64 protein-coding genes and 1 other RNA gene (2 of these 65 cut by a window edge) are annotated in these 57,671 nt (G+C 29.3%); 59 read left to right on the plus strand and 6 right to left on the minus strand.

All coding sequences use genetic code 11. The features are described from left to right. The 4 genes in view from CLFE_RS08905 to holA are tightly spaced (at most 60 nt apart) and all read left to right on the plus strand, a layout consistent with a single transcriptional unit that may run on beyond the window. On the plus strand, positions 1-2,421 hold the 3' portion of the coding sequence (locus tag CLFE_RS08905; protein ID WP_077893744.1) for a P-type ATPase actuator domain-containing protein. Its footprint begins 120 nt before the window's first position; 2,421 of the gene's 2,541 nt are visible here — the last part of the coding sequence; its start codon lies off the left edge, out of view; its stop codon occupies positions 2,419-2,421. 60 nt (positions 2,422-2,481) lie between these two features. After that, positions 2,482-2,781, plus strand: coding sequence for a hypothetical protein (locus CLFE_RS08910; RefSeq protein WP_077852447.1), 300 nt, complete (start codon positions 2,482-2,484; stop codon positions 2,779-2,781). Further along, positions 2,778-4,526: a ComEC/Rec2 family competence protein gene (locus CLFE_RS08915; protein ID WP_077893745.1), complete on the plus strand. Its 1,749-nt coding sequence runs from the start codon at positions 2,778-2,780 to the stop codon at positions 4,524-4,526. Before CLFE_RS08910 ends, CLFE_RS08915 begins: the two co-directional genes overlap by 4 nt. Further along, a complete protein-coding gene (holA, locus tag CLFE_RS08920; protein WP_077893746.1) occupies positions 4,523-5,551 on the plus strand; it encodes a DNA polymerase III subunit delta in 1,029 nt (342 codons plus the stop codon). The genes CLFE_RS08915 and holA overlap by 4 nt, the downstream gene beginning before the upstream one ends. Before the next feature lie 32 nt (positions 5,552-5,583). Here the strand turns inward: holA and rpsT are convergent, their stop codons facing one another. Then, a complete protein-coding gene (gene rpsT, locus CLFE_RS08925) occupies positions 5,584-5,850 on the minus strand; it encodes a 30S ribosomal protein S20 (RefSeq protein WP_077833438.1) in 267 nt (88 codons plus the stop codon). Positions 5,851-6,031: 181 nt separating this feature from the next. On the opposite strand from rpsT, the gene gpr reads away from it, so the two are divergent. From gpr to CLFE_RS09040, 23 genes are all read left to right on the plus strand, one after another. Continuing rightward, on the plus strand, positions 6,032-7,015 hold the full coding sequence (gene gpr, locus CLFE_RS08930) for a GPR endopeptidase (protein WP_077893747.1): 984 nt from the start codon (positions 6,032-6,034) through the stop codon (positions 7,013-7,015). A 56-nt stretch (positions 7,016-7,071) separates the two neighbouring features. Next, the gene (locus CLFE_RS08935) at positions 7,072-8,148 is read left to right on the plus strand and encodes a stage II sporulation protein P (protein WP_077833436.1); all 1,077 of its coding nucleotides are present in this window, start codon (positions 7,072-7,074) and stop codon (positions 8,146-8,148) included. A gap of 52 nt (positions 8,149-8,200) precedes the next feature. Then, positions 8,201-8,701, plus strand: coding sequence for a hypothetical protein (locus CLFE_RS08940; protein WP_077852443.1), 501 nt, complete (start codon positions 8,201-8,203; stop codon positions 8,699-8,701). Positions 8,702-8,801: 100 nt separating this feature from the next. Next, positions 8,802-10,610, plus strand: coding sequence for a translation elongation factor 4 (gene lepA, locus CLFE_RS08945; RefSeq protein WP_077893748.1), 1,809 nt, complete (start codon positions 8,802-8,804; stop codon positions 10,608-10,610). A 74-nt stretch (positions 10,611-10,684) separates the two neighbouring features. Further along, positions 10,685-11,809 carry a radical SAM family heme chaperone HemW gene (gene hemW / locus CLFE_RS08950; protein WP_077893749.1) on the plus strand — a complete coding sequence of 375 codons (1,125 nt, stop codon included), beginning with the start codon at positions 10,685-10,687 and terminating at the stop codon, positions 11,807-11,809. Positions 11,810-11,995: 186 nt separating this feature from the next. Next, positions 11,996-13,030, plus strand: a complete 1,035-nt coding sequence (hrcA, locus tag CLFE_RS08955) for a heat-inducible transcriptional repressor HrcA (protein ID WP_077833432.1) — start codon at positions 11,996-11,998, stop codon at positions 13,028-13,030. A gap of 15 nt (positions 13,031-13,045) precedes the next feature. Further along, complete coding sequence (gene grpE / locus CLFE_RS08960) at positions 13,046-13,654, plus strand: nucleotide exchange factor GrpE (protein WP_077852439.1); 609 nt, start codon at positions 13,046-13,048, stop codon at positions 13,652-13,654. 20 nt (positions 13,655-13,674) lie between these two features. Next, positions 13,675-15,522 (plus strand): molecular chaperone DnaK, encoded by a 1,848-nt coding sequence (gene dnaK, locus CLFE_RS08965; RefSeq protein ID WP_077833430.1) that lies wholly within the window; start codon positions 13,675-13,677, stop codon positions 15,520-15,522. A gap of 126 nt (positions 15,523-15,648) precedes the next feature. Next, complete coding sequence (gene dnaJ / locus CLFE_RS08970) at positions 15,649-16,773, plus strand: molecular chaperone DnaJ (protein WP_077833429.1); 1,125 nt, start codon at positions 15,649-15,651, stop codon at positions 16,771-16,773. 105 nt (positions 16,774-16,878) lie between these two features. After that, on the plus strand, positions 16,879-17,817 hold the full coding sequence (prmA, locus tag CLFE_RS08975; protein WP_077893750.1) for a 50S ribosomal protein L11 methyltransferase: 939 nt from the start codon (positions 16,879-16,881) through the stop codon (positions 17,815-17,817). A 16-nt stretch (positions 17,818-17,833) separates the two neighbouring features. Next, entirely contained in the window at positions 17,834-18,586 is a 753-nt protein-coding gene (locus CLFE_RS08980; protein WP_077893751.1) for a 16S rRNA (uracil(1498)-N(3))-methyltransferase, read from the plus strand. After that, positions 18,586-19,890, plus strand: coding sequence for a tRNA (N(6)-L-threonylcarbamoyladenosine(37)-C(2))-methylthiotransferase MtaB (mtaB, locus tag CLFE_RS08985; RefSeq protein WP_077893752.1), 1,305 nt, complete (start codon positions 18,586-18,588; stop codon positions 19,888-19,890). The genes CLFE_RS08980 and mtaB overlap by 1 nt, the downstream gene beginning before the upstream one ends. Positions 19,891-19,944: 54 nt before the next feature. Further along, a complete protein-coding gene (locus CLFE_RS08990; RefSeq protein ID WP_077833425.1) occupies positions 19,945-20,289 on the plus strand; it encodes a histidine triad nucleotide-binding protein in 345 nt (114 codons plus the stop codon). Between the two features lie 146 nt (positions 20,290-20,435). Continuing rightward, on the plus strand, positions 20,436-20,612 hold the full coding sequence (rpsU, locus tag CLFE_RS08995; RefSeq protein ID WP_010964600.1) for a 30S ribosomal protein S21: 177 nt from the start codon (positions 20,436-20,438) through the stop codon (positions 20,610-20,612). A gap of 20 nt (positions 20,613-20,632) precedes the next feature. Then, the gene (locus CLFE_RS09000) at positions 20,633-21,082 is read left to right on the plus strand and encodes a GatB/YqeY domain-containing protein (RefSeq protein ID WP_077833424.1); all 450 of its coding nucleotides are present in this window, start codon (positions 20,633-20,635) and stop codon (positions 21,080-21,082) included. Positions 21,083-21,184: 102 nt separating this feature from the next. Then, positions 21,185-21,481, plus strand: coding sequence for a sporulation protein YqfC (gene yqfC, locus CLFE_RS09005; protein WP_077852435.1), 297 nt, complete (start codon positions 21,185-21,187; stop codon positions 21,479-21,481). Continuing rightward, positions 21,478-22,608, plus strand: coding sequence for a sporulation protein YqfD (gene yqfD / locus CLFE_RS09010; protein WP_077852434.1), 1,131 nt, complete (start codon positions 21,478-21,480; stop codon positions 22,606-22,608). The genes yqfC and yqfD overlap by 4 nt, the downstream gene beginning before the upstream one ends. Positions 22,609-22,660: 52 nt before the next feature. Then, positions 22,661-24,754 carry an HD family phosphohydrolase gene (locus CLFE_RS09015; RefSeq protein ID WP_077893753.1) on the plus strand — a complete coding sequence of 698 codons (2,094 nt, stop codon included), beginning with the start codon at positions 22,661-22,663 and terminating at the stop codon, positions 24,752-24,754. A 12-nt stretch (positions 24,755-24,766) separates the two neighbouring features. Next, entirely contained in the window at positions 24,767-25,267 is a 501-nt protein-coding gene (gene ybeY, locus CLFE_RS09020) for an rRNA maturation RNase YbeY (RefSeq protein WP_077833420.1), read from the plus strand. 24 nt (positions 25,268-25,291) lie between these two features. Further along, complete coding sequence (locus CLFE_RS09025; RefSeq protein WP_077833419.1) at positions 25,292-25,990, plus strand: diacylglycerol kinase; 699 nt, start codon at positions 25,292-25,294, stop codon at positions 25,988-25,990. Between the two features lie 19 nt (positions 25,991-26,009). Then, positions 26,010-26,900: a GTPase Era gene (gene era / locus CLFE_RS09030; RefSeq protein WP_077852432.1), complete on the plus strand. Its 891-nt coding sequence runs from the start codon at positions 26,010-26,012 to the stop codon at positions 26,898-26,900. A 111-nt stretch (positions 26,901-27,011) separates the two neighbouring features. After that, positions 27,012-27,758, plus strand: coding sequence for a DNA repair protein RecO (recO, locus tag CLFE_RS09035; protein ID WP_077833417.1), 747 nt, complete (start codon positions 27,012-27,014; stop codon positions 27,756-27,758). Between the two features lies 1 nt (position 27,759). After that, positions 27,760-28,347: a DUF4342 domain-containing protein gene (locus tag CLFE_RS09040; RefSeq protein ID WP_077833416.1), complete on the plus strand. Its 588-nt coding sequence runs from the start codon at positions 27,760-27,762 to the stop codon at positions 28,345-28,347. Between the two features lie 73 nt (positions 28,348-28,420). On the opposite strand, the gene CLFE_RS09045 is transcribed toward CLFE_RS09040, so the two are convergent. Continuing rightward, a complete protein-coding gene (locus CLFE_RS09045; RefSeq protein ID WP_077852431.1) occupies positions 28,421-29,488 on the minus strand; it encodes a CotS family spore coat protein in 1,068 nt (355 codons plus the stop codon). Positions 29,489-29,773: 285 nt separating this feature from the next. On the opposite strand from CLFE_RS09045, the gene dnaG reads away from it, so the two are divergent. The 7 genes from dnaG (at position 29,774) to rnpB (ending at position 36,570) form a co-directional block, all read left to right on the plus strand. Further along, positions 29,774-31,564 (plus strand): DNA primase, encoded by a 1,791-nt coding sequence (gene dnaG / locus CLFE_RS09050; protein WP_077893754.1) that lies wholly within the window; start codon positions 29,774-29,776, stop codon positions 31,562-31,564. A gap of 24 nt (positions 31,565-31,588) precedes the next feature. Then, entirely contained in the window at positions 31,589-32,725 is a 1,137-nt protein-coding gene (gene rpoD, locus CLFE_RS09055; protein ID WP_077833413.1) for an RNA polymerase sigma factor RpoD, read from the plus strand. A gap of 114 nt (positions 32,726-32,839) precedes the next feature. After that, the gene (locus CLFE_RS09060; protein ID WP_077893755.1) at positions 32,840-33,724 is read left to right on the plus strand and encodes a PH domain-containing protein; all 885 of its coding nucleotides are present in this window, start codon (positions 32,840-32,842) and stop codon (positions 33,722-33,724) included. 34 nt (positions 33,725-33,758) lie between these two features. Beyond that, on the plus strand, positions 33,759-34,448 hold the full coding sequence (locus tag CLFE_RS09065; RefSeq protein ID WP_077833411.1) for a tRNA (adenine(22)-N(1))-methyltransferase: 690 nt from the start codon (positions 33,759-33,761) through the stop codon (positions 34,446-34,448). Beyond that, entirely contained in the window at positions 34,439-35,245 is an 807-nt protein-coding gene (locus CLFE_RS09070) for a Nif3-like dinuclear metal center hexameric protein (protein WP_077833410.1), read from the plus strand. Before CLFE_RS09065 ends, CLFE_RS09070 begins: the two co-directional genes overlap by 10 nt. Before the next feature lie 168 nt (positions 35,246-35,413). Continuing rightward, a complete protein-coding gene (locus tag CLFE_RS09075) occupies positions 35,414-36,172 on the plus strand; it encodes a zinc ribbon domain-containing protein (protein ID WP_077893756.1) in 759 nt (252 codons plus the stop codon). 56 nt (positions 36,173-36,228) lie between these two features. After that, positions 36,229-36,570, plus strand: an RNA gene (gene rnpB / locus CLFE_RS09080) — RNase P RNA component class A. 56 nt (positions 36,571-36,626) lie between these two features. On the opposite strand, the gene CLFE_RS09085 is transcribed toward rnpB, so the two are convergent. The 4 genes from CLFE_RS09085 to CLFE_RS09100 form a co-directional block, all read right to left on the minus strand. Then, complete coding sequence (locus tag CLFE_RS09085; protein WP_077893757.1) at positions 36,627-37,787, minus strand: tyrosine-type recombinase/integrase; 1,161 nt, start codon at positions 37,785-37,787, stop codon at positions 36,627-36,629. A gap of 63 nt (positions 37,788-37,850) precedes the next feature. After that, positions 37,851-38,315, minus strand: a complete 465-nt coding sequence (locus tag CLFE_RS09090) for an ImmA/IrrE family metallo-endopeptidase (RefSeq protein ID WP_077893758.1) — start codon at positions 38,313-38,315, stop codon at positions 37,851-37,853. A 17-nt stretch (positions 38,316-38,332) separates the two neighbouring features. Continuing rightward, entirely contained in the window at positions 38,333-38,701 is a 369-nt protein-coding gene (locus CLFE_RS09095) for a hypothetical protein (RefSeq protein ID WP_077893759.1), read from the minus strand. 16 nt (positions 38,702-38,717) lie between these two features. Next, the gene (locus CLFE_RS09100) at positions 38,718-39,182 is read right to left on the minus strand and encodes a helix-turn-helix domain-containing protein (RefSeq protein ID WP_250944758.1); all 465 of its coding nucleotides are present in this window, start codon (positions 39,180-39,182) and stop codon (positions 38,718-38,720) included. Between the two features lie 168 nt (positions 39,183-39,350). Here CLFE_RS09100 and CLFE_RS09105 point away from each other — a divergent pair, with 168 nt between their 5' ends. From CLFE_RS09105 to CLFE_RS09225, 25 genes are all read left to right on the plus strand, one after another. Next, the gene (locus CLFE_RS09105) at positions 39,351-39,602 is read left to right on the plus strand and encodes a helix-turn-helix domain-containing protein (RefSeq protein WP_077893761.1); all 252 of its coding nucleotides are present in this window, start codon (positions 39,351-39,353) and stop codon (positions 39,600-39,602) included. A 66-nt stretch (positions 39,603-39,668) separates the two neighbouring features. After that, entirely contained in the window at positions 39,669-39,872 is a 204-nt protein-coding gene (locus tag CLFE_RS09110; RefSeq protein WP_077893762.1) for a helix-turn-helix domain-containing protein, read from the plus strand. 111 nt (positions 39,873-39,983) lie between these two features. Next, entirely contained in the window at positions 39,984-40,778 is a 795-nt protein-coding gene (locus CLFE_RS09115) for a conserved phage C-terminal domain-containing protein (RefSeq protein WP_242951640.1), read from the plus strand. After that, entirely contained in the window at positions 40,753-42,054 is a 1,302-nt protein-coding gene (dnaB, locus tag CLFE_RS09120; RefSeq protein ID WP_077893763.1) for a replicative DNA helicase, read from the plus strand. Before CLFE_RS09115 ends, dnaB begins: the two co-directional genes overlap by 26 nt. Positions 42,055-42,543: 489 nt before the next feature. Further along, a complete protein-coding gene (locus tag CLFE_RS09125; RefSeq protein ID WP_169850953.1) occupies positions 42,544-43,410 on the plus strand; it encodes a type II toxin-antitoxin system PemK/MazF family toxin in 867 nt (288 codons plus the stop codon). A gap of 94 nt (positions 43,411-43,504) precedes the next feature. After that, a complete protein-coding gene (locus tag CLFE_RS09130; RefSeq protein ID WP_077893765.1) occupies positions 43,505-43,972 on the plus strand; it encodes a DUF722 domain-containing protein in 468 nt (155 codons plus the stop codon). Between the two features lie 333 nt (positions 43,973-44,305). After that, positions 44,306-46,345, plus strand: coding sequence for a P-loop NTPase fold protein (locus tag CLFE_RS09135; RefSeq protein ID WP_169850954.1), 2,040 nt, complete (start codon positions 44,306-44,308; stop codon positions 46,343-46,345). Positions 46,346-46,439: 94 nt separating this feature from the next. After that, positions 46,440-46,985, plus strand: coding sequence for a site-specific integrase (locus CLFE_RS09140; protein WP_077893807.1), 546 nt, complete (start codon positions 46,440-46,442; stop codon positions 46,983-46,985). 9 nt (positions 46,986-46,994) lie between these two features. Continuing rightward, positions 46,995-47,321, plus strand: a complete 327-nt coding sequence (locus CLFE_RS09145; protein WP_077834821.1) for a recombinase family protein — start codon at positions 46,995-46,997, stop codon at positions 47,319-47,321. Between the two features lie 219 nt (positions 47,322-47,540). After that, positions 47,541-47,816 carry a hypothetical protein gene (locus CLFE_RS09150; RefSeq protein ID WP_077893767.1) on the plus strand — a complete coding sequence of 92 codons (276 nt, stop codon included), beginning with the start codon at positions 47,541-47,543 and terminating at the stop codon, positions 47,814-47,816. Between the two features lie 51 nt (positions 47,817-47,867). Beyond that, positions 47,868-48,383, plus strand: a complete 516-nt coding sequence (locus tag CLFE_RS09155) for a hypothetical protein (protein WP_077893768.1) — start codon at positions 47,868-47,870, stop codon at positions 48,381-48,383. Positions 48,384-48,459: 76 nt separating this feature from the next. Further along, positions 48,460-48,753 carry an HNH endonuclease gene (locus tag CLFE_RS09160; protein WP_349497240.1) on the plus strand — a complete coding sequence of 98 codons (294 nt, stop codon included), beginning with the start codon at positions 48,460-48,462 and terminating at the stop codon, positions 48,751-48,753. Between the two features lie 149 nt (positions 48,754-48,902). After that, a complete protein-coding gene (locus tag CLFE_RS09165) occupies positions 48,903-49,400 on the plus strand; it encodes a P27 family phage terminase small subunit (protein WP_077893770.1) in 498 nt (165 codons plus the stop codon). Next, positions 49,390-51,033, plus strand: a complete 1,644-nt coding sequence (locus tag CLFE_RS09170) for a terminase large subunit domain-containing protein (RefSeq protein WP_077893771.1) — start codon at positions 49,390-49,392, stop codon at positions 51,031-51,033. The genes CLFE_RS09165 and CLFE_RS09170 overlap by 11 nt, the downstream gene beginning before the upstream one ends. Before the next feature lie 50 nt (positions 51,034-51,083). Next, positions 51,084-52,238, plus strand: a complete 1,155-nt coding sequence (locus CLFE_RS09175) for a phage portal protein (RefSeq protein WP_207651389.1) — start codon at positions 51,084-51,086, stop codon at positions 52,236-52,238. Continuing rightward, a complete protein-coding gene (locus tag CLFE_RS09180; protein WP_077893772.1) occupies positions 52,231-52,974 on the plus strand; it encodes a head maturation protease, ClpP-related in 744 nt (247 codons plus the stop codon). Before CLFE_RS09175 ends, CLFE_RS09180 begins: the two co-directional genes overlap by 8 nt. Before the next feature lie 3 nt (positions 52,975-52,977). After that, the gene (locus CLFE_RS09185; RefSeq protein WP_077893773.1) at positions 52,978-54,177 is read left to right on the plus strand and encodes a phage major capsid protein; all 1,200 of its coding nucleotides are present in this window, start codon (positions 52,978-52,980) and stop codon (positions 54,175-54,177) included. A 14-nt stretch (positions 54,178-54,191) separates the two neighbouring features. After that, entirely contained in the window at positions 54,192-54,509 is a 318-nt protein-coding gene (locus tag CLFE_RS09190) for a hypothetical protein (RefSeq protein ID WP_077893774.1), read from the plus strand. Further along, positions 54,499-54,840 carry a hypothetical protein gene (locus CLFE_RS09195; protein WP_077893775.1) on the plus strand — a complete coding sequence of 114 codons (342 nt, stop codon included), beginning with the start codon at positions 54,499-54,501 and terminating at the stop codon, positions 54,838-54,840. The genes CLFE_RS09190 and CLFE_RS09195 overlap by 11 nt, the downstream gene beginning before the upstream one ends. Then, a complete protein-coding gene (locus tag CLFE_RS09200; protein WP_077893776.1) occupies positions 54,833-55,225 on the plus strand; it encodes an HK97 gp10 family phage protein in 393 nt (130 codons plus the stop codon). Before CLFE_RS09195 ends, CLFE_RS09200 begins: the two co-directional genes overlap by 8 nt. Beyond that, on the plus strand, positions 55,215-55,526 hold the full coding sequence (locus CLFE_RS09205) for a hypothetical protein (protein ID WP_077893777.1): 312 nt from the start codon (positions 55,215-55,217) through the stop codon (positions 55,524-55,526). The genes CLFE_RS09200 and CLFE_RS09205 overlap by 11 nt, the downstream gene beginning before the upstream one ends. Beyond that, complete coding sequence (locus CLFE_RS09210; RefSeq protein WP_077893778.1) at positions 55,527-56,081, plus strand: hypothetical protein; 555 nt, start codon at positions 55,527-55,529, stop codon at positions 56,079-56,081. A gap of 16 nt (positions 56,082-56,097) precedes the next feature. After that, positions 56,098-56,394, plus strand: coding sequence for a hypothetical protein (locus CLFE_RS09215; protein WP_077834834.1), 297 nt, complete (start codon positions 56,098-56,100; stop codon positions 56,392-56,394). Next, positions 56,361-56,660 (plus strand): hypothetical protein, encoded by a 300-nt coding sequence (locus tag CLFE_RS09220; RefSeq protein WP_077893779.1) that lies wholly within the window; start codon positions 56,361-56,363, stop codon positions 56,658-56,660. Before CLFE_RS09215 ends, CLFE_RS09220 begins: the two co-directional genes overlap by 34 nt. A 51-nt stretch (positions 56,661-56,711) precedes the next feature. After that, positions 56,712-57,671, plus strand: partial view of a hypothetical protein gene (locus tag CLFE_RS09225; protein WP_077893780.1) — the start only. 1,764 nt of this gene lie beyond the right edge of the window; the window shows 960 of its 2,724 coding nt (coding positions 1-960); it begins with the start codon at positions 56,712-56,714; its stop codon lies beyond the right edge, outside the window.

Consider the following 57,671-nt stretch of genomic DNA (forward strand, 5'->3'; position numbering starts at 1 on the left):
GTTGTTAGTACAAAAAATAAAAAATTAATCCTAAATATGGTTAAGGAGATAATTAATCCATGGTTTGTTTTTTTGATTTTTTGTTCAGTTATATTTCTTTATTTAGGAAAATTTAATTACTTTTTTATAACATTGACTCTTAATATAATTGCATTAGTAATAAGTATATTACCACATTATAGAAACTATAAAATTATCAAAAATATTGAAAAAATTAATTTGAGTAAAGTAAATGTACTTAGATCAGGTAAGCTTATAAACATTAACTCTGAAGACTTAGTTGTTGGAGATATAGTGATATTTTCCAAGGGGAGCACAATTCCAGGAGATATAAGAATAATAGAGTGCAGTGATTTAAAGGTAAATGAAGTTAGTGTAACAGGTGATGAAAGTATAATTGAAAAGTTCTCTTCTAAAATATACACAGAGGTTCTAGAAATGTCAGAAATGGGAAACATGCTTTTTAAATCATCAATTGTACAATCAGGAGAAGGTCAAGGTATAGTAGTTGCTGTTGGTGATAGAACTGAATTTGGAAAAATAATGACATCAACATTGAACTATGATAAGAATAGAAACTTTTTAATAAATAAAGTTAAGAGTGGGATGAATTACATATCTATTTTTTCGTTTGTTATATGGGTAATACTTATGTTTTTTATGAATTCTAATGGGAAAACTTTAAATGAATCCTTATATAAAACATCATTTTTGCTCTTTTCAGGTGCACCTATAAATATATTAATTTTACTGTATTCTATTTTTAGGGTTATAAAGACGTATTTTAAATCGAAACATATTGAGCTTAAATTTTTATCTATAATTGAAAATTTATCTAGAGTTAATGTTATTGTAACAGATAAGGAAGAAGCTTTAACTAAAAGTAAAATGTTTGTAAGAAAGTTCTATGATAATGAAGCCATAATAAATTTTGATTCTAAATTTATTATAAATGCTAATATAAAAAGAATACTTGAAATAGGCTTTTTATGTAATGATTGTACATCTAATAAGAATTTGAATAAAACTTTAAATGCAGCAGAAAAAGCAATAGTAGAGTTTGTTGAAACAGGTGATGTAGATTTAGAAATAGCCAAAAGAGTTTTTGAAATACCGTATAATGGAAACAAGAGAATTAAAACCACGATAAATAAGATGAAAAAAAGATATAGAGCAAATGTAAAGGGTTCTGTTGATGTTATACTTAAAAACTGTACCCATTATATGGTAGATGGAGTTGAAAGAGAACTTACAAAAGAGGCGATTAATAATATAAAGATGGCTGACATGAAAATGAGTAATGAATGCCTTTATGTAATGGCATTTGCTTATAGAAATTTTACATATAGGCCTAGTGATGACGAAAATATAGAAAGTAATCTAGTATTTGTTGGACTTATAGGATTTGAAAGTATTCTTAAAGAGAATACCCTAAAGGCAGTTGAAAAATGCTATGTAAATTCCATAAGACCAGTTGTTTTTACGGAAGATGGAAAGTTAGGGGCTATAGCTAGTGGAAAAAGGATGAACATTGTTAGGGATTCGAGTGAAGTCTTATCAGGAGTAGAAATGGATAATATTTCTACTGAGGAGATAATAAATAATGTCGAAAAGGTTAAAGTATATTCTAGGGCTTCAGAAGAAAATAAGAGAAGTGTTATAAAAAATTTAAAAGATTTAGGCTATAATGTTTTAAACTCGGGGTCAAAATTAACAGAATTACCTGCTTTAAATGAAGGGGATTTATTTATATCTTATGGCGAGAATTCTAATAAAATAGTAAAAAAATTAAGTGATATAGATTTTGAAAAGAATGATATGGGAATAATTACAAATATGATTATAAACAGTAGGAAGTTAATTATATCTCTTAAAAATTTAGTTAACTATATTTTTATTTGGAATTTTAATTTTATAGTATTATTGTTGCTATTTTATATTAATGATTTAGACTTGAAATTTAATATTAGTGAAATATTGTGGGTACTATTTTTTAACGTTATAATTAATGGAATTGCAATTTTTTTAAACTACAAAAAAGTTATAACACAGTATGATTTTAATTTGGAGGAAGAGGTATGGGATATAAGCCTGTTTTCGGTAGCTATTAATGGAGTTATTCCTGCGGTTATAATTTTGGCAAGTAGTGCTTTTAGTAGTATTAATATTCATGTTTTTGTATTTTGGGCCATTATATTTGAACAGATAATATATGGGCTGTTTGATAAATTTGAGAAAAATATAAGCTTTTTTATTTTAATATTTTTAAATTTAGTTTTTCAGTTAGTTATAGCTTTAAGTAATTTAGGAACTTATATGTTTGGGATTGATAAATTAAGCATGTATGATATGAGAATTATTGGAATAGTTGTGGTAGTACAAGCAGCTGTTATATTCATGAAAAAAATATTTACAGAATAAAATAGATTATTGATTATTGTTATTCGAATTTGGTTAAAATACCAATGGAGGTGCATTGGTATGTTTGATAGTGTATATGAAACTTTTAATTCAGAGAAGGATAATAGTGTTTGTTTAAATATTCCTAAAAATGACTTTTTATTTAGTTACGAGAGTGTAAGTAAAAGTACAGCAGCAGATTTTGTAAATAATTATTTCAAAGAAAAGGGAAGGGAAGGCATACCTAAGGTTAAGGATGTATCCATTGATAACAATGTAGTACAATTATACGTTGATGTGGATTTAAGTGAAAGTGAAAAGCCTATGAATGTTCCGGATTCACTTAATATGCGTGGATATGACCACAATAGAACAAGATGAAGAAGCCACTTGTTTTTTATTTTGTATCTATTATATTAGGGATTTTAACCGCTGCTCTTCTGAAAAATAGTATAGTAATAGGTGCAGTTATAGCTGCATCTTTTTTTGGTATTATATTTTTTACTTTGAAAAAAGAATTTGCATTTATTAATTTTTTGTTTTTTTTAATAGGATTATTTTGTTTTGTATATTATTTTAATGTTAATGTGGACAATAAAAAGGCAATAGATATAAGGATATGTGATAAAAGTGGAATTTACTTTATAGGGAATTATAAAGGGCGAAAGATAAACATTGAAGGAAAAAATATTAAATTTAAATTTGGAGAAAAAGTTAGATTAAAGGGGGATTATAAAAAAGATATTGATTATGGAAATGGAATCATCGGAATTATAAAGGTAAAGGAAATTGAGAAAAGGAAAAATGACCTTATAACTAATATGTATGATATTAGAGAAAATATATATGAGAAATATGCTTCAAAAATTGGTAAAGATAGAGCAGGAATAATTATGTCCCTTTGCTTTGGTGATACGTCCAATCTAAGTCAGAAGGATAAAAATGAGCTAAAGAAGCTTGGTATAATTCATGCGGTAAGTGTGTCAGGTATGCACATGGCAGTAATATATGAAATTTTAGAAAAAACTTTTGGATTAGCTTCGGCAATGGTGGTATCTTTAATATATGTTATTTTTACGGGGTGTCTACCAGCTACAATGAGGGCATTTTTTATGATATTTATTCTAAAGATTTCGATGAAGGTTTATAAAAATTATGATTCTATGTCTTCCTTAGCACTATCGGGTATATTACTTTTAATTTTTAGTCCGTATTATATTTTTAATATTGGGGCAGTTTTATCTTATCTTGCAACATTAGGAATAATGCTGTATTATAGAAAAATACTTCGAGTACTATATAGGCTTCCTAAAAAGTTGAATGAAAGTATAAGCTTGACTTTAAGTGCTCAGATTTTTTCTGTTCCATATGCTGGATTTGTTTTAAAAACCTTTAGTGGAGGATTTATACTGGGAAACTTAGTAATAGTACCAATATATTCTGTTCTTATAATATTAGGAAACTTGGGTGGAATCTTTTATAAATTAAATGTGGTATTTGAAGTACTATGCTATTTTATAAATATACTTTTAAAAAGCACGGATGGACTTACAAGAATGGTCTTAAAAATAACACCACCAATAATATATTTATCAGAAACTCAAAGTATTTGTCTGCTAGGCATATTTTTAAGTTTTATAATGATAAAAAAAGGATATAGAAAGTTTATGTATTTACCAATATTATTTGGCGCAGCTATAATATTTAATTCGTACAATACTATTTTTCAGGTAGAATGTGTTAATGTAAATAATAAACAAGCATATGTTATTAGATATGAAGGATACAAGGCATTTATTACGAATTACAGAATGAAGAATGACAATCAAAAGGAAAATATGCTCAGTAGTTTAGGAGTGAATAAGTTAGTTAGTATAAAGAATAAATATACTTTAAATATGAAAAATAATTATACTATTTGTTTTGATAAAGGTGTTCAGATATACTATAAAAGAAATAAGATAGTTGATATTAAAAATGATAGTATATATTATAATAAATTTTATTCTAATAGTTATGGTATAATTAAAATGGAAAGTTCTAATAAGTATTCCTTTCTTGCTACAAAAGCAAAAGTTGATTTTATAAATGGAAAAGTTTTAGTTTCAAAAGGGTGTGAAAAATGATTAACTATACTGAACTTGAAGAAAATATTGCTAAGAATAATATAAAAAATGTTTACATAATGTGTGGTTTTAATGAAAAACTTATGAAGGAAAGTATAAGTAAAATATTAAAAAAATCAGTAAATCAAGACTTTGAAAGCCTTAATTATAGTGTGTTTGACGGAAATGAAGTAGAATTTCAAGATATTTTAAATGCTTGTGAGACTGTTCCATTTATGAGTGATAAAAGAATGGTAGTTGTTTATAGAGCAGGCTTTTTAAGTGATAATTCAAATGCCAATAAAAATTCTGATAAGCTAATTAAAGAAATAGATAAATATGTAGCAAATATTCCTAAGCATTGTATTTTAATTATGTATTATGTGTTTGATAATGCAAGAGAGAAGCCATCATATAGAATTAGAAAATTTGATAAAAAAGCATGTGTGGTTGAATTTGCAAAATTAAGAGGAATGCAGTTTCAAAAAAAAGTAAAAGAGGTATTCGTAAGTAAGGGCAAACAAATAGGAAAAACAGAACTTAATTATTTTTGTAGTAAGGTAGAGAACAATATGGACATAGTATATAATGAAATTGAAAAATTATGCTGTTACGCTGTTGAAAGAGAGATAACAAAGGAAGATATAGATAAGCTTCTTCAGCCTAATGAAACAGATGACATTTTTAATTTAGTAGATTATATTTCTAAGTCAAAGCCTGAGATGGCAATAACGGTTTTAAATGAAATTATGTACAAGGGTATAAAGGCTAATAGTATACTTTATATGATTGAAAGACAGTTTAAGCTTATGTTAAGTATAAAAATAGGAGTTGAAAATAGAGAAAGTAAGGAAACCCTTATTAAGGAATTAAAATTAAATCCATATGTGTGTGATAAGATGATAAATGAATGCAAAAAGTTTACCACTAAGAAAATACTTAAGTCATTAGAGATATGTCTTAATACAGAAAAGGAACTAAAGAGTGTTTCAGGAGATCCTAAGTTTAAAATGGAAGTACTTATTATAAATTTAGCAATAATTTAGAATATAAAAAAAGCCGGTATAACCGGTTTTTTTTATGCGTTTAAAGAATTTAATCTTAAAGCTAATCTGGATTTTTTTCTAGCAGCTTTGTTTTTGTGTATTATACCTTTTGAAGCAGCCATATCTAAAGCCTTAGATACAGTAGCAAATGCAGTTTTTGCATCTTCAACATTCTTTGCTTCAAAAGCAGCTTCAAATTTCTTTATGTAAGTTTTTAAAGCTGATTTAACCATTTTATTTCTAAGAGTTTTAGTTTCGATTACTTTTATTCTCTTTTTCGCTGATTTAATATTTGCCATTTTTTTCACCACCTTGCAATTTTGTATATGCTAGCAGTTTTGGGAAATCTGCATTAAGCCACACTAAACATTAACAAATGATATTATAACATTAAAGTATGTAATCTTCAAGTAGAATTTACTTTAAAACAGAATAGTTATATATAAATACGGTAAAAATAACGAAAAAGGAGGGTGAAGTATGAAAAATGTTAGAACGGATCTTGCAGTAGAGGCAAGAGAATTGTATTGTAAAGAAAAGGAAGAAGACAAACATGGAATAAAAGTAAGTACAAAAAAAATAGAAGATATAAACATAACCACAGTAGATGTTTTAAATGAAGAAGGAGAGGAAAAAATAAGAAAACCGAAGGGAACATATATTACACTTGATATACCTAAGGTTACCTTATATGATTCAGAGGATATTGAAGATATAAGTAAGGTACTTGCGGGAGAGTTAACAGATATAACTAATAAAATAAAACTTAATGAAAGTATGACTGTACTTGTGGTAGGTCTTGGTAATTGGAATATAACTCCAGATGCTTTAGGACCAAAGGTGGTAGATAAACTTATGGTAACAAGGCACTTGAAAAAATATATACCTGACAGCATAGATGAAGGAATACGACCAGTATGTGCAGTAGCTCCTGGAGTTCTAGGAATTACAGGTATGGAAACAGGAGAGATAATACGTGGTATAGTGCAAAATATTAAACCTGATGTTGTAATATGTGTAGATGCATTAGCAGCAAGAAAAATGGAGAGGGTAAATTCAACTATTCAAATAGGGGATACTGGAATATCACCTGGATCAGGTGTTGGAAACATGAGAATGGAGATAAGTCAGAAAACACTTGGAGTTCCAGTCATAGCAATAGGTGTTCCTACAGTAGTAGATGCCGCAACCATGGCCAATGATACTATAGACATAGTTATTGAAAAAATGGAGAGTGAGGTTGGTAAAAATAGTAAGTTTTATAGTCTTTTAAAGACAATAGATACAGAGGAAAAAGAGGAACTTATACATGAGGTATTAAATCCATATGTGGGTGATCTTTTAGTTACACCTAAAGAAGTAGATATGATTATGGAAACACTTTCCAAAATTATAGCTTCTGGTATAAATATTTCACTTCAACCAGCATTAGAATTGAAGGATATAAATAATTACATTAGTTAATTTTAAAGAATAATTCTCCACTTTTTTTATATATTTATAATAGTGGAGGGGATATAATGGTTGTTAAAGTGATAAACAAAAATCAGAATAAATTTTATTTTAAGTTAGGGGTATTCATTTTAATATTTTCAGTTTTATGTGTAAGTTTATTAAATGCTTTAGGAATGAATGTAGATAAAACCTATGAAAAAGGAAATGGTATGTATGCTCATATAGTAGATTATGCTTTCCCGTGTATTAAAATAGCTAACAGTAAAAAGCAAAATATCAATAAAGATACATATTCCTTGAAAAGTTTTATTTTGTCAGCAGCAGGGCTAGATGTTAATAATCCTGAAAATATAATTTCAAAGGAAGTCTCATTTTTAGGTGAAGTACTTCCAAAGTCTATGAAAAGTGAGTGCCCTAATGAGAGTTTTACTTTGGATGATAAGGATGTGGTTAAGACCACAAGTGGCAGCGTACAGAATGAACCTTCAAAAAACGTGAATGAAAATGTTTATGACCCTAAACTGAAAAAGACACTTGATAAATCAAAACCAGAAATTTTAATATATCATTCACATACAACAGAGGCATACAAACCATATCCAGCGGATTCGTTAAATCCAACTCAAAGTGTATGTGCAGTAGGAGATGAACTTGTTAAAGAACTTGGAGATAAATATGGTATATATGCAATAAACGATAAAACAGTTCATAATGTAGTTGATTACAATAAAAGTTACACTCGTTCAGGTGAAACTCTTGATAGGTATTTAAAACAATATGGTGATTTTAAAATGATAATAGATATGCATAGGGATTCTGATGTTCCTAAAAGTAAAGTTACCGCTAGAATAAATGGTGAAGATGTAGCTAAATTTATGTTTGTTATGACAAGAAAAAACCCTCATTTTGATAAAAATATGGCGCTTGTTAATGGTCTTGTATCTATATGTAATAAGGATTTTCCAGGAATATTTAATGGAATATACTATTACGATTATGGAATAAACTATTATAATCAGCAAAAAAGTAACAATGCATTTTTGCTAGAAGTTGGTTCAGATATAAATACAATTGATGAGGCAAAGGGAACTTCTAAGTATTTAGCTAGAATAATTGCAGAATACTTAAATGGAAAAAAATGAATAAAAAACTGTAAAAAGGTACATCCTTAAATAAGGAGGTGCTTTTTTATATATGATAAAAAGATATAAAATTACGTTTTGTATAATGGTTTTTTTATGTGTTATTATATTTGTTATCTTAAATAACATCGAACTTAATAGAAGTATATATTGTAATGATGTTCACATAAAAATAAGTGAAGAAAGGCTAAAAAATGCAGCTAATAATTATGATTTAGATGATATGGAGAAGCACTTGGATAATCTCCAAAGTAAAAGTGAAAATAAAAATAAAAATGAGAGCAAGGATAACTTTGATATGTTGTCTACAGTCTATGTACCTAAATTTAGGATACTTTATAGTGAAAATCCTTTTGATATAAGGTTTGAAACTTTGCATTATAAAATCTATATAAATAAAAGTATAGAAGACTATGTTATATATGAAAAAACCATATTATACAAAATTGCAGACGACTATTATAAAGAAATAAATAATTATATAGATTATATTGCAACAGATGTATGCTTATTTAAAATAAAGGTAATGAATATTTTTGATAGATTTTATTAATATAATGACCTTAAAATCCTATAAAAGCGTTTTTCTTGACAAAAACCCTTTTATTTATGCTATAATTTAAATTGATTCGTACATTTGGAGGTATAACGAAATGCAAAGTGAAAGACAAAAACATATAAGAAACTTTTGCATAGTTGCACACATAGATCATGGTAAATCAACTCTTGCTGATAGACTGCTGGAGCATACAGGAACGCTAACACATAGAGAGATGGAAGAGCAAGTTCTTGATAACATGGAGATTGAAAGAGAAAGAGGAATAACAATAAAATCTCAGGCAGCAAGATTAATATATAAGAGACCAGAAGATGGTGAGGAGTATATACTAAATCTTATAGACACTCCAGGTCATGTAGATTTTAACTATGAAGTTTCCAGAAGTTTAGCAGCTTGTGAGGGTGCGGTACTAGTTGTTGATGCAACTCAAGGAATACAGGCACAAACCCTTGCTAATTGTTACATGGCAGTAGATCATAATCTTGAGGTGGTTCCAGTAATTAACAAGATAGATCTTCCAAGTGCTAGACCTGATGAAATAAAAACAGAAATTGAAGATGTAATAGGAATAGAGGCTAGTGATGCACCGCTTATATCGGCTAAAACTGGTCTTAATATTGAGGACGTACTTGAAGCAGTAGTAGAGAAGGTGCCAGCACCTAGTGGAGATGAAAAAGGATCTTTAAAAGCACTTATTTTTGATTCTTATTATGATAGTTATAGAGGGGTTGTATGTCATATAAGAATTAAGGATGGTACAGTAAAAGCTGGTACAAGAATAAAACTTATGGCAACAGGTAAAGAATATGAAGTTATAGAAGTTGGTGTTTTTGTACCTAATTATTTAAAGGTAGAAGAACTTAAAGCTGGTGATGTTGGATATGTAACAGCATCAATTAAAAATGTAAGGGATGCAAGAGTAGGAGATACCATAACGGATGTTAATAATCCTGCAAAGAAAGCCCTTCTTGGATATAGACCAGCTATATCTATGGTTTATAGTGGTATTTATCCTATAGATAGTTCTAAGTATGAAGAACTTAAAGAAGCGCTCGAAAAGCTTCAAGTTAATGATGCTGCCCTCAATTTTGAACCTGAAACATCCATAGCACTTGGCTTTGGATTTAGATGTGGATTTTTAGGCTTACTTCATATGGAAATAATGCAGGAAAGAATTGAGAAGGAATTTAACTTAGATGTAATAATGACAGCACCATCGGTTATTTACAAGGTTAAAAAAACAGATGGAACACTTCTTGAAATAACTAATCCTACTAATCTTCCAGAACCTACAGAAATAGATTACATGGAAGAACCAGTAGTAAAGGCTCAAATAATAACACCAGCTGATTTTGTAGGAGCAGTAATGGAGCTTTGCCAAAACAAAAGAGGAACTTTTATAGATATGGAATATATAGAAACAACAAGGGTAATGCTTAACTATATAGTACCCCTTAATGAAATTATATATGATTTCTTTGATTCTCTTAAATCGAGAACAAAGGGATATGCTTCTTTTGATTATGAATTAGATGGTTACATCAGAACAGAACTTGTAAAACTAGATATAATTTTAAATTCAGAGGTTGTGGATGCACTTTCAATGATTGTGCCAAAGGATAGAGCGTATGCTAAAGGAAGGACTATGGCAGAAAAGCTAAAAGAGATAATACCAAGGCAGCTTTTTGAAATTCCTATACAAGCAGCTGTTGGAAGTAAAATAATAGCTAGAGAAACAGTTAAAGCTTTAAGAAAAGATGTACTTGCAAAATGCTATGGTGGAGATATCTCAAGAAAGAGAAAGCTTCTTGAAAAGCAAAAAGAAGGTAAAAAGAGAATGAGGCAGGTAGGAAGCGTGGAAGTGCCTCAAGAAGCATTTATGTCAATTCTTAAGAATGATTAATAATACAAATTATAAGTTAAGTGGCAAGTTTTTTAATTTGCCACTTACAATTTTAACTAGGCTGGGATGATTTTATGGAAAAATTAGGTCTTTATATACACATACCGTTTTGTAAAAGCAAGTGTCTTTATTGTGACTTTCCATCATACACATATATGGAAGATTTGATAATTCCGTACATGGAGGCTTTATCAAAAGAAATAAAAAAAGTAAGTTTAAATAAAACTTTTACAAGTATTTTTATTGGAGGTGGTACTCCAAGTTTTCTATCTATAGAGGCTCTAAATATATTAACTAATGCTTTAGACAAGGTTAAAAAGAGCAGCGATATTGAATTTACAGTAGAGGGTAATCCTAATTCATTTACAAAAGAAAAGTTGATTTCATTTAAAAATATGGGAGTAAATAGACTTAGTATAGGTCTTCAAGCATGTCAGGATAGGCTTTTAAAAAAACTTGGAAGAATACATACGTTAAATGATTTTAAGAATACCTTTAAAGAAGCCAGAGATTTAGGATTTAATAATATTAATGTTGATTTAATGTTTGGAATTCCAAATCAAACCTTACAAGATTTTAAAGGGTCTTTAGAGTTTATAAATTCATTAAAACCAGAACATATATCTAGCTATAGCTTAATAGTGGAAGAGAGTACTCCTTATTATAAAATGAGGGAGAGTGGCAAATTAAAACTTCCAGATGAAGATGAAGAAAGAGATATGTATTCTTTTGCATGTGATTTTTTAAAAGAAAATGGATATAAACAATATGAGATTTCAAATTTTGCTTTAAAGAAAAAAGAATGTAAGCATAATCTTATATATTGGGAACTTGATAATTATATAGGTTGCGGTGTATCAGCTCATTCGTATTTTAATAAGGAGAGGTATAGAAATACAGGTGATGTGAAAAGATATATAGAACAAATTTCAAATGGTGATAGTGTGGTAGAGGAGAGTCATTATAATTCTGTTAAAGAAAATATGGAGGAATTCATGTTTTTAGGACTTAGAAAAACTGAAGGTATATCAGTAACAGAATTTAAAGTGAAATTTGATGTAGATATAAAAACTGTATATGGTGATATCATAAAAAAATACGTAGATGAAAAAATGATAATTTTAGATAATAGGCGTCTATTCCTATCTGAGAGGGGTATTCAAGTATCCAATTCTATAATGTGTGATTTTATTTTGTAGTGATATAAAGAATAATAACGAATAATTCTTAGAAAAATACTATAAAATTAACTTAAATGACATCTAACAAGGAATAAGATAACTTTATCAAAATATAAAAAGTTGACAAAGGTAATGACAGGTGATATTTTATAAACATAGTCATTAGCACTCAAAGAGAGTGAGTGCTAATAAAGAGGTGATAATATGGAAATGGAGGAAAGAAAACTCAAGATTCTTCAGGCTATAATTAATGACTATATAAATAATGGAGAGCCTGTTGGTTCAAGAACTATTGCAAAAAAGTATGATCTAGGAATAAGTTCTGCTACTATAAGAAATGAAATGGCGGACTTAGAGGAAATGGGTTATATTGAACAACTCCATACCTCTTCTGGAAGAAAGCCTTCAGACAAAGGTTATAGATTATATGTTGATAAACTTATGGAAGTACCAAGCATGTCAATAGAAGAAGAAATGCTTATAAAGGCAAAAATATTAGATAGTGCACTTTATGAAATAGATAAAATTGTAAAGCAGGCAATGTCCTTGGTATCTGAAATGACAAAGCTTACATGTGTAGTAAAGTCATTATCAGCTAAAAAAAGTTGTATTAAGTCAATAAACTTAATTAATATAGATTCAAACATGATTCTATGTGTATTCATTACAGATAGTGGTATGATTAAAAATAGTGTTATTAGAGTAAAATCTATTATAGAGAATAGTACGCTTGAGAGAATAACTAATATATTAAATTCTAGACTCAAGGGACTTACTATCGAACAAATAAATCTTGAGGTTATAAGTAATATTAAAAAGGATCTACAAGAATATGACCATATATTTGATTGCATAATTCCAAATCTTTACGATATTTTAAAAGAGGCAGATTCTACTGAGGTTTATAAAGAAGGTACTATGAATATATTCAATTATCCTGAGTTTAAGGATATTGAAAAGGCCAAAGAATTTTTATCAGTTATTGATGATAGAAGAATATTAGATAATTTGTTTAATCCTTCTTATGGAATTACAGTAAACATTGGAAATGAAAATAATATAGAGGAAGCTAAGGAATTTAGTATAGTATCTTCAGTATATAAGTATAATGGAAGACCACTTGGAACTATAGGAATTATAGGACCAACAAGGATACCTTATTCTAAAGTAATCAAAGTCATTATGGAAGTAGTAGACCAGATTAATAATAATTTAAATAAAATGAATAATAGTGAGTAGGTAAGAGGTGAGCTTATGCAAGAAAAAAATAATGAAGATTTGACAATGAAAGAAGAAAATGTATCTAATGAAGAAGAAAATGCTTCAAATGAAGATACAAAAGTAGTGGAAGAAGAATCTTCTGATAAGGAGCTTAAAGATTTGAAGACAGCTAAGGAAAAACTTGATAAAGAAAATCTAAAATTAAAAGATGAAAATGAAAAGCTCAAAAATGAATTAGATACTGTAAAGGATAGACTTTTAAGATTAAGTGCAGAATATGAAAATTATAGAAATAGAACTGCAAAGGAAAAAGAAGGAATTTATACAGATGCTTGTAGCGATGTAATAAATGAAATGCTTCCAACACTTGATAATCTTGAGAGAGCTGCTGCTACAGAGGGTAGTTTAGATGACATAAAAAAAGGTGTCGAGATGGTCGAAAAGCAGTTTAAAAATTCTTTATCAAAATTAGGTATTGAAGAAATACCTGGTGAGGGAGAATTTGATCCTAATTTTCACAATGCAGTTATGCATATAGAAGATGAAAATTATGGAGAAAATGAAATAGTTGAAGTCCTACAAAAAGGATATAAAAGAGGAGATAAAGTTTTAAGACATAGTATGGTTAAAGTTGCCAACTAAATATATAGGAGGGTTTTATAATGTCAAAAGTAATTGGAATTGATTTAGGAACAACAAACTCATGCGTAGCTGTTATGGAAGGTGGAGATCCAGTAGTTATAGCAAACTCAGAAGGTGCAAGAACAACTCCATCCGTTGTATCTTTTCAAAAAAATGGAGAAAGATTAGTTGGACAGGTTGCAAAAAGACAATCTATCACAAATCCAGATAAAACAATAATATCAGTAAAGAGAAAAATGGGAACTTCTGAAAAAGTTGCTATAGATGATAAAAACTATACACCACAAGAAATTTCAGCTATGATTCTTCAAAAATTAAAAGCAGATGCTGAAGCTTATCTTGGAGAAACTGTTACTCAAGCAGTTATAACAGTACCAGCTTACTTTAATGATAGTCAAAGACAGGCAACAAAAGACGCTGGAAAAATTGCAGGACTTGAAGTTCTTAGAATAATAAATGAGCCTACAGCAGCATCACTTGCTTATGGACTTGATAAAATGGATACTAACCAAAAAATATTCGTTTATGATTTAGGTGGAGGTACTTTCGATGTATCAATACTTGAACTTGGAGATGGAGTTTTTGAAGTTAAATCTACAAACGGAAACACTCGTTTAGGTGGAGATGATTTCGACCAAAAGATAATGGATCACATTGCAGAAGAATTCAAAAAAGATAATGGAATTGATTTAAGAAATGATAAGATGGCACTTCAAAGATTAAAAGAAGCTGCTGAAAAAGCAAAAATTGAATTATCATCTTCAACTCAAACCAATATAAATCTTCCATTTATAACAGCTGATGCAACAGGTCCAAAACATATAGATATGAACCTTACAAGAGCAAAATTCAATGAGTTAACAGAGGGACTTGTTAAGGATACTATAGAGCCAATGAAGAAAGCACTTAACGATGCTGGACTTTCAATAAACGATATAGATAAAGTAGTTTTAGTAGGTGGTTCAACAAGAATTCCTGCTGTTCAAGAAGCAGTTAAAAACTACACAGGAAAAGAGCCATCAAAGGGAGTTAACCCTGATGAATGTGTTGCTATTGGTGCAGCTATTCAAGCTGGAGTTTTAACAGGAGATGTAAAAGATGTATTACTTCTTGATGTTACACCATTAACACTTGGAATTGAAACTTTAGGTGGAGTTGCTACTGCTTTAATAGAAAGAAATACAACAATACCAACAAGAAAGAGTCAAGTGTTCTCAACAGCAGCAGATAACCAACCATCAGTTGAGATAAATATAGTTCAAGGTGAAAGAAAAATGGCTGCAGATAATAAGAGTCTTGGAAGATTTTCACTTGACGGTATAGCACCAGCACCAAGAGGTGTTCCACAAATCGAAGTTACATTTGATATAGATGCTAATGGTATAGTAAATGTATCAGCTAAGGATAAGGGAACTGGAAAAGAATCACACGTCACAATAACAGCTTCAACTAACTTAAGTGATGATGAAATAGATAAGGCTGTAAAAGATGCAGAAAAATTTGCAGAAGAAGATAAGAAGAAGAAGGAATCTATTGAAGTTAAAAACAATGCAGATCAAATAGTATTCCAAACTGATAAAGCTTTAAAAGATCTTGGAGATAAGGTCTCAGCTGAAGAAAAATCAGATATTGAAGCTAAGAAAGAAGCTTTAAGCAAAGTAAAAGATGGCGAAGATATTGAAGCAATTAAAAAGGCAACAGAGGACTTAACTCAAGCTTTATATGCTATAACAACTAAAATGTATCAACAAAGTGGAGCTCAGGGCGCACCAGGAGCTGATCCAAATGCTGCATCTCAAAATCAGAATGGCTCAAGCAGTGATGATAATGTAGTAGATGCTGATTTTAAAGTAGATAATGATAAATAAGTATTTGAAAATATTTAAATTATGATTATAATATAAATAGTGCAAAATAAGGGAAAGGGTTTTAGCTCTTCCCTTAATTTTAAGCTATAAATAAAGTTTATGTGAAATATTTAGGTGGTGAAAGGGATGGCAAATAAAGATTATTATGAAGTGCTTGGGCTACAAAAAGGTGCGAGTGATGATGAGATAAAAAAAGCTTTTAGAAAACTTGCCATAAAATATCATCCTGACAAAAACCGCGGAAATAAAGAAGCAGAAGAGAAATTTAAAGAAATAAATGAGGCTTACCAGGTATTATCTGATCCTGATAAAAAAGCTAATTACGATAGATTTGGAACTGCAGACTTTAATGGTGGTGGAGGTTTTGGAGATTTTTCAGGGGGCTTTGGTGACTTTGGAGATTTAGGTGATATATTTAGCTCGTTTTTTGGTGGTGGTTTCTCAGGAGGTTCAGGTTCAGCAAGAAAAGATGCTCCTCAAAGAGGAAATGATATTGAGTATGCTGTAAGTTTAACTTTTGAGGAAGCTGTTTTTGGAGTAGAAAAAAATATAAATATAGCTAGAAGAGAAAACTGTGAAAGTTGTAATGGTACTGGAGCTAAAAAGGGTACTTCTCCAAAAACTTGTGATAAGTGTGGAGGAAGTGGAACTATAAGAGTTCAGAGAAATACTCCTCTTGGAAGTTTTGTTAGTCAGGCGACTTGTGATAAATGCGGCGGTCGTGGAACTATAATTTCTGATCCTTGTCATGAATGTCATGGCTCAGGTCATGTAAGAAAGAAAAGAAGTATAAGTATTAAGATACCAGCAGGTGTAGATACCGGGAATGTAATACCTCTAAGAGGTCAAGGTGAACATGGTAAAAATGGCGGACCAGCAGGTGATCTTTATATAAGTATTAAAGTTGCGCCTCATAAGCAGTTTAAAAGAGAAGGTTTTGATATTTACATCGATACTCATCTAAGTTTTCCTAAGGCAGCACTAGGTACAGAGATAACGGTGCCTACTATAGATGGAGATGTTAAGTATACAATTCCAGCTGGAACTCAATCAGGAACTGTGTTTAGATTAAAGGGCAAAGGTGTTCAAAGAGTCAATAGTAGCGGAAGAGGAAATGAATATGTTAAAGTAATAGTTGATACACCTAAAACATTAAATGAGAAGCAAAAAGAAGCTTTAAAGCTTTTCATGGAAGCAAGCGGAGAAGTAAAGGCAGAAAAAAAGTCAGGTTTTAAAAGATTTTTTGAATAATATATAGTGTGGAAAAGTTCTGCATTATATAGGGAAATCAGGTAAATTAAGTTTTACCATGGTTTCCCTATATTTATTATCAAACATTTTACAGGAGGAATAAAATTGGATAATAAGAATTGGTTCGAGATTACAGTTGTTACTAGTAGTGAGGCTGTTGAAGCTGTTACAGGTATACTTTACAATACACCAGTTAAAGGTGTAGCTATAGAAGATTCGAAGGATGTTGAATTCAAGAAAAAACACCCTGGTGATTGGGACTATTTTGATGAATCTTTACTTAATGTTAAGGATGGCGCTGTTATAAAGGCATATTATAAAGATGATCATAATTTTGAAGAAAGTGTACAGTACATTAAAGATAGTATAAACAATCTTTCTGAGTTTGGAATTAACAAAGGTGAAGGTAAAGTTTTTGTAAATGAAGTAAATGAAACGGATTGGGAAAATAACTGGAAAAAGTATTATAAACCAACTAAAGTTGGAGCTAGAGTTGTAGTAAAACCATTATGGGAAGAGTATGTTCCAAAAGATTATGAATTAATGTTAAATATGGATCCAGGTATGGCATTTGGAACTGGTACTCATGAAACTACAAGAATGTGTATTCAAGCACTTGAAAGATATGTAAATGATTCTTCTGAGGTATTTGATATAGGAACGGGTTCAGGAATACTTGCTATAGCAGCTGCAAAATTAAAAGCAAAGAAGGTAGTTGGGGTTGATTTGGACTCTGTGGCAGTAAAAGCAGCTAAGGAAAATATTGAGTATAACAATGTAGATAATATAGAAATACTACATGGTAACTTAATGGAGGTAGTAAAGGGAAAAGTAGATGTAATTGTTGCAAATATTATTGCAGATGTAATAAATATTTTAGTTCCAGATATAAATAAATTTTTAAAGACTGGTGGATACTTCATATCTTCTGGTATAATAAAGGATAGGGCAGAGGACGTTATACAAAATTTAAAGAAAAATAAATTTGAAATTGTAGAAGTAAACAACCAAGGAGAATGGATTTGTATAGTGGCTAAATTATAAAGGAGTGTATCTTTTTATGCATAAGTTTTTCGTGGGAACAGAAGATATTTGTGATAGTGCAGCATACATATATGGAGATGACGTAAAACACATATATAAAGTACTAAGGCTTAAGATCGGAGAAAAAGTTAGTATAAATGACGGCAATAGTCATGAATTTCTTGGAGAAATAGAAGAAATAACAAAGGAAACGGTTAAAGTTAAAATAATAGAAAAACTTGATATAAATAACGAGAGTCCTGTAAATGTGTACTTATATCAAGGATTTCCTAAGGCAGCCAAAATGGATATGATAGTTCAAAAAAACTCGGAGCTTGGAATAAAAGAGATCATACCAGTAATTACAAAAAGAGTAGTTGTGAAAAACGAAAAAAGTGAATTTAAAAAAATTGATAGATGGAATAGAATAGCCTTTGAAGCTGCAAAGCAGAGCAAGAGAAGTGTAATACCTAAAGTTAAAGAGGTATCTAGCTTTGAAAATATGATTAAGGATTTAGAAAAAATGGATTTAGTACTGGTACCTTACGAAAATAAAGAAGAAGTAGGCTTAAAAAGAGTTATTAAAAATATTCAAAATGATAAAATTAAAAGTGTAGCCATAGTAATAGGTCCTGAAGGTGGATTTGAAGAAATTGAGATAGAAGAATTGGAAAAAATCGGAGCATATATAATCACGCTAGGCCCAAGAATTTTGAGAACTGAAACAGCAGGTCTTGTATGTACATCGCTTGTTATGTATGAATTGTCCGATATTGGAGGAATAATATAATGAAAGTTGCTTTTATTACTTTAGGATGCCGAGTTAACTCTTATGATAGTGAGGCTATGGCAGAAAAGTTTTTGAAATCAGGATGGGAAGTTGTAAATCATGATGAAAAAGCAGATGCATATGTTATAAACACATGTACTGTTACCAATATGGGTGATAGAAAATCTCGTCAGATGATAAGTAAATCTAGGAAAGTTAATGAAAATGCGGTTATAGCTGTAGTTGGCTGCTATTCTCAAGTATCACCAGAAAAGGTTTCTGATATTGAAGGAGTGGATATCGTCCTTGGAACGAAAAACAAGGGAGATATAGTACAGTATGTAAATGAATTTATAAATGAAAGAAATCAAATCGTCAATGTAAAAGATGTCTTCACAGATAAAAAGTTTGAAGATTTAAATATAGATGAGTATCAAGATAAGACTAGAGCTTTTCTTAAAATACAAGATGGCTGTAATAGGTTCTGTTCATATTGTTTAATACCTTACGCTAGAGGTGGAGTATGCAGCAAAGATCCAGAAAAGGTATTAAATGAAATTAAAAAGCTTGCAGAACATGGTTTCAAAGAAATTATATTATCAGGTATACATATAGCCTCTTATGGGGATGATTTAAAAGGAGACTGGAACTTAATTAATATAGTTGAAAAGATAGAAGAAATTGATGGTATTGAAAGAATAAGAATAGGTTCAATAGAGCCGCGATTTTTTGACGATGAAACAATAAATAAAATAAAGAATATGACAAAAATGTGTCCACACTTCCATTTATCACTTCAAAGTGGTTGCAGCGAAACACTTAAAAGGATGAACAGAAAGTATACTGCTGATGAGTACAAGGATACAGTAGATAAACTTAGAAAAAATATAAAAGATGTATCTATAACTACTGATGTAATAGTAGGTTTCCCAGGAGAGACAGAAGAAGAATTTAATAAAACCTATGAATTTCTTAAAGGAATTGAATTATCTAAAATGCATATATTTAAATACTCTCCTCGTGAAGGTACTAAAGCAGCTGATATGAAGGATCAAATTGATGGAAATATAAAGGACAAGAGAAGTGCAGAGCTTATTGAACTTGATAAAATAAATGAAAATAAGTTCATGTCAAAGTTTTTAAATAGAGAAATGGACGTTTTATTTGAAAAGAAATTTAATAACAAAGAAGATCTCTATGAAGGCTATACGCCTAACTATATAAAAGTAGTAGTAAAGTCAAATAAAGATATATCAAGAAAAATATTAAAAGTTAAGCTTACAGAAATTAAGGATGAACATTTACTTGGAAAGTTGATTTTATAGAAATAAAGGAAATGAGTACAAAATGTTGAATATATTTTATGAGGGGGTGAAAATATGGATGAGTGTATATTTTGCAAAATAATCAAAGGGGAAATACCGTCATCTAAGGTTTATGAGGATGATAAGGTTTTTGCCTTTAAAGATATAAATCCAGCCGCTCCGATACATGTACTTGTAATACCTAAAGAACATATATCTAGTTTAAATGATGTAAATGAGGAAAACAGTAAATTGATAGCACATGTATTTGTAGTAATATCAAAATTAGCTAAAGAGCTTGGTATTGATGAAGATGGATTTAGAGTTGTTTCTAATTGTGGCGAGGCTGCAGGGCAGACAGTACAACACGTACATTTCCATTTGCTGGCAAAGAAAAAATTTACATGGCCACCAGGCTAAAATAAAATATTTTTATAGGTGTATATTATTGTGAAAATATTGACATTACAGCTTTTCATGGTGTATAATAGTTGATGTGTTATTTAGCCCAATTAGCTGCATTTGAGTTTCAAATTTGAATTGTGCTAGCGGAGGGAGGGATATAGATGTCAGAAATAAAAGTTGGAGAAAATGAATCCTTAGAAAGCGCTTTAAGAAGATTTAAGAGAAAATGCGCTAGAGCAGGAGTTCTTTCAGAAGTAAGAAAGAGAGAACACTACGAAAAACCTAGTGTAAAAAGAAAGAAAAAATCTGAAGCTGCTAGAAAAAGAAAGTTTAAATAGTTTTGAAAGAAGGTACGTAAATGTCCCTTAAAGAAAAACTTCAAGAGGACTGGAAAAGTGCTCTTAAGAGCAGAGATAAATTTAAGGCTAATGTAATCAGTATGGCTAAAGCTGCTATTTTGCAGGTGGAAAAAACTGATGGCGTAAAACTTAATGATGAAGATATTATTGGAGTTTTAGCAAAAGAGGTTAAACAAAGACGCGAAGCTTTAGTTGAGTTTGAAAAAGGTAATAGGCAGGATTTAGTTGATAATACTAATGCTGAAATTAATATTTTAATGAGTTACCTTCCTCAGCAGTTGACTGAAGATGAAATTAAAATTATAGTTAAAGATGCAGCAGAAAGTGTTGGAGCAAGTAGCATGAAAGATATGGGAAAGATTATGTCGGCTTTAATGTCAAAAGTTAAAGGGCGCGCAGATGGTTCCTTGGTAAGTAAACTTGTAAAAGAGTTTTTAAATAATAAATAAAGAATATAAAAGATCTGGTTTATCCAGATCTTTTTTTGTTGTAATTAAATCCTTTTTTTATTCATAAATTAGTATGAAAGTGCTATGTTTAAGGGTGAGAGGATGGATAAAAAAAGAATTTATAAATTTAGAAGATTTCTAGCAAGAAAGCTTGATTTTCCAAGTGATGCAGTAGTGTATACACCTAAGATAAATATATCAGTAACAGGGGATGAAGAAATAACTATTGAAAACTATAGAGGCATTGTTGAATTTACTGATAAAAATATAAAAGTAAATACTGAGGTTGGTCCTATAGGTATAGAAGGTAAAAATTTTGAAATAGTTTTTATAAGTGGAAGTACCATAATTTTGGGGGGGAAATTTAAAACTATTATTTATGGGGATGATAAAAAATGAACTTTAAATTTGAAAACTTTAAAAATACCTATGTTGTTATTGAAGTAAGGACTAGAAGCGTTGAAAAATTTATAAACTTACTTTGGAGTAATAAAATAAATGTTATGAACATGATGAGAATTAATGCTAATTTAGTTCAATTTAAGGTTGCATTAAAGGATTATAAAAAGACAGTTAAAACAGTGAGATTGGTTAAGGGAAAATTAAAGATAATAGAAAGGCATGGCTTGGGTTTTTTTGTATTTAGAATAAGAAATAGAATTTCAATTTTAATTGGCTTAGGAGCCTTTATAGGCTGTATATGTTATTTATCAACTTTTATATGGCAAATTGATATAGTAACTGAAAAAAATATAGCTCCATATGATGTAAGACAAGATTTAAGAGATATAGGTGTAAAACCTGGTATAGGTAAAAGTGGATTAGATGTGTATAAAATAGAGGAACAATTGATGCAAAAAAACAACAATATAATGTGGGCAAGAGTTAGAATTTATGGATCAAAGTTAAAGGTTAAAATTGTTGAAAGACAAGAAATTCCAGATGTTAAGCCTAACAATGAGGTTAAGGATGTTTTGGCAAACAAGTCTGGACAAGTACTTAGAGTGTATACAACCTCGGGAACTGCAGTTGTTAAAGCAGGAGATATTGTGAAAAAAGGCCAAGTACTTATAAAAGGAGAAGAAGGTCAAGATGATAAAGTATACAAGGTACGTGCAGACGGTAAAATAATAGCTAAAACCTTTAATGAGAATACAGCTAAAGTTATGCTTACAAAACATGTAAGAAAGAGGACAGGCAAAAAGATTCAAAATTATTATGTGTGCATAGGTGGCAAGAAATTTTATTTGAAAAAAAGTGAAAATAAATTTAATAAATATGATAAAATAGTAGATGGCAACTATTTTATGGGAAGAGAGACTTATTATGAGGTTGATGACAAAATAGTTAATAATAATAAGGATGCGGTTGTAAAAGAGACAGCTGAGAAAATGTATGGTAGAATGAAGGAAAATTATGATATGAATGTTAAAGTCCTGGATAAGTTAGTTGATTCTAGTGTAGAGGGAAATATATGTACAGTAAGACTTGTGGTTGTATGTGAAGAGGATATAGCAGGTAATTAAAAAATTGTTTTAAATACTTAAACTGTGCATTAACAAAAGGGTGAATTATAAAATGAAGATAGTTCAATTGATGAAGAAGGAAAAATCTATAAAAGTAATGACATTTTTATGTGCGTTCATAATTATATATGGCATATTACTTACAGCGATAGACACAAGAAAGTATTCACTTAAAGAGGGTGATATTGCCAAAAGTGATATTAAGGCAACTAGAGATGTAAATGATGAAGTAGCAACACAAGAAAGAAGACGACAGGCGGTTAATTCAGTTGGTCTACAGTATGATAAGAACACTGAAATTGTAAATAATGTTATAGATAATATAAACAATGATTTTACCATAATGAACAAAATTAAAGATGAAAATATAGATAATAATGCAAAGGTAAATCAGCTTAAAAGCTCTTTAAAAGCTGATATAGGTGATTCGAATATAAATATAATCCTATCTACTAATAAAGATGATTTAAAGGATCTTCAGCAATTTATAGTTAAAACCATGAAGGATATTTACGACGGAGAAATAAGGGATGGAGATTCAGCAGATATAAAGAAGGCACAAAATAGTATTGCCGATGAATTCTCTAAGGGAAAGCTCTCAAAAGATACTACAGAACTTGGTATAGCAATTGCAGATTTTTACGTTCAACCTAATATGTTTTTTGATTCTAAAAAGACAGAGGAAATAAAAAACGAAGTATCTAAAAAGGTAGAAAATGTAGTTATAAAAAAGGATCAAATAATAGTAAAAGAAGGCGAACCTGTAACAGCAAATGAAATATCTGTTTTAGAGGATTTAGCTCTTTTAAATAACTCCAACGGACAAAGCTGGTACATATACCTTACATTAGCATTAGCGGTAATTATAGTGCTATTTTTACAGATATATTATATATATAGATACTATAAAGAGATATATAAAGATAATAAGAAAATTATAATGCTTTGCTCACTTAATATAATATCAATAATACTGGCAAGAGCGGTACTTGTGATTTCGCCATTTTTAATACCGCTGGCATGTTCTCCTATGCTAATGATACTTCTTATGGATAGTAGAATATCACTTTTGGAAAGTATTCTTAATTGTATTTTTATAGCATTAGCATGCAAGTTTAACGTTGAAGTAACTATATTAGCGCTTATGAGTTCTGTAGTAGCCTTTATGACCTTTAGAAAAATGAAAAAAAGAAATGACACTATATATGCAGCTGTTTTTATAGCGGTGGTAAATGCGGCAATATCTTTTTCTATTGGTTTTCTTGTAAGCAGTAATTTGATTGATAATTTAACTAAATCAGGTTTTGCATTTATAGGAGGTATATTATCTGCTATACTTACAATAGGCTTTCTTCCAATATTTGAAAGCGTGTTTGATGTAGTAACAGATGTTAAGCTTCTAGAATTATCAGATCCTAATCATCCTTTAATAAAAAAGCTTCTTATGGAAGCACCAGGAACTTACCATCACAGTATAATAGTAGCAAATATTGCAGAAGCTGCCGTTGAGAGAGTAGGAGGAAATGCGCTTTTAACTAGGGTAGCCGCCTATTATCATGATGTAGGAAAACTTAAGAGACCTTACTTTTTTAAGGAAAATCAGGTTGGAGGAAAAAATCCACACGATAAAATAAATCCTAATTTAAGCGCATTAGTAATAATATCACATGTTAAGGATGGAGTGGATATTGCTAAAGAATATAATATACCTCAAATCATACAGGATACTATAGAGCAGCATCATGGTACAACACTTGTTAAATATTTTTATATAACACTTAAAAATAAAAGTGAAAATCCAGAAGATATAAAAGAGGAAAATTTCAGATATCCAGGACCTATTCCAAGTAGTAAGGAAACTGCAATTATAATGCTTGCAGATAGTGTTGAAGCTGCTGTTCGTTCTATACAGGAGCCTACAAGGGGAAAAATAGAAGAAATGATTAATAATATTATTGAAGCTAGATTAAACGATGGTCAGTTAAATCAATGTGAGCTTACGCTTCATGATATAGAAAAAATTAGAAAAGCATTTTTAAAGTCTCTTCTTGGAATATATCATCAAAGAATTGAGTATCCTACGGATAAGAGTGTAATAAAGCAAAAAAAAGGTGAAGAAGGTAAAGTTAAAAAGGAAATAAAATAAAGGGAGTTAGCTATGATATATATAGACAATAGGCAGAAAAGTATTAAGGTGGAGGAAAGTCTAGAAAATACTTTAAAAGAAGTTATAGATTATGCATTAAAAGAAGAAGGAGTAAAAATAGATTATGAGGTTTCTGTAATATTTGTAGATAATGAAACTATAAGAGAAATAAACAAAGAAAATAGAAATGTTGATAAAGTTACAGATGTACTTTCATTCCCAATGCTTGATTATGATGAAGATAAAGTATTTAAAGATATGTACACGGAATATGAATTTGAAGATGAATATTTTGATTGTGGCAATCTAGTATTAGGAGATATAGCACTTTCACTTGAAAAGGCAGAAGAGCAAAGCACTGAGTATGGTCATTCATTTCTAAGAGAAGCAACTTATTTAACCGTTCATTCTGTTCTTCATCTTATGGGATATGATCACATGGTAGAAGAGGATAAGATGAAAATGAGGAAAAGAGAAGAGGAGATATTACTTCATTTTGATATAAAAAGGTAAAAATTGAAATGTGGGATGATGTTTATGAAACCTAGAAAACTAGTTGACAGTTTTAATCACGCACTTGAGGGTATAATATATGCAGTAAGAACTCAACAAAATGTTAGAATTGATCTTATTGCGGCACTTGTAATACTTACAATATGTTTTTTTACAAACTTGACAAGAGTTGAGCTTTTAATTATAACAATAACAATAACTATGGTAATAAGTGCGGAGCTTATGAATACAGCAATAGAGGCAACAATTGATTTGACCTCAAATTACTATCATCCACTGGCTAAAATAGCTAAGGATGTGGCTGCAGGAGCTGTAGTGGTTACGGCTATAAATGCTGTTATAGTTGCATTTATAGTGTTTTGGGATAAGCTTACACCAGTTACAAACCATGTTATATACAAGATAAAAAATTCCAATCCATATATGATATTTGTTATTTTAGTAATAGTTTGTATACTTACGCTTATAATAAAAGCTATTTTTGGTGAAGGAACTCCATTAAAAGGAGGTATGCCAAGCGGCCATAGTGCCATAGCGTTTTCTCTAGCAACTATAATAACCTTAATATCACCTCAACCTGTAGTTATAATACTAAGCTATTTTTTAGCTGTAATAGTTGCACAGAGTAGAGTAGACTCAGAGGTACATTCTTCTCTTGAGGTCATATGTGGAGCAGCTTTTGGATTTTTAGTTACGCTTTTATTATTTAAATTATTTCATTAGAACAAATTAAGGAGGACGTATGTTTAAATCAGGATTTGTAACAATAATTGGAAGACCTAATGTAGGAAAATCTACTTTAATTAATCATATTATGGGGGAAAAGTTATCTATAGTTTCTTCAAAACCCCAAACTACTAGAAATAATATACAAACAATACTTACAGGAGAAGAATACCAAATTGTTTTTGTAGATACGCCTGGAATGCATAATCCAAGACATAAGCTTGGAGAATACATGGTTAAAGTTGCTAAAGAATCTATGAATGAAGTGGATATAGCATTATTTGTTACCACCCCTGACGTAGAAGTTAGAAAAGGTGATTTACATATATTGGAGCAATTGAAATCGGCAAAGGTTCCTGTTTTTTTAGTTATAAATAAGATTGATGAAACAACAGAGGAAAGATTAGCAGAAACTTTGAAAAATTACTCTGAAAGCTTTGAATTTGAAGAAATAATCCCTATATCAGCTAAAAAGGGGAAGAATGTAGATACTTTAATAGAACTTATGGTGAAGCATCTAAATGAAGGCCCTAAGTACTATCCTGAAGATATGATAATAGATAAGCAGGAAAGATTTATAATAGCAGAAATAATAAGAGAAAAAGCACTCAGATTTCTGTCTCAAGAGGTTCCTCATGGAATTGCGGTTGAAATTCTTCAAATGAAGGAGGAAAATGAAAAATATAAAATCGAGGCAAATATAATGTGTGAGAAAGACTCGCATAAGGGTATTATAATTGGAAAAGGCGGAGAGATGCTTAAGAAAATATCTCAATCAGCGAGAAAAAGCTCAGAGGCGTTTTTGAATAAAAGAGTTAATTTGAAGATATGGGTTAAGGTTAAAAAGGATTGGAGAGATAGTCCTTTTGTATTAGGAGAACTTGGATATAAAGCTCCAAAAAAATAATTTATATATTTTTTAAAAATGTGGGAAACTGAATTGAGGATTAAATCGTCATTTAGTTTCCTATATCTATAAATTAACGAAACCGGATAAAATAATAAAGGGGATGATAATCTGTCTTTATTTAAAAGTAGAGGAGTAGTTCTTAAAAGTCAAGATATAAATGAAAATGATAAAATTATATGGATTTTTACAGAGAAAATGGGCAAAATATCTGTAATAGCTAAAGGAGCAAAAAAAAATAGAAGTAAATACCTTCCAATCTCAATAAACTTCTGTTTTGGAAACTTTGTGTTTTTTAAAGGAAAAAGTATGTTCTCTCTAAATGAGGGTGAAATAATTGATTCTTTTCAAGAATTTTTAAGTGATTTGGATACCCTGACATATACGTCATATCTTTGTGAACTTATAGATATTTCTATGGCAGAAGGGGAAAGTAATAGAGATCTATTTAAAGAATTTGTAAGTACCTTTTATCTCATAAAAAATAAAGTTGGAGATATGGAAACTTTAATAAGGGCATTTGAATTAAAGCTTTTAAAATATACAGGGTATGATCTCAATTTTGATTACTGCTCAAAATGCAAGAAAAGAATTAAGAAAGCTTCTTATATAAGCTATAGGTATTATGGTGGGATATGTGACGACTGTTCAAAGGAAGGAGGAGTAGCGGTTAATCCAGCGGTATACAGTAGCTTAAATTATTTGAATAAATTGCCTATAGAAAAAGTTTATAGAGTTACATTAAACAATGATATAAAGGATGAAGTATTTCAGGTATTAAAAGGATTTATAGGCCAAAACTATGCAAAATTACCTAAAAGTTTAGATTTATTAAATATTATAAAGAGGAGTGAATAAAATGGAAGAAATAACTTTAGAAAAGGTTGATATTATAAAAGAAAGAACAGGAGTTACATATACTGAGGCCAAAGAGGCACTTGAGGCTTCAGAAGGAAATGTAATAGATGCATTGATATATATAGAAAATAATACTAAATCTCATAAGGATAATCTTTATGAAACAAAGGATGAGTTTGTTCAGTGGATTAAAGACACTATAAATAAAGGAAATGTATCAAGAATAATAGTAAAAAAAGATGAAAGAACTATTGTAGATATACCAGTAGCTGCTGGACTCGCAGGTGGAGTTCTAGCAGGAGCTGTATGGGCACCATCACTTGCAATTATGTTCCTTACAGCTGTATTTGCAAAGGTTACAGTAGAAATAATAAAAGAAGATGGCTCTGTAGAAGTTGTAAACAAAGTTGTAAAGAACACTGTTACAGGTGTAAAGGATAAAATAAACGAAGTAAAAGATAAAGTAATGAATAAAAATGAAGACAGCAAAGTTAATACAGACGGAGCTTATCAGTACACAGTTAAATTTGATGATGTAGATAGTGATAATGTAAGTAAAGGTAATGATGATAATAAAGATAATGAGTAGAAAAAATAAATATACTTAAGAAAGCAGGTGATAAGTTGAGTAAATATTACTTTTATTTATCACCTGTAATTAATTATAAATTTAAATTCACATTGAATTTTCCTTCTATATAATGGCAGAAGTTGTATGCAAATTTTAGGTGAAGTTCACTATACTTAGTTGTATTTTTTATAAGGTTTATGAAGGCAGATTTGTTACAACGATTTATATTGTTATAATAGTCTTTTGAGATTTTCCAAAATTTTTGAGGGAAAACCAAATAAGATAAAATATATAAATATTCATCAAGGTTAAGAGGATTTATTTCTTCATAAACATTTAGTATATTTATTAAAAGTTCACTGTTCCATTTAGTATTGTCTCTTTTCATTATTCTTCTCAAAAAATAAGATATATCATGAACAGAGTAGTCAAATTTACATTTATCGAAGTCTATAACCCAAATATCATTGTTGTTGTCGAAGATAATATTTTTGTTTACGTAATCCAGGTGACATAAACTTTTTTTGAAATTGTTACTATTAAGTCTAGAAGAAGCTTCTAATGCTATTTTTGAAAGAGCTATACATAAATCACAATTGTTAAGTGCAATTTTAGAGAAGGTATCATTTATTTCGTAAGCTTTATTAAAAAAGGTTAATATTTGTTCAAAGTGTTTTTTGTTAGATAAATATATATGTTCAAAACCATATCTTATTACACTACCTTGTATAGAAAAAAAGTTTTGTGAACATTTATGCATATACGCTAAATTTTTAGAAGACTTAAAGATGTCCTCTTGTTTATCATAATTGCATTTGGTTCCATCAATCCAGGGCATAAGTATGAAAATCATTCCGGAGTATACTACAAATCGTGAATTATCCTTTGTAGGTAAAATTCGTGTTACATTTATATCATGCCTAAAAAACCATTCAGTAGTAGAGTAAACAAATAAAAGTTCTTCTTTGTTATAATATACTTTTTTTAAGCAGTATTTTTTAGAATTTAAAGTTATTTTATATACAGCTCTTTGTTTATCAGTATCTTTAAATTTTATTTGTAATATTTCAGCATTCTCAAGATTATATTTTGGTAATATATATTTTTTTATTGAAGCTTCTGGAAGAAGAATATGTGAGGTGTTATCTTTTTCAAGCACTAAATCACTTCCTAAAATTTATCTTATATATAATGATATTAAGAAATTTTTTATAATATACATTAAATAAAAGGATTTTAACTATTTATCAAGAATTAAATGTTATGGAAAAAATAAAATTGCTTCTATATTTTTTCAATTTTAGAATAAAAAACACTGCGAAAAGGGTAAACTAAGGATATAGAAAGAAAAATTTTATTATTTTTTAAAATAAAATCTCACAAAAGAAGGATTTAAACTTTTTTTGTCGAATTTAATTATGCTCATGGGAATTTAATTATTAGGGTGGAATGTCTTATTATAAGTGAAGATATAATTCAAAAAGTAAAAGATTTAAATGACATAGTGGATATTGTATCTGAAAAGGTAAAGCTTAAACGTACAGGACGTAATTACTCGGGGCTTTGCCCATTTCATCATGAAAAAACACCGTCATTTAGTGTGTCTCAAGATAAACAAATATATAAATGTTTTGGCTGTGGAGAAGCAGGTAATGTAATAACCTTTGTAATGAAAACTAGGAATTTCTCTTTTGTGGAGGCTGTTAAATATCTTGCGGATAAAGTTAATCTAACTATAGACGATAAACAAGACAAATACTATGCAAAAAATAAAGAGAAATATGACAAATTATATAATATGAATGTTGAAGCAGCTAGATATTTTTTTAAGAGTTTAGAATCGAGTTCAAAAGCAAAACAGTATTTTATTGACCGAGGAATTAATCAAAAAACCATGAGAAGGTTTGGACTTGGATATGCTAAGGATGATTGGAGACAGCTTTTAGGTTTTATGAAGACTAAAGGTTATACAGAATTAGAACTTATTGAAGCAGGACTTATAGTACAAAAAAATAAGGCTGTCTATGATAGGTTTCGAAATAGGGTTATGTTTCCTGTATTTAACTATAAAGGTAAAGTTATTGGGTTTGGTGGAAGAGTTTTAGATGATTCTAAGCCGAAATATTTAAACTCTCCAGAAACAAAAATATTTAAAAAAGGAACTAACCTTTATGGCTTAAATTTTGCAATAAAAAATAATATAGGGGATACATTTATAATTGTAGAGGGGTACATGGATTGTATATCCCTTCATCAATATGGTATAAATAATGCGGTAGCTTCGCTTGGAACAGCACTTACAAAAGATCAGGCAAAATTATTAAGAAGATATGCTAGTAAAGTGGTGATATCATATGACGCTGATACAGCTGGTCAGGCAGCTACACTTAGAGGGTTTGATATATTAAAAGAAGCAGGCTTTGATATAAAAATAATAAAAATTCCAGACGGAAAAGATCCAGATGAATTTGTGAGGAAAAATGGTAAAGAGGCTTTTATGAAGCTTGTAAAAAATGCCGTTTCTATTATTGAGTATAGAATAGGTAAGGCCTTTGAAAATGTGAATTTAAAAGACAGTGAAAGTGTTATAAAGTATGTTAAGGATATTGCAGAAATTATTGAAGATTTAGATCCAGTAGAGAAAGATGTTTATATCAAAAAAATTTCAGGTAAGACAGGAATAAGAGAACAAGCAATTTACGATTTGATTAGTACTGATATTCAGAAAAATGGCAATAACATTGAAAAAATGAATAAAAATAGCAATTATGGACAAAATTTATATGTGGAATCCGCACACGTTAAATCGGAGAGATATTTACTTAAGTTAATGATTGAACATGAAGATATACGCAGTTATATAAACACACAAATTAGTGTAGATGATTTTATAATGGAGAGCCATAAAAAAATATATAACATTATATTAAATTTCGAAGATAATGTAAGTAGTAATCTAAAATCTAAATTTGATTTTATTGAATCAAGATGTGATGATGGGGAAAGTTCATCTGAAATTGTAAAGATAGAAGAACAAAACATAATACTTTCAGAAAACAATGTAAAAGATCTTGTAGATGATTTTATTACAAATATTAAAAAATTTAGATTAGAGGAGACAAAAAAGAAGATTATGAGTGAAATTAAGGACCTTGAAGAAAAGGGATTGTTTAATGAAACCATTGAACTTATCAAAAGAATGGAAGAAATACAAAATAGGCTAGACAATCTATAGAATAACGGAAGGAGGTTTTCATTAATGAAGAATAAGACTGAAGTTAAAAACGGGGGAGAAAAGAAAAACTCAAAAAAGGTGTCAAAAGAAGAAACCGCAAAAGAAAAAAATGAAAAAATGAAAATTGTCAAAAATCTAATAGATAAAGGCAAGAAAAATGGTAGCTTAACGTATAAAGAAATAATGGATGAACTTCAGGAAGTTGACCTAGGTCCAGAACAGATAGAAAAGATATATGAAGTTCTTGAATCTGTTGGTGTTGACGTAGTTGGTGACATGCATGAAATAGAAGTGGAAGAAGAAGAGTTAGATTTAACTATACCTGAGGGAATAGCGATAGATGACCCTGTAAGAATGTATTTAAAAGAAATTGGTAAAGTTCCACTATTATCCCCAGAAGAAGAAATAGACTTAGCTCAAAGAATTGAAAATGGTGATAGAACAGCAAGAAAGAAACTTGCAGAAGCAAACTTAAGACTCGTTGTAAGTATTGCAAAGAGATATGTTGGAAGAGGAATGCTTTTCCTTGATCTAATTCAAGAAGGAAATCTAGGGCTTATTAAAGCAGTAGAAAAGTTTGACTTTAAAAAAGGTTACAAATTTAGTACCTATGCTACTTGGTGGATTAGGCAGGCAATAACAAGGGCCATAGCAGATCAAGCAAGGACTATAAGAATACCAGTACACATGGTTGAAACCATAAATAAGCTTATAAGAGTTTCAAGACAATTACTTCAGGAATTAGGTAGAGAACCTCAACCAGAAGAAATTGCTAAGATAATGGATATGCCGGTTGATAAGGTAAGAGAAATAATGAAAATAGCACAAGAGCCTGTATCCCTTGAAACCCCAATAGGAGAGGAAGAGGATAGTCATCTTGGTGATTTTATTCCAGATGATGAAGCTCCAGCACCAGCAGATGCCGCAGCATTTAGAATGCTTAAAGAGCAACTTCTTAAAATATTAAATACTTTAACACCTAGAGAAGAGAAAGTTCTAAGACTTAGATTTGGTCTCGATGATGGAAGGGCTAGAACCCTTGAAGAGGTAGGAAAAGAGTTTAATGTTACGAGAGAAAGAATAAGACAAATAGAAGCTAAGGCTCTTAGAAAATTAAGACATCCAAGCAGAAGTAAAAAATTAAAAGATTATCTTGATTAGATACAAAAGGTCATTCCCATTCAGAATGACCTTTTGTTTTTGTATAAAGGCATCACTTAGCCTTTTAACAGTCTTTTATTTATGTTATAATTTTAAGTAAAAGAAGGTGATAAATTGAACTATATAAAGCCGTATAAGGGATTTTCGTATGCAATTATTTTAGGAATAACTTTAGCTATGGATGCAGCATTTTTAATTTTAAGTATGTTTATCAATATGTATATAGTTTTAAGTATCATAGAGGTTTTTCTTGTGTTTTTTAATATATATCAATTGTATTATATAATTAAAAGCCTAACTCTTAAATATTCTTATGATGAAAAAAACTTTTATATAAATTGGTGCTTTGGCATAAAAAACACTATACCATTTAGAGAAATTAAAGCATATAGTATTTCACATGGAGAAGTTAAAGGAGTAAGATTGTGGGGCTATGGTAGGAATTTTTTTGCTTTAGGTTTGTTTTTTGTAAACGATATTGGAACGGTTAATATGTTTGCTACATCGACTAAAAGTGTAATTTATATAAAAGTTGGGTCGGCAATATATGGTATTTCACCAGAAAATTGTGAAGAAGTTAAAGCACTTTTCGTAAAAAACAAATTGATTTTAGAAACTTTTAAATTTGAAAAAGAAAAAAGAGTTATTTTAAATAAGGATAAGCATTTTGTTATATTAATCTCTTTAATAGCAGCAATAATTTTGATGGTAACAATAGTTCCTTTTGTTCTATATTTGAGTGGGTTAATTCCAGCTAAAATGCCGCTTACTTTTGATTCTAATTTTAAACCTATATCTTATGGGACAGGAAGAGAATTTGCATTTAAGCAAATGATGTATGGAGCATATAATATGATTATATTTTTTTGTATATATTATTCGGCATATTTTTATTCCAAATATAGCAAAAAGATAGCTTATAGAATTATGTACCTTTCATTTTTGATTTCTGTTATATTTTTACTATTTCAAATTAAAATTTATATTACATACATATGATTTAGAAATTCATTAAAGGGTTGGTGCAACGTAAATGGAAATATCAAGTAGACTTAAATTAATAGGAGAAATAATAGATGAAGGTGAAATTATAGCAGATATAGGTACAGATCATGCTTATTTACCGATATATCTGCTTAAAAATAATTGTCAAATGAAATTTATTGCTTCAGATGTAAATAAAGGACCTCTTGAAAAAGCAATAAGTAATATAAAAATGTATGGATTTCAAGATAAAATAGAGTGCCGTTTAGGTTCGGGACTTAATGTGTTAAGAGAAGGGGAAGCTGATGCTGCAATTATTGCCGGAATGGGCGGAAATTTAATAAGAGATATAATTGAAGAAAGATTGGATATATTTAAAACATTAAAATATGCAGTGCTTCAACCAGTTCAAAATCCAGATATACTTAGAAAGTATCTTTATGAACAAGGTTTTAACATATTAGGTGAACAATTATGTATTGACGAAAATAAATATTATGAGATAATTAAAGTATGCTATGCTTCGAAAAAGCAGAAAAAAGATGATTTGTATTATGAGATTAGTGAGAAGCTAATAGCAATGAAGCATCCTTTGTTAAAGGAATATATTGAGTACAAAATAGAAAAGTACCACAAAATATATAAAAACATAGGGGAAGTCACTGAGAATGCATTAAATAGAAAAGAAGAGTTGAATACAAAAATTCACAAGTTAAAGGGGTTGTTATCATGTCTTTAAAGGTAAAAGATTTATGTAATATAATAGAAGATTTTGCACCAATTTCTCTAAAAGAAGATTATGATAATGTTGGACTCATGCTTGGGGATAGGGAGGATACCGTAGAAGGTATATTAACAGCTCTGGATTGTACTATTAAAGTTATAGATGAGGCTATAGAAAAGAAATGCAACATGATAATAACTCATCATCCAATTCTTTTTAAAAAGCCATCAAGTATAACAAATGATACCCTTTTAGGTAAAAAGATAATCAAGTTAATAAAAAATAATATAAATGTATATTCAGCTCATACCAATCTTGATAGTGTTAAGAATGGTATAAATGACGCTATAGTTAGTATTTTAGGCTTTGATAATTCAAGTATTTTAGCTAAAAATTTTAGGGCAGTAAAGGAAGCTGGAATTGGCAGAGTTGTAGAGCTAGAGGAAGGGATACAGCTTAAAGAATTATGTCATAGAGTTAAAGAAAATTTGAAGGTGCAAAATTTAAGGTATTGTGGAAATGACGATAAAAAAATACAGAAAATTGCAATAATAAATGGCAGCGGACAGGATTTTTTTGAAGAGGCTAGGAAAAAAGGAGCTGACTGCATAATTACAGGAGATACTTCGTATCATTACGTTAGTGATTATAATGAGATGGGTATGGCAGTTATTGATGCGGGTCATTTTGGAACAGAGTGGCCATCTGTAATAGTTATGACTAAAATGCTTAAAGATTCACTAAATTCTAAAGGTATAGATACGTCTATTTCAGTATCACAAAATAATATTGATCCATATAAAATTAAGTAGATATAGAATTTTCTCTATGTCTACTTTTATTTTTACATAAAATAAACAGTCTATTTATAAGTGTTATTTTAAAAATAATAATATAGAGTTTCTAGCAAAGGTATAACTTGATTCGATTTTAGGGGATTAGGTTCTATTTTAGAAGATTTATAATTGGGAGGAAAAGATATGAATAATAATGTAGAATTAGCATACTTGATTCAGGAGAGTTATGATATTATAAAGCAAAATAAAAAAATACTTAGAGATGGTTCCTACATTTATTTGTTAAAGAAATTAAAAAATGAATTTGAAACAGCTAAGAAAAATTATGTGGTGAGAAAAAAGGAATTAGCAAAGATAAAAGAAAATTATGCGGCTATAAGCATTGATTTGAGATGTGAGAGAGAAAAAATGGAGAATAATGAATATAAGCTTTATAATAAAGTGGGTTCAGATTTAAATGCTATAGAGAAGTTGGAACATGCAATTGAAGGTGAAAAGCAAATTATAAAAAAGCTTGAAGATGAAGCTGTAGATTTGTTGGATGAAGAAGAAAAATTAAAAAGTGAGATAGAGAATTTAAGAGTAGAGCTTGTTAATATAAAAGATAATTTCTATGATTATAAGGGAAAAAGCAGTGAAAAAGTAGAAAAAGCAAGACAAGAGCTTATAGCTGCAAAATTAAAAATAGAAGAGATAAAAGGTAAAATCCCAAAAGATTTATTTGAAGAAATATCAAGTCTTATGATGAGAAGCAGTTGCGCAGTGGCAAAGGTAAGTGGAGAAATATGTGGAGGCTGCAAGATGAAGGTTTCATCCATGACGATAGATAACCTTGTAAATAACAATAGTATAGTACATTGTGATAATTGTGGAAGAATTTTGTACTACGATGAAAGTGAAGGAAAATTAAAAAGAAAATACAAGAGAAAAATACGAGCATAAGGAATACAATAAATTACCATTGATATAATTTAATAAGTGTGGTATTATATTTTATGCGAGTAAACCAGACAATCGCTGCTGCAATTTTGCAGGAGAGGAAAGTCCGAGCTCCATAGGGCGGGGTGCTGGGTAACTCCCAGTCAAGGTGACTTGAAGGAAAGTGCAACAGAGATATACCGCCATTTTTAATGGTAAGGGTGGAAAGGCGAGGTAAGAGCTCACCAGCGCACTGGCGACTTTGCGGCTATGTAAACCCCATCTGGAGCAAGATCGAATAGGGAGGCGTTTTGGAGTGGCCCGCTCTGCTTCCGGGTAGTATCGCTTGAACCTTATGGTAACATAGGGTCTAGATAGATGATTGTCAAATACAGAACTCGGCTTACAGGTTTAGTCGTCCATTGAAAACACTAGGTTTCGTACTTAGTGTTTTTTATTTTGCCATACTCTTGCCATACTAATAATTTTTAAATAGGGTAAGTAGTTTTTCAGTAGCATCTTTTTGCATAGTTTTATTTACATGAGAATAGATATTTGCTGTTGTGGAAATGTCTTTATGTCCAAGACGTTCTTGAATGACTTTTAAATTAATACCTTGTTCTAATAATAATGTTGCATTTGTATGTCTCAAATCATGAAATCTAATAGCCTTATTTATTTTTGCAAGCTTTAAAACTTTTCTTATTTTATTTGTATAAAACATAGGATGAATATATTTACCTGAACACCACTTCATAATTAAATCATATTTTTTTCCATCAAATATATTATCTTCATAAAATTCTTGTGCAGCTATTTTATGTTGTAGCTGCTTATTGTGTAGATCCTTTAATAAGTCTAAAATTGAATCAGATACATAAATTATTCTATTGCTTTCTTGAGTTTTGGGAGTTGTCATTTTAACATGTCCATTAGTATAAATTAAATTATTTTTTATAATCAAAACATGTTCGATATAGTTTATGCTTGACCATTCAAGTCCTGCTAATTCACCACGTCTTAAGCCTAACTCAAGAACTAATCTTAAAGCTACATTAAACATATAATCATATTCATCAGACAAGTCTAAAATTTTAAAGATTTCCTGTATTTCATTTGGTTCTAAAACATCAGGAGTGAATTTTTTTCTTTTAGGTCTATCAACGTATTTACATGGATTTTCTTTTATAATTTTTAATTTTAAGGCTCTATTCATTATAGTATTTATAATTGTATATATGGATTGTAGTGTTGAACTACTTATATTTTTTTTGTTAGCTAATAATAATTGTTCTATGTGGTAAGAAGTAATATTAATAATATTTATGGTTCCTAAAGTTGGAATTAAATATTTATTAACTAATTCTTTATAACGATTATAAGTTGAAATTTTTCTAAGGGGTTTTACATACTTATTTAACCACTCTAAAGAAAATTCATTAAGTGTAATTTTTTTAGGTTCAACATAACCTCCATGCTCGAATTCATAAAGAGCATTACGCATTGCTTTTTCTGCTGTAGATTTACTTTGAAAGCCTCCTTTCTCTTTCATTTTCTTTTTGCCACTAATTTCGCCAATATAGAAATAATAGCTCCAAGATTTACCTCTTTTTCTTACTCCACCTTTCAAATAAATCATCCTTTCTGAACATATGTTCTGTAAAAATTTAAAAAATATATAAAGGTCATAAGACCTTATAAGCTAAAACATTTCTAATATAGATAATGTTGGTTCAAAGTAGATAACATAATTATCTAATTCATAGTAAATACCATATTTTTCTTTATAATGTTGAATAGCTTGTTCAAGGAACATTTCTGTTATATTCAAATAATCAGCTATTTCATTTTTAGTTCTAAGTCCTTTTTTAAAACAAGCGATTAAATCTATAATTCTAACGGATTTCTCATAAGCCCAATTGCGGGCTCTTTTTTCTTGTTTTCTATTTGCAATATTTTTTTGATCAAGTATATTTCCATATGTAGTATAGTAGTGTCCAAGTTCCTCAGATAGTACAGATTTCTTCTCAGCAATTGTAAGCAACTTTTTACTTATACCTATCTTATTATTTTTCCATAAACCTTTTGCCTTACTTTTGAAATTTTTTTCTACAACAACTATATTCTGCTTATAACATTCATCTAAAAGTATTTCATAACTGTTCATTATCATAAGTGAATTATTTAGATAACAGATTTCCTTTGTTTTTTTAATATTTTTATATCAATATCATTACTAGCTGTGGTATTTTTTACTACTTCAATAGTATCATTCATATCGGTTATGGATGATGAGATAGAATTAACTGCAAGCTCTATAATTTGAAGTCTATCATTAATAGTTGTCTTATCATCATTGTTATTACGTCCAATTTGATCTCTAAATGATTCCTGACCTTCTGCAAGTAATTTAATATTACTATCAACTTTTTCAAGTAATAAGGAGTTCTTTGAGTTACTAGCTTCAACATTATTAAGTCTTTTATTTATTTCTTGTATTTCACTATACATTTTAGTCATTAATTCAAATAAATCATTATTGCTTTTTTCCAATTCATACAACCTCCTTTTATAACTCGTCTAAATCTTCTTTCATTAGTTTTTGTTGTTCCTCATTATCTGAAAAATCATTATGAGCTGCTTTGCCTAAATTGGATGATTTATTATAATTATTGTTGATGTATTTAATATTATTAGATAAGTCTCTTATATAGTTATCAACCTTATATTTATCATTACTATCTAATAGTCTATAGGATTTTATTAAATTCATTTCATCATTTGATGGATTAATTTCAACAATTTGATTTTTAGCATTTTCTAATCCTAACAAATAAGTAGGAGTAGTTTCTAAAATTTTAGCCAAAGGTTCGAGTACTGTTATTGGTAAATTTTCTATGTCATTACTTTCATATCTATACACAGTTGCTCTATTTTTGCCTAATTTATAAGCTATGTCATCAACTGATAAATTAAGTTTTTTTCTCCTTTGTTTTATTCGTTCCCCTATACTCATTTTTATCGTACCTTTCATCTTTTATATTTTATATTATACACTGGTTTCGCAAATATGCAACCTATTTTATAGAATAAGCGAAAAAATCGCTTATTATGCAAAAAAAGTATTGACTAATAAAAAAAAGCATTGTATTATTTAATTAGTAAATCGCATACAAAGCGACAAACTAAAGGAAGTGAAAGTATGCCTAATATTAATAAATTAAAGGGTAAAATTGTTGAAAAGGGGTTGAATATTGAAGAATTAGCATACGCTTTAGAGATTAATAAATCTACATTATATAGAAAATTAAAAAATAATGGAGAATCAATTTCTATTAAAGAAGCAAATGTAATAATTAGTAAGCTTAATTTAACAATTGAAGAAGTCAATGCTATTTTTTTTGATCAATTTGTCGCATACAATGCAATAAAGGGCATTGATGAAAAAAAGTGATACAAGTTAGATAAAAAGTCAAAAAACCCTTTAAATTATAGCTCGTATTGAAAGGAGGTGAAATAAATGGAAGATTATTTAATGTCTGTTTCAGAAGTTACAAAAAGATTAAAAACTAATAAAGCTTTAGTATATGAGTTGATTAATAGAAAGTTATTATCAGCAATAAAACTTGGTAGTTTAAAAATAAGAAATTCAGAGGTAAATAGATTTTTAAAAGAGTATGATGGTAAAGATTTAACTGATTTAGAGAATATTAAAGAGCTATAAATTTAGCTTAATAATAAATGATAAAAAAAAGTTCTAAAAAAGAGCTAAATAAAAATTTCAATTTGAATTTTACTACACAATCCTACAAAAATCAATAAAGCAGGTGAAAATATGAAATATACTATAAATGGTTTTTGTCAGAAGAAATTAATTGAATTTGGATTAGATGCAGTAGACTCTTTAATACTTAGATATTTTGTTGATTTTAAAGATAGTTTGAAAATGGTTACTAAAACAATTCAAGGCAAAACTTTTTATTGGGTAAAGTATGAAAGTATAAATGAAGAACTACCAGTATTGAAACTTAAAAAAGATAGTGTATATAGAAGATTAAAAAATATGTGTGAATGTGAAGTATTAGAGCGTGTGACTGTTAAAGATAGAGGAACGTATTCATTTTATAAACTTGGAAATAAATATACTGATTTAATAACAGACGTCTCGGAAATAAATCCGAACCATGTCGGAAACAAATCCGATACCCTACGGAGCAAAATCCGTAAGGGTACGGATTTAAATCCCGAACAAAATATTAATCTATTAAAAGATAAATCTATTAAAGATATATATTGTTCTGTTGTAGATTATTTAAATAAAAAAATAGGCTCTAAATATAAGTCCAGTAGCAGAGAAACTCAAAAATTTATACATGCAAGAATAGAAGAAGGATTTACAATTGAAGATTTTAAAACGGTCATAGATAAGAAAGTAAAAGAGTGGATAGGAACTTCAATGGAAAGATATTTAAGACCTTCAACATTATTTGGAACTAAATTTGAAAGTTATTTAAATCAAACAGATATATTAAATATTGAAGAAAATAAAAATAATGACAATACTTATAACGATTTTAATTTTGATTTCATGAAAGGAGATAGTAATGATAGAAAGACCACTACCTCATAATATTGAAGCTGAAATGAATGTGCTTGGTGCAATATTAAAAGACAATGATGTATTAACTGATATTAATTTTTTAAAGGAAAGTGATTTTTACAGTACAGCTAATAAAATGCTTTTTAAGACAATTTTAGATATGGAAAGTAAAGATATACCTATAGACACGACAACACTTATTAATGGACTTGGAGAAGCCAAAATAAAGAGTATTGGTGGGATTACATATATATTTAAATTAGTTGATAGTGTCCCAAGTATAGCAAATGTAAAATCTTATGCTGATATTGTGAAAAATATAAGTGATAAAAGAAAAATATTATATGCGTGCTATAATACTATATCTAAAATTGAAGAAAGTAATCCTTTGGAACTTATAAGTGAAATGGAAAATCAATTTTTATCCATAGGATCAAAAAATAAAAATGATATATTTAATGATACAGAGCTGATGAATAAAGCTATTAGCAATATACAAGAAAATTATAATAATGGAGGTCAGGTTCCAGGAACTAGGACAGGCTATAAGAAACTTGATTATGCTATAGGTGGACTTAATAAGGGTGATTTAATAGTAATAGCAGGAAGACCATCTATGGGTAAAACAATGTTTGCACTTAACTTAATGGAAGGTATAAGTAAAACTGCTAAGGTGGCATTGTTTGAATTTGAAATGAGTGAAGAAAAATTGGGGATTAGAAGATTAGCAATGAGTTCATGTATAAATGCTAAAAGACTTTCAATAGGAAAAATTGAAGACAAAGAGTGGGGGATACTAACTCAAAAAGCTGGTCAAATGGCTTCAAGGGATAATGTTTTTACAGACACTTCAACAGATTTAACAATTAATGAAATTAAGTCTAAAAGTAAAAAATTAAAGCTTAAACATGGGTTAGATGTAATAATAATTGACCACTTACAGTTGATTGAAGCGGTTAATCCAAAAGAACCAAGAATTCAACAGGTTACAGAAATGACTAGACAAGCTAAAAAGATGGCTAAAGAATTGGGATGTGCAGTTATATTATTATCGCAATTATCACGTGCTCCGGAGCAAAGGAATGACCATAGACCGCAATTATCAGACCTTAGAGAATCAGGAGCAATAGAACAGGATGCAGATGTAGTTATGTTTATGTATAGGGATGAATACTACAACAAAGATAGTAATGAAAAAGGCATTTTAGAATGTATTATTGCAAAGCAACGTGATGGAGCTACAGGAACTATTAAGTTTGCAGTAAAACCTGAGTATCAACTGGTGGCTGATATATTTAATTCTTAATTATGAAGGTGATTTAAATTATAAGACTTTGGGCAAATGAGGTAATAAAGTTATGTGAATGTGGACTATCTTTTTATGATGCGTGTAGAATAGTTGAAATGTGGATGCGGGAATAAATTTAATTCTAAGATTTTTGAAAAAATGATTAAGGATTATAAAACTAAAGGGAAATTTTTAATAATAGAAAATGGCAATATTTATACAGGTATAGACAATATGACAGGAGATATATGAACAGAAAATTTTATTAAGTTAAATCACTGCCTTAAATATTTAAGATGTTAGGATTTAGATGAATTGGAGATGGTGCAAATTATAAAATAAGAGTATTAAAATGTTTAATTGGAAACTGTGCACTTTGAAAATTGAATATTGAATAATGAGGTATTTTACTTTGTTTCATATATTTACAATATTATAATTTTATGTTATAGTTTTATAAATAAAATGGTAAATTTACAATTAATATGTAATGCGGGGAAGAAAGATATGAAAAGATGCAATAATATTGATGAATGTATTGAAAAACATTATAAAAATTACATTTCAAAAGTAAATTATAGATGGATATTAGGCATATGTATCGGAATAATTATACTTATTTTAACATATAAGTTATGGAATAAAAATGAGCCAATACAAACCTTGATTTCTGTTGGGACAGGATTAATTTCAATAGCATTAGGAATATTTGCAATAATATATGCAGTTGCGGAGAATATAAAGGCTAATAATAAGGAAAATAAAGTAGATGTAATATTAGATGAAATAGAATCGCAAGTTGACAACATGAATAACATTGTTAAGAAAATAAGTTCAAATACTGAAGTGTCACTAGATGAAATTATAAACATAAAAAATAATAATAAGGAAATTATGAAGTCAATAAAAGGTTTTAATTTTGAACAGTATAACCAAAAGGTCAATAAGAATACTGAGAACACAAAAGTAGTATCTAGTGAAATAGAAGCTGAGATTACTGTAAAAAAGGACGATAAAAGAAAAATTATATTGAGAAAATTCCAAAAGGGAGATATATGTTTAGTTGATTTAAAGAATGAAGGTGATTCGCTCATAAGAGGTAAAAGGCTTGTTATAATAATACAGAATAGTATTTTAAATAAATATGCACCTTCTTTAACAATAGTACCATTAACAGGCTTAAGAGAGGACAAAAAATTAATACCAACTCATATACAATTTGAAAGAAACGATAAATTAATGACAGCTGTTGTCGAGCAAATTACTACTATTAAGCAAAATGATATTTTAGATTTTATTGATAGAGTTGATATAGAAATTATGTCAAAAATAGATAATGCAATTTTATTTCAGTTAGGAATTAAAGAGGTATAAACATGAAATATAATTTATAAGAAAAACACCGTATTATTCAAAAATGAATTTTACGGTGTTTTGCATGTATATATAAAAGGAGAAGTGATAAATAATGGCAATGGATAAATATAAAGCAGTTGAATATATGCTATGTAATTATAAAATAATGAAGGTAGAAATTAAAAACATAGATTTAGATTTGAAAGAATTTGAAAATGAATATAGAGGTTGTGGAGCTGTAAGCTTTGAAGAAAAAACAGGACAAACTTATAAGTTTAATAGTGTAGTAGAAAATGAATTAGAATTAAAGAATAGGCAAATTGAATATTTAAAAAGAATGAGAGATAGTAAGCAAAGGAAAATAGATAAAATTGATAATGCACTTACAATTTTGGATGAAGAACAAAGAACAATAATAGAATTAAGATATTTTAGCAATACGAAAATAGGATGGCTTAATATATGTAATAAGTTAGAATTAAGTGATGTTACATGCAGAAATATCAAAAATGAAGCTATTAAAAAATTAATACATGTAATATTTGTATCAAATTTTTATGAAAATCTTTCGGAAAATTAACTAAAAATTTATGTTAATTTATATGGTAAAGTTAAACTAATTAGGTATATGATTAAATCATAGAAAAATTTAATAAAAACATTAGAATCTGATTAATTTCAGGTGCTTTTCTTATTTTGGTGTGATGGCAGTGTGCAATTAACCTGAATATTAAAATAAGAAAGGTCAATGTTAATTATTCTCAAAAAATAAAGAATGTTTGAAGTTATATAATATGTAAACTAGTTATTAAAAGTCACTAATAAATTTATTATGCTATTATAAAACATGTGGAAGGAAAATGAAGTTTTGTATAGAAATATATAGAAAAAATAATAACAAGGAAGTATGATTATGATAAAAGAAGAACAGCTGTCAAACGAGGAGATTCTAACCACAATAAAAAATTATATTGATAAAGCAAGTTATAATTATGCTGTATTAATTGATGGGAATTGGGGAAGCGGAAAAACTTTTTTTGTTAAAAATTATTTGATTAATGAATTAAAAGAGCATAATAATAAAGAAAAAAAAATAATTTATATTTCACTTTATGGAGTCACTACTACAAATGAGATATCTAAAAGGATTTTTATAGAAACGATTCCTTTTTCAGAAAAATTAAAAAGTCAGGGGGTAAAAACCGTAACTGGACTAGGTAAATTTATAGCAAGTACGATTTTTACTGTTAAAGGAACTTCTATAAAAAATATTGAATTTTCAATAGAAGATTTTCTGAAATTAAAAGATTGTATATTAATTTTTGATGATCTTGAAAGATGTAGTATGAATATAAATGAAGTATTAGGGTATATAAATAATTTTGTAGAACATGAGAATATGAAAGTAATTATTGTTGCTAATGAAAAAGAAATATCTTTAGCAAATATTTTTTTGAATACGGAATTAAAATATTTAGTAGCTTTAAATAATAATATAGATATGAATAAACAAAATTCTGAAAAAAATAATATGAGTTATGAAAAACTTTTTAAAAAAATGCTTAATGATAAAAAAGAAAAAGAACACCAAGAAATTGAGAGTAATCTTAAAGAAAATAAAGTTGATCATGAAGAACTTATAAATAGAGTGCAAGTATTATTTGGTCAGAATGAATTTTATAGTCAGATAAAAGAAAAATTAATAGGTATTAATATATATTATGAGCCTAATATTAAATTGATTGTTGAAGAACTTGTTGGAAAAACTGAATATAATAGTATAAGTAAGATGGTTAAATCAAACAAGGAATTTATAGTACAAAAAATGCAGGAGTATAATCATAAAAATATCAGAACTCTATTGTTTTCTTTAGATAAATTTCAAGATTTAATGAACAAACTTCCATTAAACTCTAATATGTTAGAACGTATGGAGGATAAAATATTTAAGTATACTATTATTAGTTCTATAATCTTTAAATCTGGGAATAAGAAAATTCATGAATGGAAAGAGAATGAGGATATAGTTGAAATAAATTTAAATAGGGATATGATTTATGAGAGTAGAAGTATTACTGGATTTAAATTTGTTGATGATTTTGTAGTATATTCAAAGTTTAATAAAAGTTCGATAGATAGTATAGGACAATATATAGATAGATGTGATGCAGAACTAAGGAAAAATAAATGTCTTGATAAAGAAGACCCTTTATTCAAATTCAATTATATATATTGGTATAGCATGGAAGACAAAGAGGCTTTGGAGTTAATTAACAAATTAGATAATACTCTAAAATCTAATCCATGTAAATATGAAATATCAAGTTATTATAATATATTAGCTATTAACATTATATTAGAAAGTGTAGGTGTTAATACTAATAATATTGATGATATTGTAAATCAAATGAAAAATAATATAAGAAATTATATTGAATTGAGTGATATTAAAAATAAATATTATGTATTTGGTAGTCAAACATATTCTTTTCAGAATGAAAAATTACAACAGAAATATAACAAGTATTGTAATGACTTGAAAAAGGTATTTGATGAAAGATCAACCAAAGAATTTAACAATAAAATTAATGTTTTTTTTGATAAAACTGATAAGTGGAGTGCAGACTTACTTAGTTATGTAAGTGATGAAAAAAATATAAGTGAAATATTGACATATAAGGGGTTTTTAAGTGTAATTGATTTTGAAAAATTATTAACATGTATAAAAGTATCTTCAAATACGCAAATAACGGAATTTACTGCAGTAATTAATTGCTATATATATAATTTGGGAAATATTAAAGATTTTTTAGCAAATGATATTTATATAATACAAAAGTTAATTAATGAATTGGAAAAATATAAGAATACACTAAAAGGTGGTAAAATAAGAATATATAATATTAATAACTTAATAGAACAACTTGAAAGTATATCTAATAGATTAAGATAAAAAAATTATATAAATTAAAAAGATAGAGTTTTATATTTTTAAAATTCTATCTTTTTAGTTTATAGTATATTTTAAATAAAGTGAGGTGATAAGCATTAATTATGTAGAACCAATAAGAGATAGTGGAAAAGTAGAAGATATAGCAGCAACATTAAGAAAACAATCTGAAAGAAATTATATAATGTTTATATTGGGAATATATTCAGGACTTAGAGTTTCAGATATACTAAGATTAAAGGTTAAGGATGTCAAAAACCGAGATTATATAAATATTAGGGAGAAGAAGACAAGAAAGCAAAGAGTATTCCCTATAAACAATTTGGTAAAAAGGGAACTAAAAAAGTATTGTGAGGATATGGATTTAAACAGTTATTTAATTAAAAGTCGGCAAGGATGTAATAAGCCATTAAGCAGGGAAACTGCATATTTAATAATAAGACGTGCAGGAGAAGAAAATGGAATAGTGAATTTAGGAACTCATTCAATGAGGAAAACTTTTGGCTATCATTTTTATATGCAATATAAGGATATTGTTACACTACAAAAGATATTTAATCATAGTGATCCAAGCGTAACTCTTCACTATATAGGAGTTGAACAAGGATATATAAATAGTAAGATTAAAAACTTTAAAATATAAGGTGATGTTATGAATATATATGATTTAAATAAAAAGATTGCTGAGCTTGGTGAAATTAGAGTTCTTCTTAATATTCCAATAAATCAAAGTGATAGTGTAGAAGAAAAGATATTTAAAAAATATTTAGAGGTTGAGAATGTAAAAGAAGTAGCAGCATATATAAACGAACTTGGATATAGAATTAAGAGTGATAGAGGTAAGCGAAAATATATAGCACAAGATATAAGCAATATATTAACTGATAAGGATATTAAAATTGAAAATAAAAAATTAAAAAATATAGTTATTAAATTATTCTATGCACATAAAAGAGGTGCGAAAAATGGTAATTGGTAACTATATTTTTTTATTGTTTCTTTATTAGTTATTCAAAAAAGAATGATGTGTAACTCGAAAAATAGATATTAATAAAATATAGAAAAATCAAAGTGTTAAGGGTATATTGTCACCTAAACACACTTAGTAATGAAGATAATTCATATTTAAGAATATAATTATATTGAATATATTGCAAAAAGAGGTATAATTAAGTAAAAATGAAAGAAGGTGTTTAAAATGTTAGAGCAATTAATAAAAACAGGCAATGAATTCAATGGTAAGTTTACAGCATCATATAAGTATGGTAGTCTTATGGGAATTGATAAAACAAAGCAAAACGAGTATTTAAAATGGCTTGCAAAACTTGGGGTTTATTGTGAGAGTAAGTTAAGGACAAAGTATCCTGAAATGACTGCTAATATTCTTTCGATGGTAAAAAAACAAAGTATATATGAGAAAGATTATGAAATAATTGTTGGGTACTTAGAATCTGCAAAAGAATTAGAAAATTAGTAGTTAGGGATGTATATTAGGAAATTTTAATTTATATAATGGAGTGATAATATGGATAAAGAAATTGAAAACCTATGGCCAGAAAATTTTGATTGTGATTATGATAACTCATTTTTTCCAGAAAAGATATTAAAAGAACAATGTAAGTATTTAGAGAATAAAACTAATGCTAAAGTTTATGCTGAAGTTATAGAAAACACAAATCGTTATTATGATCCTAAATTTAAAGTTATTAGTCAATTTATTAAATTCAAAGAAGATTACGTACATTCTTTAATTATAGGTAGCAAATTAGATACAAGAATATCATATGAAATATTTACAATAAGCCATAATTATAAAATATATCCTTTGAAAATTAGAATTAATAATTCACAACTAAACTCTCAGCTAGATCGTTATAAAGATAATTTTAATTGCAGTAAAAAAGATGATGGGTTCGGTGAATATTGGGTTATACAAAAAGAAAATGACTTTATTGAAATTTTAAAGTTTATACTTCAAAGTAATATAATGAAGTTATATATACACAAATTAATGGGAATACAGGAACAAAAGAGCTCATAACAGGGCTCTTTTTTCATACCCAAAAGGAGGAATTAACATTGAAACAATGCAAGAAATAGAACTTATAAACTGGATTATGACATTAGTACAACAACATAATATCCATGCTTTCTATGTATCTACTGTATGGAAACATATAAGGTCAGAAGTATTAGAGGAGCAGAACAATGAGTGTCAAAGGTGTAAGTCTAAGGGAGAATATGGCGAAGCGGTGACAGTGCATCATATTAAGCACCTTAAGAAGTATCCACAGTTGGCACTAACTAAAAGCAACCTTATGGCAGTATGTAAGAAGTGTCATAATGAACTCCATCCTGAAAAAAATAGAAATCATAAACCTAAAGTTTTGCTCAATGAAGAAAGATGGTAAGCACCCCCGGGTTAAAAAAATGAAAAATTCTTAGAGGTGGGGAGAACGGGTAACAGGGTCGACAAATTAGAAAAATTGACTTTTCACATGAGGGGGGTGCACACACAGGTAAAAAAAAGGGTGCATTTACAAGAAAAGAGGTGGTGAAATTGAATGATAGGGAAAATTTAGCGAACAGCGAAAAAGCCTATGAAGACTATATTTCAGGAATGACCTATAAAAGAATAGCTGATATATATGAGGTATCTATAAATACGGTTAAAAGTTGGAAAAAAAGATATAAATGGACACGAGATTGCACACAAAAGAAGGGGTGCAGTGAAAAAAGTGTGCATAAAGTAGAAACTATATTATTTCATGAAATTAAAGAGGATTTACTAAAACAATTAGAGAACAATGGAACCTACGGAAAGCACTACGAAGATTTAATAAATGACTATATGTCCATGTGGAATATAAAGAATAGGCTTATAGTTGATATTAAAGAACGTGGTGTATCTGTAGAGTGGAATAATGGCAAGCAGCATGGAATGAAAAAGAATGATAGTATTTCAGAACTTAATAAAACCAATGCACAAATGTTAAAAATCTTAAGTGAGCTTGGTTTAAAGCCAATTCCTCAAGAAGATGATTTTGATGATATTTAATAAATACATTGATGAATACATTAATCAGGTTGAAAGTGAAATAGTTAAAACTAATAAAGATATTAGAAAAGCTATTGAATCAGTTAAAAAGAAATTATCACAGGCAAATGTAATAATTGAATCAGAAAAAATAGAAAAGGCAGTTGAAAAAATAGAAGAGTATTTCAAATATAAATTGTTACCATGGGAAAAATTCATTATTGGATTAATTCATTGTTATTATGAAGATGGTACTTTAGTTTGGGATACTTTTTTGTTATACATGGGCAGAGGTGGAGGCAAGAATGGATTTATTAGTGCGGTTTCATGGTATTTAACAACAGGTTTTCATGGAATAAAAGAATATAATGTTGATATTGTGGCAAATTCTGAAAATCAAGCCAAAACCTCATTTGAAGATGTGTACAATGTAATTGATAATGATAAAAAATTAAAGAAAGCCTTTTATTATACAAAAGAAAAAATAGTGTATAGGAAGACTAAATCATATATTAAATACAATACCTCAAATGCAAGGACTAAAGATGGTTTAAGACCAGCCTGTATAATATTTGATGAAATACATGAGTATGAAAACTATGATAATATAAAGGTTTTTAAATCCGCTCTAGGAAAAAAGAAAAATTGCAGAACCTTCATGATAACCACTGACGGCTATGTTAGGGGTGGAGTACTGGATGATTATTTAGAAATGTCACATTTAATACTTGATGGTGAAAATAAAACAAGTAGAATGTTACCACTACTTTATCACTTAGAAGCTAAAGAAGAGGTAAAGAATAAAGAGCTTTGGGAAAAGGCGAATCCTTCACTTAGATACTTTAAGGATTTACAAATTGTAATGGATCAGGAATTTCAGGACATGAAATATCAGCCACAGCTTTACACAGAATTTATGACTAAAAGAATGAATATTCCAGAGGGTAACAAAGATATTGAGGTTACTTCATGGGAAAATATTTTAGCAACTAATCAGGAAATACCTGACCTTACAGGCTGTACATGTATAGCTGGTATAGATTATATGAAAACCACAGATTTTCTTTGTGCTGGTTTATTGTTTAAATATGGTGAGAAATATATATGGCTATCTCATTCATGGGTATGTGAAAGTTGCAATGATCTAATTAGAATTAAAGCACCACTTAAAGAGTGGGAAAAGAAAGGATTTTTAACATTTGTAAAAGGTGTTGAAATTTCTCCAAGTGTACCGGCTGCATGGTTACAACAGCAGGCACAGAAATATAATATAACTACCTTGTGGATGGATAACTATAGATATACATTACTTGCAAGAGCTTTAAAAGAAGCAGGCTTTGACACAGATAAGAAGGGTGTAAATAATATAAGGCTAGAAAGACCTTCAAATGAAATGCTTATAGCACCTATAGTTACAAGTGCTTTTGCTAATCATAATGTAATATGGGGAGATAATCCACTTATGAGATGGTACACCAATAATAGTTGTATGATAACCTCACAGGCAGGAAACATTACTTATGGAAAGATAGAGCCTAAAAGTAGAAAGACAGATGGATTTAAAGCTTTTATAGCTGCTATGTGTGGAAGTAACGAATTGCCTGATAGTGCAGAAAAATTTGAGTTTAATAATTTTGGAGTATACACGTATTAAGTCTTAGAAATAAGGCTTTTTTATTTTGTCCTGAAGGAGGTGAGAAGTATTTGGGATTTTGGGATTGGACTAAAAACTTTTTTTCAGAGAATCAAGAAACTATTTATGTAACTCAAAAGGCAATAGAAAATGCATCCACAAAATTAAATATAAAGATGTTTGGAATAGCAATGGCAATAGGCTTTATTGCAAGTACTATAAGTAAGTGTGAATTTAAAACTTATGTGAGTAATGAGGAAATCAAAGGCAGCGAATATTATCTATGGAATATAGAGCCTAATATAAATGAAAGCTCAAGCCAGTTTAAAAGAAAGCTTATATCACAGCTTTTATTTTTTGATGAGGCTTTGATTGTAGAAGTTAATGGTCAATTATTAGTGGCAGATAGTTTTTATCAACATGAATTTGCTGTAGCTGAAAATTATTTTACTGATGTTACTGTTAAGGATTTTACCTTTAATAAAAGCTTTAAAATGTCAGAAGTAATGTATTTTAAAAGCAATGATATGAACATAAGGCAGCTATTAGTTGAGTTAATTAATGGCTATGAAGAATTAAACGGTATGGCAGAGGGAAAATACAAACGCAGTGGTGGAAGAAAGGGAATTATAAAATTAAGCAAATCACCTTCAGGAGATAAAAAGTTTCAGGATGAACTTAATGACTTGTTTAATAATCAATTCAAGAATTATTTTGAGGCTGAAAATGCTGTAATTCATTTAAGTAATGGTATGGACTACACCGAACAGGGTGGAGAAGCAACAAAGAAAAGTACAAGTGAAATATCAGACATACAAAACATAACAAAAGAAGCCTTTGACAGAATAGCTCAAGCTTTTAAGATGCCACCGGCATTACTTAGGGGAGATATAGCAGATATAGGAGAAATTACAGACAACTATCTTACTTTTTGTATAGACCCTATATGTAAGATTTTATATGAAGAGGTAAACCGTAAAAGGTATGGTAAGGAATTTTTAAAAGGAAGTTATATAAAGGTAGACACCACAAGCATAAGGCATATTGATATATTTAGCATAAGTGAAGCCTTTGATAAGCTTATTGCTAGTGGTGGTTATAGTGTAGATGAATTAAGAGTAAAGGTTGGTGATAATCCATTGAATACAGAGTGGAGCACAAGACATTGGATGACTAAAAATTATTCTGATATTGAGAATGTAGAAGGGGGTGAAAGTAATGAGTAAACCAATATATCTAATAAAACAAGCTGCTGAACCTAACTCTATGGAACTTTATATATATGATTATGTTCAAGGTGATGGGCAAGATTGGTGGACAGGAGAAACCATTGAAAGTGAAACATCTTCAAACTATATTAAAAATCAACTTGAGCAGGCAGGCGACAATATAACAAATATTAATATCTACATAAATAGTTATGGTGGAGAAGTTAAGGAAGGTTTAGGAATTTATAATATTTTAAAAAGGCATCCAGCACAAAAAACAGTTTATGTTGATGGGTTCGCCTGCTCAATTGCCTCTGTAATTGCTATGGCAGGGGATAAAGTTATTATGGGGACAAATACCTTGATGATGATACATCATGCCTCTATGGGGGTGTTTGGCAATGCTGACGAGCTAAGAAAGGCTGCAAATGATGTTGAGGTAATAGATCAGGCTAGTTGTTCAAGTTATTTAACAAAGGCTGGTGATAAATTAGATGAAACAACATTAAATAATCTTTTAGATGCTCAAACATGGCTTAATGCAGAGCAGTGTTTAAAGTATGGACTAGCTGATGAAATAGCAGGAAAAGAAGATTCTCAAATAGTCCAAGCACAACAAAGATTTGAGCAATCTATAAAGCAAGAAATTTCACAAATGAGAAGTAAAATTCAAGTTCCAAAACAATTTAATCGTGAAAAAACAAACGCAGAAAGATTAATGCAAATATTTAAAAAAGAAAATGGGGGAAAGTAAATTATGAAAAGCAAGGATATAATACAACAGGAGTTAAAGAAAAATTTAGTTGAGGCATTTCAAAGTGAAAATCAGGATGCTATAGCAAAAGCATTTACAGATTTTGCAGATACAGTGCAGCAGAATGTAATGGAAGAATACAATACTTATAAGCAAACTCAAGATAGTACAATTTTAGCCAAAAGAGGAATACATCAATTAACCTCTAAGGAATCAAAATTCTATCAAACAGTTATGGGAGCTATGAAATCATCTAACCCTAGACAAGCTATTAGTGATTTAGATATTGCATTTCCTGAAACAATTATTGATAACATTATAGATGATATTAAAGCAGCACATCCGTTATTAGATGCTATAAGCTTTACTAATACTACAATACTTACAAAAATACTTGTAAATAAGCAAGGTACACAATTAGCTGTATGGGGTCAATTAAATGATGCTGTAACTAAAGAACTTAAAGGAGCTATAGGAAAACTTGACCTTACAATGTGTAAGTTATCAGCCTTTATGCCAATAGCAAAAGATATGCTAGAAGTAGGGGAAGAATGGATTGATGCATATATAAGAGCTACACTTTCAGAAGCAATAGCACTAGCTACAGAAACAGCAATAATTGATGGTGATGGTAATAATCAGCCTATAGGAATGAACAGAAGTGTTGCAGATAATGTAACTGTAACCGGTGGAGCATATCCAAAGAAAACAAAGGTTGTATTTGAGGGATTTAATCCAGTTTCATATGGTAAGGTTTTGGGAACTCTTTCTCAAGCACCTAATGGAAAAACAAGAACAGTAAGCAACGTGTTATTTATAGTTAATCCTAATGACTATTTTACAAAGGTATTTCCAGCTACAACTTTAAGGACAACAGATGGAACATATTCACATGATGTATTTCCATTCCCAACTACAATAATTCAATCACCAGCAGTTGCAGCAGGAGAAGCCATTATGGGACTTGCCGAAAAGTATTTTATGGGTATAGGAGCTGGTACCAATGGCGGTAAGATAGAGTTCAGTGACGAATTTAAATTTCTTGATGATGAAAGAGTGTACCTTACTAAAATGTACGGTAATGGAAGGGCATTGGATGATAACGCATTTGTACTTTTAGATATAAGTGGAATAAAGCCAGTTACTTTAGAGGTAACAGTTAAGGAAGTTGAAGGAACTGTAAGCACTAAAGCATCAGCATAATTGAGGTGGTTTAAATGGAGGATTCATCAATAATAGAAGAGTTAGTAAGTGAGGTTAAAAGTTATCTTCATATAACATGGCAGGACACAAATACTGATAATAATTTAAAAGGTTTCATAAGTAGGGGCATGGCACGCTTGCAGGATATAGCAGGTGTGCCATTGGATTTTATGGCGGAAGATTTACCAAAGTTTTTATTACTGGATTATTGTAGGTATGCAAATGTTCAAGCTCTTGAGATGTTTGAAAAGAATTTTTCATCAGAGCTTTTAAGTTTACATTTTAAGTACCAAGTTGAAGCAATAGAAAGTGAAAAGGCAAATGAAAATTAAAACAGATAATATTGAATTTATTTCTTTCTCTGATGGAGTATGTGACATTTACTCAGTTGATGAAAAAGGAAAGAAAACTTATAAATATGAGAATTTAGGGTTTAGTAATAAAGTGCTTGGATACAATAGAGTATTTGCAGCAAAGGCGGTGCAAATTAAAGCGAGTGCAGTTATAAAAATTCCACAGGTACCAAGAATAGATATTCATGATGTTTGTGAAATTAGGGGCATAGGTAAATATGACATAGAGCTAGTTCAAAATGTATTTGATACTAACCCCTTAAGTACTGATTTAACCCTTAGTGAGTTGGAAGTGTTTATTAATGAGTAATGTTAGTATTAATGATCTAGCCAGTACAATTACAAGTGAACTACAAAAATACAGCAGGGAAGTGACAGAAGGTATTAAAAAGTCCGTTGATACCGTAGCCAATGAAACAAATAAGGAAATAAAAAGACATATAGATTTTAAGCAGAGGACAGGTAAATATGTTAAAGCTTTTAGAATTAAAAATGCTTATGAAAATGGATATAAGAAAGTAAATGTATGGTATGTTGCCGGTGACCAATACAGGTTAACACATCTTTTAGAAAAAGGTCATGCACTCCGTACAGGTGGTAGAACCAAAGCATTTCCACACATAAAGTATGGTGAAGAACTAGCAATAAAAAGAATGGCAGAATTAGCAGAGGAGGCGATTAAAAATGGACATTAAAGCATGGCTTGAAGAAAGTGGAATGAAAGCAGCAGAAACAGCCTTTAAAAAGCCACCACCATTACCTTATATTGTTTTTCTTGACCATGTAAAACGTGGTGGAGCTGATATGAAAAACATGATAAAGCATCATGAGCTTCAAGTTGAACGCTATTCTGAATTTAATGATGATAGTGTAGAGATTGAAGCTTTATTTGATGAAAAAGCACTTAAATATACAAAGGAAAAGCAGTGGTTAGACAGTGAAAAGTGTTTTATGACTAGATATGAATTTGAAATATTAGAAAGAGAGGTAATATAAATGGCAGAACAAATAGGAATACCGGTGGGAAGTGGTTATATTTATGAAACTGTTTTTGATGGTTCCACAATACCAAGTGATGCAACAATAGAAACTGATGGAAATAGACTAGGATACATTGAAAAGGGGGCAACTCTTACTTATAAGGCTACATTTAAAAAGTTTAAAGATGATATGGGAAAGGTTGCTCGTAATGTTTTAACAGAGGAAGAAGTTACTTTGAAATTGGGTCTTATATCATGGGTATATAGCAAACTAGATGTTTTGTGTGCCACTTGTCGTATAACTGAAAAAGAAGGAGGACGTACTATAAAAATCGGTGGAATTGATAATGCAGATGGTAGAAAGCATGTGTTTAGATTTGTACATCCTGATAAGGAGCTTGGAGATGTTCGTATTACAATAGTTGGTACAAATACAGGAGGATTAACCTTGAAATATGCAAAAGATGATTCTACTAATGTAGAGCCTGAAATTTCCGCAGAGCCTTGTGATAACGAAGGAACACTTGTATTACTTGATATTAAAGACCCAGCGGCAGCAGTTAAGTCATAGGAGGGATAAAAAATAAATGTTTGATATAAGTAAAATAAATAAAAGATACTGGACAGTAAAAATAAATAACATGGTTTTAGAGGTTGAACCGCCTAAACTTAAGACCTTAAAAAATTTACTGGCTTTATCTAAAAGCGAAAATGAGGCGGTTATAGATGATTTAAGGAATTCTATAAAAGGCATTTTAGATAAGAATAGAAAGCATCAAAAGGTACCTTATGAAATTATAGAGGAACTTGATTTTGATGAAATGCAGCAAATATTAAATGCATATTTTGATTGGTTAGTAAAAGAAAAGAATTCAAAAAACTAAAAGTCCCTTATTATGATGAAAAGAATGATGATAAGGGACATTATGAAATAAGTACCTTAGAGGAAAAAACAGTATCAAATTATACAGGTTACAATTTTGCACAGTTAGATGAATTAAATGTATTTGAATACTGGCTTCTTTTAAGGGATGCAGTAATTTATAATTGTTCCCAATCGGAGGAAGGTAAAAAGTATTTAGATAAGTGCTGGCTTATGGAGCAAACTGAACCGGATAGGAGTACTCTTAAAAAATACTTTAATAAGTAGGAGGTGAGCTTAGAAATAGGCTCTTTTTATATTTCTTAGAAGGGAGGCAATATGGCAAACAATATAAAAGGTATTACGATTGAAATTGGCGGAGATACTACGCCATTAGATAAAGCATTAAAGAATGTTAACAGCACCAGCAGAAATCTACAAAGTGAATTAAATCAAGTAAACAGACAATTAAAATTTGATCCAAGCAATACCACTTTATTAGAGCAAAAACAAAAGCTTTTAGCTAAAAGTGTAGTAAATACTAAGAATAAACTTGAAACATTAAAAGAAGCTGAAAGACAAGTTGAAGAGCAATTTCAAAAGGGTAAAGTTGATGAAGAGCAGTACAGAGCCTTACAAAGAGAAATAATTAAAACAGAGGATAAACTAAAGACATTAGAGGTACAAGTTTCAAAAAGCAGCGTTTCTTTAAGTAAAATATCAAATTCAGCAGAAAAGGTTGGAAGTGCTGCCAGTGGTGTTGCTGGTAAAATGGCACCTGCCACATTGGCTATTGTAGGAGTAGGAGCCGCAGCAGTAAAAAGCGGTAGTGATTTAATAGAAAGTACAAATAAAGTTGACGTTGCATTTAAAGGTAATGCAAAACAGGTTGAAGCATGGAGTAATACAACCCTTAATAAATTTGGTATTGCAAAAGGGTCAGCCTTAGAAATGGCATCCTTATTTGGTGATATGGGAACATCAATGGGACTTACTACAGGACAGGCAGCCAATATGTCTACATCATTAGTAGGTCTTGCCGGTGATTTAGCCAGCTTTAAAAATATAGGAATAGATCAAGCTGAGGAAGCACTAAAAGGAATATTTACAGGTGAGGGAGAATCACTTAAAACTTTAGGTGTAGTAATGACAGATACAACGCTAAAAGAATATGCTCATGCTAAAGGTATAAAAACCTCTTATGACCAAATGACACAGGCTGAAAAAGTTAATTTGCGTTATAGCTATGTAATGGAAAAAACTAAAAACGCTCAAGGTGACTTTTCAAATACTTCTTCT

The organism is Clostridium felsineum DSM 794 (genome assembly GCF_002006355.2).
Taxonomy (GTDB): Bacteria; Bacillota; Clostridia; order Clostridiales; family Clostridiaceae; genus Clostridium_S; species Clostridium_S felsineum.

Coding starts and splice junctions, on each gene's coding strand:
- CLFE_RS08910 (WP_077852447.1), top strand. CDS start 2,482: ATGTTTGATAGTGTATATGAAACTTTTAATTCAGAGAAGGATAATAGT.
- CLFE_RS08915 (WP_077893745.1), top strand. CDS start 2,778: ATGAAGAAGCCACTTGTTTTTTATTTTGTATCTATTATATTAGGGATT.
- holA (WP_077893746.1), top strand. CDS start 4,523: ATGATTAACTATACTGAACTTGAAGAAAATATTGCTAAGAATAATATA.
- rpsT (WP_077833438.1), bottom strand. CDS start 5,850: ATGGCAAATATTAAATCAGCGAAAAAGAGAATAAAAGTAATCGAAACT.
- gpr (WP_077893747.1), top strand. CDS start 6,032: ATGAAAAATGTTAGAACGGATCTTGCAGTAGAGGCAAGAGAATTGTAT.
- CLFE_RS08935 (WP_077833436.1), top strand. CDS start 7,072: ATGGTTGTTAAAGTGATAAACAAAAATCAGAATAAATTTTATTTTAAG.
- CLFE_RS08940 (WP_077852443.1), top strand. CDS start 8,201: ATGATAAAAAGATATAAAATTACGTTTTGTATAATGGTTTTTTTATGT.
- lepA (WP_077893748.1), top strand. CDS start 8,802: ATGCAAAGTGAAAGACAAAAACATATAAGAAACTTTTGCATAGTTGCA.
- hemW (WP_077893749.1), top strand. CDS start 10,685: ATGGAAAAATTAGGTCTTTATATACACATACCGTTTTGTAAAAGCAAG.
- hrcA (WP_077833432.1), top strand. CDS start 11,996: ATGGAAATGGAGGAAAGAAAACTCAAGATTCTTCAGGCTATAATTAAT.
- grpE (WP_077852439.1), top strand. CDS start 13,046: ATGCAAGAAAAAAATAATGAAGATTTGACAATGAAAGAAGAAAATGTA.
- dnaK (WP_077833430.1), top strand. CDS start 13,675: ATGTCAAAAGTAATTGGAATTGATTTAGGAACAACAAACTCATGCGTA.
- dnaJ (WP_077833429.1), top strand. CDS start 15,649: ATGGCAAATAAAGATTATTATGAAGTGCTTGGGCTACAAAAAGGTGCG.
- CLFE_RS08980 (WP_077893751.1), top strand. CDS start 17,834: ATGCATAAGTTTTTCGTGGGAACAGAAGATATTTGTGATAGTGCAGCA.
- mtaB (WP_077893752.1), top strand. CDS start 18,586: ATGAAAGTTGCTTTTATTACTTTAGGATGCCGAGTTAACTCTTATGAT.
- CLFE_RS08990 (WP_077833425.1), top strand. CDS start 19,945: ATGGATGAGTGTATATTTTGCAAAATAATCAAAGGGGAAATACCGTCA.
- rpsU (WP_010964600.1), top strand. CDS start 20,436: ATGTCAGAAATAAAAGTTGGAGAAAATGAATCCTTAGAAAGCGCTTTA.
- CLFE_RS09000 (WP_077833424.1), top strand. CDS start 20,633: ATGTCCCTTAAAGAAAAACTTCAAGAGGACTGGAAAAGTGCTCTTAAG.
- yqfC (WP_077852435.1), top strand. CDS start 21,185: ATGGATAAAAAAAGAATTTATAAATTTAGAAGATTTCTAGCAAGAAAG.
- yqfD (WP_077852434.1), top strand. CDS start 21,478: ATGAACTTTAAATTTGAAAACTTTAAAAATACCTATGTTGTTATTGAA.
- CLFE_RS09015 (WP_077893753.1), top strand. CDS start 22,661: ATGAAGATAGTTCAATTGATGAAGAAGGAAAAATCTATAAAAGTAATG.
- ybeY (WP_077833420.1), top strand. CDS start 24,767: ATGATATATATAGACAATAGGCAGAAAAGTATTAAGGTGGAGGAAAGT.
- CLFE_RS09025 (WP_077833419.1), top strand. CDS start 25,292: ATGAAACCTAGAAAACTAGTTGACAGTTTTAATCACGCACTTGAGGGT.
- era (WP_077852432.1), top strand. CDS start 26,010: ATGTTTAAATCAGGATTTGTAACAATAATTGGAAGACCTAATGTAGGA.
- CLFE_RS09040 (WP_077833416.1), top strand. CDS start 27,760: ATGGAAGAAATAACTTTAGAAAAGGTTGATATTATAAAAGAAAGAACA.
- rpoD (WP_077833413.1), top strand. CDS start 31,589: ATGAAGAATAAGACTGAAGTTAAAAACGGGGGAGAAAAGAAAAACTCA.
- CLFE_RS09065 (WP_077833411.1), top strand. CDS start 33,759: ATGGAAATATCAAGTAGACTTAAATTAATAGGAGAAATAATAGATGAA.
- CLFE_RS09070 (WP_077833410.1), top strand. CDS start 34,439: ATGTCTTTAAAGGTAAAAGATTTATGTAATATAATAGAAGATTTTGCA.
- CLFE_RS09075 (WP_077893756.1), top strand. CDS start 35,414: ATGAATAATAATGTAGAATTAGCATACTTGATTCAGGAGAGTTATGAT.
- CLFE_RS09085 (WP_077893757.1), bottom strand. CDS start 37,787: ATGATTTATTTGAAAGGTGGAGTAAGAAAAAGAGGTAAATCTTGGAGC.
- CLFE_RS09090 (WP_077893758.1), bottom strand. CDS start 38,315: ATGAACAGTTATGAAATACTTTTAGATGAATGTTATAAGCAGAATATA.
- CLFE_RS09100 (WP_250944758.1), bottom strand. CDS start 39,182: ATGAAAGGTACGATAAAAATGAGTATAGGGGAACGAATAAAACAAAGG.
- CLFE_RS09105 (WP_077893761.1), top strand. CDS start 39,351: ATGCCTAATATTAATAAATTAAAGGGTAAAATTGTTGAAAAGGGGTTG.
- CLFE_RS09110 (WP_077893762.1), top strand. CDS start 39,669: ATGGAAGATTATTTAATGTCTGTTTCAGAAGTTACAAAAAGATTAAAA.
- CLFE_RS09115 (WP_242951640.1), top strand. CDS start 39,984: ATGAAATATACTATAAATGGTTTTTGTCAGAAGAAATTAATTGAATTT.
- dnaB (WP_077893763.1), top strand. CDS start 40,753: ATGATAGAAAGACCACTACCTCATAATATTGAAGCTGAAATGAATGTG.
- CLFE_RS09125 (WP_169850953.1), top strand. CDS start 42,544: ATGAAAAGATGCAATAATATTGATGAATGTATTGAAAAACATTATAAA.
- CLFE_RS09130 (WP_077893765.1), top strand. CDS start 43,505: ATGGCAATGGATAAATATAAAGCAGTTGAATATATGCTATGTAATTAT.
- CLFE_RS09135 (WP_169850954.1), top strand. CDS start 44,306: ATGATAAAAGAAGAACAGCTGTCAAACGAGGAGATTCTAACCACAATA.
- CLFE_RS09145 (WP_077834821.1), top strand. CDS start 46,995: ATGAATATATATGATTTAAATAAAAAGATTGCTGAGCTTGGTGAAATT.
- CLFE_RS09150 (WP_077893767.1), top strand. CDS start 47,541: ATGTTAGAGCAATTAATAAAAACAGGCAATGAATTCAATGGTAAGTTT.
- CLFE_RS09155 (WP_077893768.1), top strand. CDS start 47,868: ATGGATAAAGAAATTGAAAACCTATGGCCAGAAAATTTTGATTGTGAT.
- CLFE_RS09160 (WP_349497240.1), top strand. CDS start 48,460: ATGACATTAGTACAACAACATAATATCCATGCTTTCTATGTATCTACT.
- CLFE_RS09170 (WP_077893771.1), top strand. CDS start 49,390: ATGATATTTAATAAATACATTGATGAATACATTAATCAGGTTGAAAGT.
- CLFE_RS09180 (WP_077893772.1), top strand. CDS start 52,231: ATGAGTAAACCAATATATCTAATAAAACAAGCTGCTGAACCTAACTCT.
- CLFE_RS09185 (WP_077893773.1), top strand. CDS start 52,978: ATGAAAAGCAAGGATATAATACAACAGGAGTTAAAGAAAAATTTAGTT.
- CLFE_RS09190 (WP_077893774.1), top strand. CDS start 54,192: ATGGAGGATTCATCAATAATAGAAGAGTTAGTAAGTGAGGTTAAAAGT.
- CLFE_RS09195 (WP_077893775.1), top strand. CDS start 54,499: ATGAAAATTAAAACAGATAATATTGAATTTATTTCTTTCTCTGATGGA.
- CLFE_RS09200 (WP_077893776.1), top strand. CDS start 54,833: ATGAGTAATGTTAGTATTAATGATCTAGCCAGTACAATTACAAGTGAA.
- CLFE_RS09205 (WP_077893777.1), top strand. CDS start 55,215: ATGGACATTAAAGCATGGCTTGAAGAAAGTGGAATGAAAGCAGCAGAA.
- CLFE_RS09210 (WP_077893778.1), top strand. CDS start 55,527: ATGGCAGAACAAATAGGAATACCGGTGGGAAGTGGTTATATTTATGAA.
- CLFE_RS09215 (WP_077834834.1), top strand. CDS start 56,098: ATGTTTGATATAAGTAAAATAAATAAAAGATACTGGACAGTAAAAATA.